The sequence below is a fragment of the Priestia sp. TRM10 genome (assembly GCF_057808375.1).
Genome location: NZ_JBJZOT010000015.1, coordinates 115344 through 173014 on the forward strand (window position 1 = coordinate 115344; position 57671 = coordinate 173014).

60 protein-coding genes and 4 pseudogenes (1 of these 64 only partly in view) are annotated in these 57671 nt (G+C 34.1%); 28 read left to right on the plus strand and 36 right to left on the minus strand.

The window, feature by feature from the left end:
• Window positions 1–21 precede the first annotated feature (21 nt).
• Both ACK3CR_RS17385 and ACK3CR_RS17390 read left to right on the plus strand, forming a co-directional pair.
• Window positions 22–447: a hypothetical protein gene (locus ACK3CR_RS17385; RefSeq protein WP_243519330.1), complete on the plus strand. Its 426-nt coding sequence runs from the start codon at window positions 22–24 to the stop codon at window positions 445–447.
• A gap of 323 nt (window positions 448–770) precedes the next feature.
• Window positions 771–1190: a hypothetical protein gene (locus tag ACK3CR_RS17390; RefSeq protein ID WP_268586285.1), complete on the plus strand. Its 420-nt coding sequence runs from the start codon at window positions 771–773 to the stop codon at window positions 1188–1190.
• Between the two features lie 272 nt (window positions 1191–1462).
• Here the strand turns inward: ACK3CR_RS17390 and ACK3CR_RS17395 are convergent.
• From ACK3CR_RS17395 to ACK3CR_RS17410, 4 genes and pseudogenes are all read right to left on the minus strand, one after another.
• Window positions 1463–1660 (minus strand): annotated as a pseudogene (locus ACK3CR_RS17395) (VOC family protein); the annotation flags it as partial.
• A 95-nt stretch (window positions 1661–1755) separates the two neighbouring features.
• Window positions 1756–2556, minus strand: coding sequence for an SDR family oxidoreductase (locus tag ACK3CR_RS17400; protein ID WP_243519328.1), 801 nt, complete (start codon window positions 2554–2556; stop codon window positions 1756–1758).
• Between the two features lie 188 nt (window positions 2557–2744).
• Complete coding sequence (locus ACK3CR_RS17405) at window positions 2745–3128, minus strand: VOC family protein (RefSeq protein ID WP_243519326.1); 384 nt, start codon at window positions 3126–3128, stop codon at window positions 2745–2747.
• Between the two features lie 120 nt (window positions 3129–3248).
• Window positions 3249–3812, minus strand: a complete 564-nt coding sequence (locus ACK3CR_RS17410; RefSeq protein WP_488975843.1) for a dihydrofolate reductase family protein — start codon at window positions 3810–3812, stop codon at window positions 3249–3251.
• Window positions 3813–4166: 354 nt separating this feature from the next.
• On the opposite strand from ACK3CR_RS17410, the gene ACK3CR_RS17415 reads away from it, so the two are divergent.
• Window positions 4167–4640 (plus strand): DUF2975 domain-containing protein, encoded by a 474-nt coding sequence (locus tag ACK3CR_RS17415; RefSeq protein ID WP_019392406.1) that lies wholly within the window; start codon window positions 4167–4169, stop codon window positions 4638–4640.
• A 234-nt stretch (window positions 4641–4874) separates the two neighbouring features.
• Here the strand turns inward: ACK3CR_RS17415 and ACK3CR_RS17420 are convergent.
• From ACK3CR_RS17420 to ACK3CR_RS17445, 6 genes and pseudogenes are all read right to left on the minus strand, one after another.
• Window positions 4875–5888: pseudogene (locus tag ACK3CR_RS17420) on the minus strand (IS1595 family transposase).
• A gap of 309 nt (window positions 5889–6197) precedes the next feature.
• Entirely contained in the window at window positions 6198–7628 is a 1431-nt protein-coding gene (locus tag ACK3CR_RS17425; RefSeq protein WP_488975844.1) for a sugar porter family MFS transporter, read from the minus strand.
• A gap of 83 nt (window positions 7629–7711) precedes the next feature.
• Window positions 7712–8656 (minus strand): sugar phosphate isomerase/epimerase family protein, encoded by a 945-nt coding sequence (locus ACK3CR_RS17430; protein ID WP_488976205.1) that lies wholly within the window; start codon window positions 8654–8656, stop codon window positions 7712–7714.
• A gap of 18 nt (window positions 8657–8674) precedes the next feature.
• Complete coding sequence (locus ACK3CR_RS17435) at window positions 8675–9463, minus strand: SDR family NAD(P)-dependent oxidoreductase (RefSeq protein WP_488975845.1); 789 nt, start codon at window positions 9461–9463, stop codon at window positions 8675–8677.
• A gap of 93 nt (window positions 9464–9556) precedes the next feature.
• Window positions 9557–10588, minus strand: coding sequence for a LacI family DNA-binding transcriptional regulator (locus tag ACK3CR_RS17440; protein ID WP_488975846.1), 1032 nt, complete (start codon window positions 10586–10588; stop codon window positions 9557–9559).
• A gap of 423 nt (window positions 10589–11011) precedes the next feature.
• Window positions 11012–11578, minus strand: a complete 567-nt coding sequence (locus tag ACK3CR_RS17445; RefSeq protein ID WP_328124654.1) for an RBBP9/YdeN family alpha/beta hydrolase — start codon at window positions 11576–11578, stop codon at window positions 11012–11014.
• Between the two features lie 483 nt (window positions 11579–12061).
• Here ACK3CR_RS17445 and ACK3CR_RS17450 point away from each other — a divergent pair, with 483 nt between their 5' ends.
• The gene (locus ACK3CR_RS17450; protein ID WP_488975847.1) at window positions 12062–12877 is read left to right on the plus strand and encodes a DMT family transporter; all 816 of its coding nucleotides are present in this window, start codon (window positions 12062–12064) and stop codon (window positions 12875–12877) included.
• A 523-nt stretch (window positions 12878–13400) separates the two neighbouring features.
• Here the strand turns inward: ACK3CR_RS17450 and ACK3CR_RS17455 are convergent.
• Window positions 13401–13898: a hypothetical protein gene (locus ACK3CR_RS17455; RefSeq protein WP_268586282.1), complete on the minus strand. Its 498-nt coding sequence runs from the start codon at window positions 13896–13898 to the stop codon at window positions 13401–13403.
• A 534-nt stretch (window positions 13899–14432) separates the two neighbouring features.
• Entirely contained in the window at window positions 14433–15608 is a 1176-nt protein-coding gene (locus ACK3CR_RS17460; RefSeq protein WP_488975848.1) for a site-2 protease family protein, read from the minus strand.
• 350 nt (window positions 15609–15958) lie between these two features.
• Here ACK3CR_RS17460 and ACK3CR_RS17465 point away from each other — a divergent pair, with 350 nt between their 5' ends.
• The 4 genes and pseudogenes from ACK3CR_RS17465 to ACK3CR_RS17480 form a co-directional block, all read left to right on the plus strand.
• Complete coding sequence (locus tag ACK3CR_RS17465) at window positions 15959–16306, plus strand: cupin domain-containing protein (protein ID WP_488975849.1); 348 nt, start codon at window positions 15959–15961, stop codon at window positions 16304–16306.
• A gap of 183 nt (window positions 16307–16489) precedes the next feature.
• Window positions 16490–16975 (plus strand): DinB family protein, encoded by a 486-nt coding sequence (locus ACK3CR_RS17470; protein WP_488975850.1) that lies wholly within the window; start codon window positions 16490–16492, stop codon window positions 16973–16975.
• A 605-nt stretch (window positions 16976–17580) separates the two neighbouring features.
• On the plus strand, window positions 17581–18408 hold the full coding sequence (locus ACK3CR_RS17475; protein ID WP_488975851.1) for a glycerophosphodiester phosphodiesterase: 828 nt from the start codon (window positions 17581–17583) through the stop codon (window positions 18406–18408).
• Window positions 18409–18748: 340 nt separating this feature from the next.
• A pseudogene (locus ACK3CR_RS17480) lies at window positions 18749–18939 on the plus strand (SDR family oxidoreductase); the annotation flags it as partial.
• 163 nt (window positions 18940–19102) lie between these two features.
• On the opposite strand, the gene ACK3CR_RS17485 reads toward ACK3CR_RS17480, so the two are convergent.
• Complete coding sequence (locus ACK3CR_RS17485) at window positions 19103–19579, minus strand: hypothetical protein (RefSeq protein ID WP_243519291.1); 477 nt, start codon at window positions 19577–19579, stop codon at window positions 19103–19105.
• A 207-nt stretch (window positions 19580–19786) separates the two neighbouring features.
• On the opposite strand from ACK3CR_RS17485, the gene ACK3CR_RS17490 reads away from it, so the two are divergent.
• Window positions 19787–20248, plus strand: a complete 462-nt coding sequence (locus ACK3CR_RS17490; protein WP_243519288.1) for a hypothetical protein — start codon at window positions 19787–19789, stop codon at window positions 20246–20248.
• 303 nt (window positions 20249–20551) lie between these two features.
• Here ACK3CR_RS17490 and ACK3CR_RS17495 read toward each other — a convergent pair whose 3' ends face one another.
• A complete protein-coding gene (locus ACK3CR_RS17495; RefSeq protein WP_243519284.1) occupies window positions 20552–20935 on the minus strand; it encodes a VOC family protein in 384 nt (127 codons plus the stop codon).
• A 182-nt stretch (window positions 20936–21117) separates the two neighbouring features.
• Here ACK3CR_RS17495 and ACK3CR_RS17500 point away from each other — a divergent pair, with 182 nt between their 5' ends.
• The gene (locus ACK3CR_RS17500; RefSeq protein ID WP_488975852.1) at window positions 21118–21612 is read left to right on the plus strand and encodes a DUF2691 family protein; all 495 of its coding nucleotides are present in this window, start codon (window positions 21118–21120) and stop codon (window positions 21610–21612) included.
• Window positions 21613–21652: 40 nt separating this feature from the next.
• On the opposite strand, the gene ACK3CR_RS17505 is transcribed toward ACK3CR_RS17500, so the two are convergent.
• Window positions 21653–22060, minus strand: coding sequence for a GNAT family N-acetyltransferase (locus tag ACK3CR_RS17505; RefSeq protein WP_243519278.1), 408 nt, complete (start codon window positions 22058–22060; stop codon window positions 21653–21655).
• A 198-nt stretch (window positions 22061–22258) separates the two neighbouring features.
• Here ACK3CR_RS17505 and ACK3CR_RS17510 point away from each other — a divergent pair, with 198 nt between their 5' ends.
• On the plus strand, window positions 22259–22723 hold the full coding sequence (locus ACK3CR_RS17510; protein WP_488975853.1) for a DinB family protein: 465 nt from the start codon (window positions 22259–22261) through the stop codon (window positions 22721–22723).
• Between the two features lie 100 nt (window positions 22724–22823).
• Here ACK3CR_RS17510 and ACK3CR_RS17515 read toward each other — a convergent pair whose 3' ends face one another.
• From ACK3CR_RS17515 to ACK3CR_RS17540, 6 genes are all read right to left on the minus strand, one after another.
• The gene (locus ACK3CR_RS17515) at window positions 22824–23339 is read right to left on the minus strand and encodes a DinB family protein (RefSeq protein WP_488975854.1); all 516 of its coding nucleotides are present in this window, start codon (window positions 23337–23339) and stop codon (window positions 22824–22826) included.
• A 700-nt stretch (window positions 23340–24039) separates the two neighbouring features.
• Window positions 24040–24582: a DUF4179 domain-containing protein gene (locus tag ACK3CR_RS17520; protein ID WP_488975855.1), complete on the minus strand. Its 543-nt coding sequence runs from the start codon at window positions 24580–24582 to the stop codon at window positions 24040–24042.
• A gap of 246 nt (window positions 24583–24828) precedes the next feature.
• The gene (locus tag ACK3CR_RS17525) at window positions 24829–25332 is read right to left on the minus strand and encodes a DinB family protein (RefSeq protein ID WP_243519265.1); all 504 of its coding nucleotides are present in this window, start codon (window positions 25330–25332) and stop codon (window positions 24829–24831) included.
• A gap of 153 nt (window positions 25333–25485) precedes the next feature.
• Entirely contained in the window at window positions 25486–25938 is a 453-nt protein-coding gene (locus ACK3CR_RS17530; protein ID WP_328124662.1) for a CBO0543 family protein, read from the minus strand.
• Between the two features lie 205 nt (window positions 25939–26143).
• Window positions 26144–26860, minus strand: coding sequence for a metallophosphoesterase family protein (locus ACK3CR_RS17535; protein WP_410915041.1), 717 nt, complete (start codon window positions 26858–26860; stop codon window positions 26144–26146).
• A 529-nt stretch (window positions 26861–27389) separates the two neighbouring features.
• Entirely contained in the window at window positions 27390–27785 is a 396-nt protein-coding gene (locus tag ACK3CR_RS17540; RefSeq protein WP_488975856.1) for a hypothetical protein, read from the minus strand.
• A 361-nt stretch (window positions 27786–28146) separates the two neighbouring features.
• On the opposite strand from ACK3CR_RS17540, the gene ACK3CR_RS17545 reads away from it, so the two are divergent.
• Window positions 28147–28482, plus strand: a complete 336-nt coding sequence (locus ACK3CR_RS17545) for an ArsR/SmtB family transcription factor (RefSeq protein WP_026568583.1) — start codon at window positions 28147–28149, stop codon at window positions 28480–28482.
• A 41-nt stretch (window positions 28483–28523) separates the two neighbouring features.
• Window positions 28524–29522: an NADP-dependent oxidoreductase gene (locus tag ACK3CR_RS17550; protein ID WP_243519257.1), complete on the plus strand. Its 999-nt coding sequence runs from the start codon at window positions 28524–28526 to the stop codon at window positions 29520–29522.
• Window positions 29523–30570: 1048 nt separating this feature from the next.
• Here the strand turns inward: ACK3CR_RS17550 and ACK3CR_RS17555 are convergent.
• From ACK3CR_RS17555 to ACK3CR_RS17580, 6 genes are all read right to left on the minus strand, one after another.
• Window positions 30571–30735 carry a DUF2197 domain-containing protein gene (locus tag ACK3CR_RS17555; protein WP_243519253.1) on the minus strand — a complete coding sequence of 55 codons (165 nt, stop codon included), beginning with the start codon at window positions 30733–30735 and terminating at the stop codon, window positions 30571–30573.
• Between the two features lie 22 nt (window positions 30736–30757).
• Window positions 30758–31096 carry a hypothetical protein gene (locus ACK3CR_RS17560; RefSeq protein ID WP_488975857.1) on the minus strand — a complete coding sequence of 113 codons (339 nt, stop codon included), beginning with the start codon at window positions 31094–31096 and terminating at the stop codon, window positions 30758–30760.
• 36 nt (window positions 31097–31132) lie between these two features.
• Window positions 31133–31315 carry a TetR/AcrR family transcriptional regulator gene (locus tag ACK3CR_RS17565; protein WP_243519249.1) on the minus strand — a complete coding sequence of 61 codons (183 nt, stop codon included), beginning with the start codon at window positions 31313–31315 and terminating at the stop codon, window positions 31133–31135.
• 250 nt (window positions 31316–31565) lie between these two features.
• Window positions 31566–31907 (minus strand): VOC family protein, encoded by a 342-nt coding sequence (locus ACK3CR_RS17570; protein ID WP_410915042.1) that lies wholly within the window; start codon window positions 31905–31907, stop codon window positions 31566–31568.
• A 499-nt stretch (window positions 31908–32406) separates the two neighbouring features.
• Complete coding sequence (locus tag ACK3CR_RS17575) at window positions 32407–33390, minus strand: aldo/keto reductase (RefSeq protein ID WP_488975858.1); 984 nt, start codon at window positions 33388–33390, stop codon at window positions 32407–32409.
• A gap of 211 nt (window positions 33391–33601) precedes the next feature.
• On the minus strand, window positions 33602–34783 hold the full coding sequence (locus ACK3CR_RS17580) for an MFS transporter (protein ID WP_488975859.1): 1182 nt from the start codon (window positions 34781–34783) through the stop codon (window positions 33602–33604).
• Between the two features lie 308 nt (window positions 34784–35091).
• On the opposite strand from ACK3CR_RS17580, the gene ACK3CR_RS17585 reads away from it, so the two are divergent.
• From ACK3CR_RS17585 to ACK3CR_RS17615, 7 genes are all read left to right on the plus strand, one after another.
• Window positions 35092–35520 (plus strand): MerR family transcriptional regulator, encoded by a 429-nt coding sequence (locus tag ACK3CR_RS17585; RefSeq protein WP_328164765.1) that lies wholly within the window; start codon window positions 35092–35094, stop codon window positions 35518–35520.
• A gap of 379 nt (window positions 35521–35899) precedes the next feature.
• Window positions 35900–36751, plus strand: coding sequence for an aldo/keto reductase (locus ACK3CR_RS17590; RefSeq protein ID WP_488975860.1), 852 nt, complete (start codon window positions 35900–35902; stop codon window positions 36749–36751).
• A gap of 653 nt (window positions 36752–37404) precedes the next feature.
• Window positions 37405–38175 (plus strand): SDR family NAD(P)-dependent oxidoreductase, encoded by a 771-nt coding sequence (locus ACK3CR_RS17595; protein WP_488975861.1) that lies wholly within the window; start codon window positions 37405–37407, stop codon window positions 38173–38175.
• 90 nt (window positions 38176–38265) lie between these two features.
• Window positions 38266–38604, plus strand: a complete 339-nt coding sequence (gene ytxJ / locus ACK3CR_RS17600) for a bacillithiol system redox-active protein YtxJ (RefSeq protein ID WP_488975862.1) — start codon at window positions 38266–38268, stop codon at window positions 38602–38604.
• A 309-nt stretch (window positions 38605–38913) separates the two neighbouring features.
• Window positions 38914–39585: an ArsR/SmtB family transcription factor gene (locus ACK3CR_RS17605; protein WP_430237013.1), complete on the plus strand. Its 672-nt coding sequence runs from the start codon at window positions 38914–38916 to the stop codon at window positions 39583–39585.
• Between the two features lie 348 nt (window positions 39586–39933).
• Complete coding sequence (locus ACK3CR_RS17610; RefSeq protein WP_430237015.1) at window positions 39934–40593, plus strand: carboxymuconolactone decarboxylase family protein; 660 nt, start codon at window positions 39934–39936, stop codon at window positions 40591–40593.
• 99 nt (window positions 40594–40692) lie between these two features.
• Complete coding sequence (locus ACK3CR_RS17615; RefSeq protein WP_488975863.1) at window positions 40693–41805, plus strand: flavin monoamine oxidase family protein; 1113 nt, start codon at window positions 40693–40695, stop codon at window positions 41803–41805.
• Window positions 41806–42026: 221 nt separating this feature from the next.
• Here the strand turns inward: ACK3CR_RS17615 and ACK3CR_RS17620 are convergent, their stop codons facing one another.
• The gene (locus ACK3CR_RS17620; protein ID WP_488975864.1) at window positions 42027–43040 is read right to left on the minus strand and encodes a DUF3231 family protein; all 1014 of its coding nucleotides are present in this window, start codon (window positions 43038–43040) and stop codon (window positions 42027–42029) included.
• A 491-nt stretch (window positions 43041–43531) separates the two neighbouring features.
• On the opposite strand from ACK3CR_RS17620, the gene ACK3CR_RS17625 reads away from it, so the two are divergent.
• From ACK3CR_RS17625 to ACK3CR_RS17635, 3 genes are all read left to right on the plus strand, one after another.
• Complete coding sequence (locus ACK3CR_RS17625) at window positions 43532–44536, plus strand: DUF3231 family protein (RefSeq protein WP_488975865.1); 1005 nt, start codon at window positions 43532–43534, stop codon at window positions 44534–44536.
• Between the two features lie 56 nt (window positions 44537–44592).
• Entirely contained in the window at window positions 44593–45021 is a 429-nt protein-coding gene (locus ACK3CR_RS17630) for a hypothetical protein (RefSeq protein ID WP_488976206.1), read from the plus strand.
• Between the two features lie 324 nt (window positions 45022–45345).
• Window positions 45346–45912, plus strand: coding sequence for an RBBP9/YdeN family alpha/beta hydrolase (locus ACK3CR_RS17635; protein ID WP_488975866.1), 567 nt, complete (start codon window positions 45346–45348; stop codon window positions 45910–45912).
• A 384-nt stretch (window positions 45913–46296) separates the two neighbouring features.
• Here the strand turns inward: ACK3CR_RS17635 and ACK3CR_RS17640 are convergent, their stop codons facing one another.
• The 4 genes from ACK3CR_RS17640 to ACK3CR_RS17655 form a co-directional block, all read right to left on the minus strand.
• Window positions 46297–47502: an MFS transporter gene (locus tag ACK3CR_RS17640; protein ID WP_488975867.1), complete on the minus strand. Its 1206-nt coding sequence runs from the start codon at window positions 47500–47502 to the stop codon at window positions 46297–46299.
• A gap of 136 nt (window positions 47503–47638) precedes the next feature.
• On the minus strand, window positions 47639–47809 hold the full coding sequence (locus ACK3CR_RS17645; protein ID WP_328125157.1) for a hypothetical protein: 171 nt from the start codon (window positions 47807–47809) through the stop codon (window positions 47639–47641).
• Between the two features lie 526 nt (window positions 47810–48335).
• Window positions 48336–49649, minus strand: a complete 1314-nt coding sequence (locus ACK3CR_RS17650; RefSeq protein ID WP_488975868.1) for an MFS transporter — start codon at window positions 49647–49649, stop codon at window positions 48336–48338.
• Window positions 49650–49870: 221 nt separating this feature from the next.
• Window positions 49871–50635 (minus strand): MBL fold metallo-hydrolase, encoded by a 765-nt coding sequence (locus ACK3CR_RS17655; protein ID WP_488975869.1) that lies wholly within the window; start codon window positions 50633–50635, stop codon window positions 49871–49873.
• Window positions 50636–50752: 117 nt separating this feature from the next.
• On the opposite strand from ACK3CR_RS17655, the gene ACK3CR_RS17660 reads away from it, so the two are divergent.
• Both ACK3CR_RS17660 and ACK3CR_RS17665 read left to right on the plus strand, forming a co-directional pair.
• Entirely contained in the window at window positions 50753–51169 is a 417-nt protein-coding gene (locus ACK3CR_RS17660) for an Lrp/AsnC family transcriptional regulator (RefSeq protein ID WP_488975870.1), read from the plus strand.
• 296 nt (window positions 51170–51465) lie between these two features.
• Entirely contained in the window at window positions 51466–51738 is a 273-nt protein-coding gene (locus tag ACK3CR_RS17665; RefSeq protein ID WP_074842889.1) for an HU family DNA-binding protein, read from the plus strand.
• A gap of 185 nt (window positions 51739–51923) precedes the next feature.
• On the opposite strand, the gene ACK3CR_RS17670 is transcribed toward ACK3CR_RS17665, so the two are convergent.
• Window positions 51924–52817: a DMT family transporter gene (locus ACK3CR_RS17670; RefSeq protein ID WP_488975871.1), complete on the minus strand. Its 894-nt coding sequence runs from the start codon at window positions 52815–52817 to the stop codon at window positions 51924–51926.
• 123 nt (window positions 52818–52940) lie between these two features.
• Window positions 52941–53480: a prolyl-tRNA synthetase associated domain-containing protein gene (locus tag ACK3CR_RS17675; RefSeq protein ID WP_488975872.1), complete on the minus strand. Its 540-nt coding sequence runs from the start codon at window positions 53478–53480 to the stop codon at window positions 52941–52943.
• Between the two features lie 127 nt (window positions 53481–53607).
• Between ACK3CR_RS17675 and ACK3CR_RS17680 the strand changes: the two genes are divergently transcribed.
• Together ACK3CR_RS17680 and ACK3CR_RS17685 are read left to right on the plus strand one after the other, a co-directional pair.
• Entirely contained in the window at window positions 53608–54468 is an 861-nt protein-coding gene (locus tag ACK3CR_RS17680) for a LysR family transcriptional regulator (RefSeq protein ID WP_488976207.1), read from the plus strand.
• A gap of 257 nt (window positions 54469–54725) precedes the next feature.
• Window positions 54726–55466: an alpha/beta hydrolase gene (locus ACK3CR_RS17685; RefSeq protein WP_488975873.1), complete on the plus strand. Its 741-nt coding sequence runs from the start codon at window positions 54726–54728 to the stop codon at window positions 55464–55466.
• A 73-nt stretch (window positions 55467–55539) separates the two neighbouring features.
• On the opposite strand, the pseudogene ACK3CR_RS17690 reads toward ACK3CR_RS17685, so the two are convergent.
• Both ACK3CR_RS17690 and ACK3CR_RS17695 read right to left on the minus strand, forming a co-directional pair.
• Window positions 55540–55671, minus strand: a pseudogene (locus ACK3CR_RS17690) (LysE family translocator); the annotation flags it as partial.
• Between the two features lie 128 nt (window positions 55672–55799).
• Window positions 55800–56738 carry a DMT family transporter gene (locus tag ACK3CR_RS17695; RefSeq protein WP_488975874.1) on the minus strand — a complete coding sequence of 313 codons (939 nt, stop codon included), beginning with the start codon at window positions 56736–56738 and terminating at the stop codon, window positions 55800–55802.
• Between the two features lie 337 nt (window positions 56739–57075).
• Between ACK3CR_RS17695 and pdxR the strand changes: the two genes are divergently transcribed.
• Window positions 57076–57671, plus strand: partial view of a MocR-like pyridoxine biosynthesis transcription factor PdxR gene (gene pdxR / locus ACK3CR_RS17700; protein WP_488975875.1) — the beginning only. Its footprint extends 886 nt past the window's final position; only the first 596 of its 1482 coding nucleotides appear in the window; the start codon lies at window positions 57076–57078; the stop codon falls past the right edge of the window.

The window sequence follows — 57671 nt, forward strand, 5'->3', positions numbered from 1 at the left end:
TATAAAAAAAGAGAGGTAATTATGAAGAAAATTAAAATGTTGGTCATGTCATTAATTGTTGCGTTATTCGTCCCTTCTTCTGTATTTGCAAATACTGCTCCGCAATATGGTAGCGGTGATTGGGATTCTCTAGGAAGCGATGAATTTACCAATCAAAGTAAGATCTTTCTATCAGGCGGAGGTGACTTTAAAATGTGTCTCAGTTCTAATAGTCAACCAGGCTATTATCAGTTATTTGAAGAAGATCCATATAATCCAGATGATGAAGTAATATCTAATGGTGTTAAAGGTACCTACTTTAAAACAGCAGGTACAGATAGTAATGATTTTGATTCAAACGGCTGTCATGTCTTTAAAAATATCGGTAATTATGTCGATGGTGATCAAGCCGAATTCTATCTTGCAAAATACTCTGGCGGAAATTCCGTTGTAACAGCCTGGGATTGATTTATACTACTCAAAGAGAATGAGAGTAATTGGTCATTAGAATGCTTCCTAAAACAGTTGTTATAGGAAGCATTCTAATTCTTTTCATTGACGATAAACTTCCTCATATTAGCTAGATTTGTATAGAGTATGCATATCTCTAATATCTCATTCAATAGCCTATATTTCTGATGTTTTTCGTATTAACCTTAAATGTCAGGGTAACCAAAACCCCAAAATAGCAAACCTTTTATTACAAAACAACAATGGGAAAAAATCAGATATAACTTCTTACAGAACGAATGTGTTAAAAATTTCAAAAACATAAAAAAAGAGAGGTAATTATGAAAAAAATTAAAGTGTTGGTCATGTCATTGATTGTTGCGTTATTCGTCCCTTCTTCTGTATTTGCAAATACTGTTCCACAATATGGTAGCGGCGATTGGGATTCTCTAGGGAGCGATGAATTTACCAACCAAAGTAAAATCTTTCTATCAGGTGGAGGCGATTTTAAAATTTGTCTCAGCTCTAATAGTCAATCAGGCTTTTATCAGTTATATGAAGAAGATCCATATAACCGAGATGATGCAGTATATTCTAATGGTATTAGAGGTCTCTATTATAAAACAGCAGGTAGTAATGATTTTGATTCAAATGGTTGTCATGTCTTTAAAAATATCAGTCATTATGTCGATGGTGATCAAGCCGAATTTTATCTTGCAAAATACTCTGGCGGAAATTCCGTTGTAACAGCCTGGGATTGATTTATACAGGGCAATTGACCATTAGCATGCTTCCTAGAACGATTGTTATAGGAACATTATCTAATCCTTTTCATTGCCGATACTCCTTGTAATGTAAAAAATTAGATATTATAAAGTAAGACAGAGCTTCCACACCAAGGAAGTTCTGTCTTTTTTAGTAAACTGTGTTAGGAATAGAAACAATTTAAAGATGGAGTTTTGTTATTTTTCGCCTCTACAGAAGCTCCAATTTGCTGAACTTTACTATGCTATTTGGTATAGGACAACTCCTACTCGTTACCATCAAAATCTGTTACGAAAAAGTTACCTTGAACAGCATAGCAACATGTTGTATCCATTTCTCCTCGAGCGAAAAATCCGTCTTTCTCTAATCGCAACTGATGAGCTTCTATTTGTTCGCACATCTTAACTTGAAAACCGAAATGATTAACTTGGTTTCCTTCTACTTTATTACGAACATTTAAGGTGAATAGGGGTACAGACAATATTTTGAAAATTTTGTATGATAAGCAATTTAAAACTAAAAAAGCCGATTTCCTCTAATAGAACTGACTTTTTGTTTCACTTATCTTTTAAACCCACCCTCTGAATGGATAATTTGACCTGTAATCCAATCCGCTTCATTACTCACTAGAAACTTTATCGTTTTTGCAACATCTTTTGGTTCACCTATCCTACCGAAAGGAAACAATGGTTTTAGGTGACTTTTAATCGGTTCTGTCATCCACCCAGTATCAGTTGGTCCTGGATTTATGGCATTGACGGTTATTCCCAAAGGGGCAAGTTCTGCCGATAACGTAATAGTTAAAGCGTCAACAGCACCTTTTGTCGTTGCATAGGCTAATTCGCCAGGCATTGGTCCTTGAAATTGACCGGAAGTAAGATTGACGATTCTCCCTCCCCTGTTCTTATTAAACTGTTGAGCAAATTGAATACTTAGAAGTGTTGTCGCACGAACATTTACCATATAATGTTTATCTAATTCTTCTGCAGTTAAGGTAGAAAACTCGGTATTGGTTGAGAATACTGCGTTATTAATTAAGATATCTGGATGACCAAGTTCTTTGATAACTCTATTTAAAAGTTTTTCAGGTGCATCAGAATGAGATAAATCTAGCTCCATACATGACACTCTGACCCCTTTTTTCCCGAGCTCTTCTTTTAATATCATTGGCTCATCTAATTCAAAATCCCAAGGCATTTCTTTATCATAATCTGTCCAATAAGTAAAAAATATATGATATCCTGTTTCGGCTAACTCTCTACAAACAGCAGCCCCGATACCTTTTAGACGACTTGCTCCTGTTATAATCGCAATCTTTTCTTTTAAGTGATTCATTAAAATTTCCTCCCTAGAAGGACGCATGGATAAGGTCAACGGGAGATATAGTTGTTCCCAAATAAAAAGGACAGATATAAAAACAGTATCTATCCTCTAACAAGGGGGAGAGTCCAAACTATGCAGTCCTTGTAAGATTATAGTTGGTCTAATAAGAATGTAGAATCGTTCTCTTTCCCCTTTACAGGATGCGCACCAAATCCTATTCAATAAAGTTACTTCTGAGCTATCTGAATAAGGTTGCCGCATGTATCATCAAAGACAGCCAGTGTAACTTCGCCCATTTTTGTCGGCTCCATAGTAAACTTCACGCCTTGTTCCATTAATCGTTTGTACTCTTTATGAACATCTGTAACACCAAACATTGTTGCTGGAATGCCTTCATCAAATATCTTTTTTTGATACTCTCTAGCAGCTGGATGGACATTCGGTTCGAGCAAGAGCTCTGTACCGTCTTGATCATTAGGAGAAACTAGCGTTATCCACCTAAATTCACCGGCGGGAACGTCCTCCTTTTTTACAAAACCCAGCGTTTCTGAATAAAATTCTAGTGCCTTGTCTTGATCTTGTACAAATATACTGGTAACTATGATTTTCATACTGTTTTTGCCTCCTTTAAAATTTGCGACGAATCGATTTCTGCTACATACATGAAAAGATGTTGCTGTAGTTTTAAAAACTCTATTATTAAGAATTCAAGTCTTCCATATTATTAATTCCTATTTATTATGATAGATTAGTTGCACAACACCAGAGGAGAACGTTCTTGTATTAACCACTTTTAAATTCAACCTTTTTTTTATATCAATAAACAACGGTTTTCCTTCTCCCAAAATAACAGGGTGCACAGATAATCTAAATTCATCCACAAGCCCTAAATTGATAAATGTTGTAATTAGACTCCCTCCGCCATATAGCCAGATGTCTTTACCAGGCTTATTCTTTAATTTATTTACTTCTTCAACAATGTTATCATTTATAAATATTGCTTTATTATCAGTCCCTTTTTGCGTTCTGGAAAACACATATTTTTCTTTACTATGAACTAATTCCCAAAGTTCTTTTTCATTTTCAGTATCTTCAATTCCTGGAGTAAATTGTCCCCATAAATCGTAGCTTTTTCTTCCATATAAAATAGTATCAATTTGATTTAAAAAATTAATAAATCCCATTTCAGAATCCATGATGCACCAATCAATTTCCCCATTTTCCCCTTCAATAAAACCATCTAAAGTAACTGCTAAATCTAAAATTATTCTTCTTGATTTTACATTATTGGACATCCTTTTCTCTCCCTATAATCATTTAGGTATTGTTTCTTCCACCAAATTTTTTATATTTTCATTATTTACAACCTTTATTTTTGAATAGAGCTACTAATTTTACCAAACTAGCACATACCTATAGTTTAAGTGCAATTTCCTTCAAATACCATACTATCATTTCTATTAAGTATTCAATTTCCCTTAAGATTCTTCCTCCATTAAATGGCCCAATGACTGAAGTATGATTCCCACATATAATTAAATTAATATTTAAATAGCAATAATAATATAATAAAAAACAAAATAAATTTATTGATAAACGATAATAAATATACTAAAATCATATTATCATAAATCAGTGAGGTGCTTTAAATGCGTGTTAAACTAGGTTCAACTTTTTTCTTAAGAGTCGTTGCTTTTCTTATTGGAATTGCGGTACTTGCTGTGTGTATATATTGGTTACCTCAAGCAGCTATAAGAGATGCGAAAGTGCGTCCAGGAGATTACTCGATATATCCATTGTTAGTATGTGCGTATGGAATATGCATTACGTTTTCTGTTGCTTTGTATCAAGCATTTAAACTATTGAGCTATATCGATAAAAATAACGCTTTTTACGAGTTATCCCTTAAATCCTTGAAGGTTATAAAAAAATGTGCTTTTACAATCATTTTCTTCATTTTGTTAGGAATAGTTTACTTAAGGGTACATTCTTATTTCACAGGTGATGACTCAGCAGGTCCGAGAGCACTAGGTCTAATAGGGATTTTAGCAACAGCTATCATCGCTGCCATTGTGGATGTACTTCAAAAGCCATTAAAAAATATCCTAGGAAAAAAGAAATAAAAATGTGAGGTGTTTATTTTGAAAGTATAATAACTTTTTTCCCTATTTAGTTAAATGGGCCTTTTGTTGAATAATGGCACCTTCTAAATTGTGTATAAATATAAGCTTTTTACGATTTGATTTTGAAAAATAATTCAATAATATTAATAATCATACTGCCAGAATACACATTAGTTAAATGCCAGAAACAGTCATTCAATATTTAAGTAAAACTTAAAATTTTCAGAGGTGATATTAGTTTGTTCTAAGTGTCTCTACTGTGAAATAGTTGGATTTTTGGCAAACTGAAATAAACATTTGCTCTATTCGATTTTCAAATGCTAACTTTTTATGTGACTCAAGCCAACTGTACCAGTAGAGGTAATTGTCTAAATATTGTGTTCCAACGCCTTGAAAACGTTCCATCCATCCTTTTAAACGACGGTGAAAATTATTAACGTGCTGTATGTGGAGGATTGCTTTCTTAACTCGTTTATTTTGATTTAGATTAACTGTTTCGTGCTTTAGTTTTTTTAATATTGCATACTTTTTATAATTGGTAGCTGTATTAGTGCATAGCAAAGAAGTAGGTTCTATACATTCCCCGAAAACCGCATCAATTTCTTCAGCTTTTACACGACCTATTCCTGCTACCCTTGCAAAAATATTACATATTACCAGTACGATCTAATGCAACAACTACAGTAATTTTTAGGTTTGAGATTCCTCTTTTTTCATCTTCTTCTCCGCGTTTTTTGGACTTTCGATGTGTAAATTGACGCCCTTTTAATGACTCTCTAAAAAATGTTTCATCACTTTCTACAATACCGGATAACTGATTAAATCCGTGACTTCCTAATGCATTCAAAACTTTATGTCTCCAGTAAAATGCAGTAGATATATGGATGTTTAATTGTTCAGCTATTTTAGGCAATGTTAATCCGTTTATCATCATTTCAATGTATTTCATCCATTTGTCAGGGTAACGGGAACCCGAGAATGGCGTATTTGTCATATCATTGAATGTTCTTCCGCAATCCTTACATAAATATCTTTGTCGGGAACGATATTTACCATTACGTTTAACAGCAGTGCTGCCGCAATGAAGACATCCCAAACCAGACGAAAAACGAGATTCTCTTATATTCGTAAGTAATTTGTCTACTTTATATAAACTCTTTGGAAATAAATCTTGTTGCATCGCCTTAAAAAGTGCCAACTGATTTTTTTATCTAATTTACTGAAATCTTCATAAACATATCTCCACATTTTGAATACCTCCTTGAAACCACTGCATTATATTCAACAATAATCTGTACTTTCAAGTGAGCAACAATCTATACGATAACAGCCCTAATAAAAAAGAATCCTTTGCTTATCAGGAGCAAAGGATTCTTAAATTTATACAGATAAGGGAATACGTTATTAGTTTATCCAATGTTTTAGATTGCTATACATATATATTTTATAGATTGAGTTTAAATGGAAGTATAACAAGAACGTTTACGGTAAATTCAAATATGCTTTATATTTTAAAGAAAAGATTTGTGGCTAAAACTCATAATTGAATAGTATTCCCTATTTCATGTGAGTTTCTGCATGATTAGAGTCCACATTCCTGTGTGAGGTGTCATCATAATAAGTACGAAAAGACATTTCAATTTCTTCAAGTGTACGTCCCTTAGTTTCAGGTAAGAACTTTGCCATTAAGAAGATTGATATACAACCTATTCCTGCAAACATAAGAAATGTTGATGACAACCCCATTTTGTCAAGCATAATGGGGAATAATAGACCAATTACAAAGTTTGTCATCCAAAGAAAAAATACGCTAATCCCCATCCCGAAACCTCTTAAACGTAATGGGAAAATTTCAGATAGTGAAACCCATAATACGGGTCCAATGGCTCCCTGCATAAAGGCAAGAAATGTAACAGTTAATATTAGCATCACATATGGAAGTACCTCAGATGATTTCACTGTAAATGAGAGAATTCCAATGAGTAGAAGAGTCAGTGTAGTTCCTGTTAAACCGGTTAACATCATAGAGCGACGTCCAACTCTACCAAGGAGCCAGATCCCAACAATAGTGGCTAACACTGAAATGATACCGTTTGCAATATTTCCAATTAATGCTGCTGATGTTCCAAAACCTGCTTGCCTAAGAATTTCAGTTCCATAGTACATAATAGAGTTAACCCCAGTAGCTTGTGTAACAAAGGAGATAGCAATCCCTAGAAATATAATACGACGCATCCAAGGAACAGCAATATCTTTAAAAGAGGCTTCTTTCAATCCAGATTCTTTAGCTACAGCTATTTCAATTTCTTTAAGTTCAGCTTGTGCTTGCTCCTCTAGTCGTATCTTACGAAGAACACTTAATGCTTCCTCATTTCTACCCCTTTTTACAAGCCAACGCGGACTTTCTGGTACTTTCATCATTCCAAAAAATAGAAAAATGGCTGGAACAGCTGCGATGCCTAACATGTAACGCCAAATGCCTACGCCATCCATCATATTTCCAAGAATAGCATTAAAGACAAAGGCTAATAATTGTCCGCCTACAATCATTAATTCATTGCGAGTAACCATACGCCCCCTTCGATCAGAAGGCGACATTTCAGCTATAAATGTGGGAACAGCTACGGATGCTCCACCTACAGCCATACCTAGTAAGAAACGGAAAATGACCATCCCTATTACACTTGGAGAGAAAGTACACCCAATAGTTGAAATAAAGAATAAAATTGACAGGAAAAGAATATTTTTACGACGCCCAATTCCATCTGAGAGTCGACCACCAAATATAGCACCTATTGCAGCGCCTAGAAGAAGAATACTAGTAATAAGACCTTCTGTGAATGAAGTTAACTTAAAATCATCCGACATATAGGGCAGAGCTCCATTAATCACCCCTGTATCATAACCAAAGAGGAGTCCTCCGAAAGTCGAGACTAAAACAATTGTACTCAAAAATGACATGTGATTTTGGTTAACTGATTTATTCATGTCCATGTCCCTTTCCTGTTTAATAGTATTTGATTCAGGAAAATACTAAAGATCACTTTTAATAGAATGTAGCGCTTTTTTTCTTAATCAAAATCCTTAGGTAGAGCTTCCTTTAATACAGAGGTCGATTTTTTTAAAGCAACAAGTGGGTCCATCGTTAAATCTTCCATTTCTAGGCTGACTGTTCCATCGTAACCAACCATACTGAGCACAGAAAAGAATTCCTTCCACCAACTAACATCATGGCCATGACCTAGTGCTACATAATTCCAAGAACGATTTACAAAATTATCAATCGTTTTTGTATCTAGCACACCCTCTATATCAACCAATCCTCTTTCAATGCGTGTGTCCTTAGCATGAACATGATATATAGCTGTTCCTAAGGTTCTTAATGCCTTAATAGGGTCTCCTCCCATCCACATAAGGTGGCTAGGATCAAAGTTCATTCCAATCATGTCCCCTACATGATTTCTTAGTTTAAAGAGTGTTTCTGGATTATAAACGAGTTGAGAACCATGATTTTCTAACGCAATTCTCTCTATACCATGTTCTTTTGCTCTTTTCACGTTTTCTTCCCAATAGGGTAATGCTACCTCATTCCATTGCCAATTTAATATTTCAACATTAACTGGTGGCCAACTAGTTGTAATCCAGTTTGCCGTTGTCTCTTCTGGCCCTCCTCCTGGAAGTCCCGACATCATATTTATCGTTTTTATCCCTAGTAATTCTGCGAGTCTAAACGTTTTTTCTACAACGATTTGATGTTCTTGTCCTTCTTCATTTGGAGCTAACTGATTACCTGAACAATTCAGAGCTTCAATTGAGAGTCCCCTTTCTTTTAAAACGCTTACAAATTTATCACGTTGGATAGAGCTTTCTAGTAGACTATCTAAATCAACATGTGGCGCCTTAGACCAATTCCCACAAGCAAACTCCAAAGTTTCATACCCTAACGATACGGCAGTATCAGCCACCTCTTCAAGAGACATAAAATCTAAACAATCTGTTACTAAACTCATTCTCATCATAAAAACCCCTTTTTCTTAGATTAATGTTTTTCCACCAGCAATTGTCATAGCAGTCCCTGTAATATAGTTAGCACTCTCACTACTTAGAAACAGCATCAAATCTGCAATTTCACTAGGCTTTGCTAACCTTCTCATAGGAACTTGACTTGTTAAGATCTCTTCATACTCTGCTGGTGCTTTACCTTCAATCAAGCTTCTTTTCTTGAAAACCTCTTGTAACATTTCAGTATCTACAAAACCAGGACAAACTGCATTTACTGAAATTCCGTATTGAGCCAGTTCGAGAGCAAGTACTTGGGTTAATGAGTTGACTCCGGCTTTTGAAGCACAATATGCGCCATTTCCTAACTCTCCAACTTTCGAGGCTTGTGAAGAAATAGAAACGATCTTTCCGTTTTTTACATCATTTTTAATCATATTCTTTCCCACAGCCTTACTTAGTAAATAAATAGATTTTAAATTGACATTAAAGACTGCGTCCCATTCCGCTTCTTCAATGTCTAGAATTAACCTAGAAGTAGAGATACCAGCGCAGTTTGCTAGAATATCAATTTTTGTAAATTCTGACTCGACCTCCTTTATTGCCTCATTAATCTCTTTTGATGAAGTTACATTTACTACAAGAGGTAATACGGTTGCTCCTAAAGATGTCATTTCTTTTGCAGTTGCTTCAACCATTTCTTTATTTAAATCCATTAATACAACATTAGCTCCTTTCTCAGCATATTTGGTGGCTAACGCCTTTCCTATCCCTCTTGCAGCCCCTGTAATAATACAAGTCTTTCCCGTTAAGTTTTTCTCCATAGTGTGTCATCCTTTTCTCAGTATTTTCATAGAATTAATTTTACGCATACGTATGCGTAAAATGGTAAAAAATATATAGAAGGTGGAATAAATTCAAAGATTTATTCCACACGATTCTCTAATAACTAAAGTAGGACTAATTTCAAGTTTTTGCTTTAAGTCAGAATCTGTTGATTTTAATTTTTCAATTAAACGCTTACATGTTAAAGCCGCGATTTCTTTAGTAGGCTGACACACAGTAGTAAGGTACGGCCTATAGAAGGTGCATAGTTCGATATCATCAAATCCTACAACTGCTATATCTTCTGGAACATTAATGCCACATTCTTTTAATGCCAATATGGCTCCCAAAGCCATCAGATCATTTTGAACAAAGATAGCCGTAACATCTTTTAGCTTCTTTATATTATTCTTTATAACTTGGTAACCTGACGGAAATGTCGTATCTCCGTAAAATACCATCTTTTTATCATACTGAAGGTTATGATCGCGTAGAGATGCTTTAAATCCCTCTGTCCTTAGGTCAAACTCACTACCTATATGGTTTGCCGAAATACTTATTATATTTTCGTGCCCCTGTTTAAGCAGATGATCAGTAGCTATATATCCACCCTTAAATTGATCAACACATACAAAATCTACATCTCTTGTTTTATAAAAGGACGGAAGATACTTGCAAAAGATAAAAGGAATATTCGTTTCTTCTAAAATCGTTATGGTTTCATCATCTAAAGAGGGCTCTAAAATGATAAGTCCATCTACTTTTTTGGCTGTGATAAGTCTCTTAATGTTATTCTGTTTTGTAAATCTGTTCTCAAAAAAGGAAACCATAACATCAAATTCCATTCGTTCTAAACTTTCTATTAGTTCGTTCTGCCATGACCTAAAATGCATTTCCCCTTCAAAATCAAACAAACTTTTAGGGAGGATTACACCAATTGTATACGTTTTATTGGCGCTTAAGCTCCTTGCATGCGCGTTGAATTGAAAACCATGTTCCTGTGCAATTTTTAATATCCTTTTCTTGGTTTTCTCTGAAATCATCGGACTGTCATTTAAACATCTCGATACTGTGGATTGACTTACATTCGCGATTTTCGCAATATCTTTTGTAGTGATTGCCATAATAGCTTCATGCCTCTTTTGCTTTATTTTACGCATACGAATGCATAAAAACATAGATGGATTTGAAATATCCAAACTTTTCAGGTTAGGATATTTCAATACGCTAAAAACGTGACCTATCTAATAACTAAAGTTCAAGAATACTACTAGAAATCTCTGTACCCTATTGTCATACTACCCTTTAATTTTACGCATACGTATGTGTTTGTTTTTAATCATATAATATTTAGAATGTTTAGTCAACAATTAGTCCTAATTAGTATTATAAGGAGCTTTTTACTACCTAAAATGCACATTATGTGAACTAAGTTCATATAATGTGCATTCATTTGATTATTGGAGACCTTATTCAAAAATCGGGCCAGATTGTTTCGGAACATTTTTTAGTTTTAAGGTGTCACGAAAAGGTGACACCCCTATTCTTTATACCGTTTTCATCATATTATTTAAAACATCATGAACCAATGGGAAAGTAAAGAACCCATCATCTTCTAGAAAATGACCACCCTTTTCAACGGGATAAAAGGATGTATCCAATTGTTTTGATAAACTTTGACTCAATTGAAAAGGAACAATAGAGTCATTTTTTGCAGCGATAATAGCACGTGAATGAGTTGCGGAAATTATTTTTTTATAATCCACTTTTTTAGCTGTAAAAGGATTTAGTGAAGGTAAGGATGATAAGGATTCAGAAAAGCCAGAAACAAGAATAAACCCTCCAAAGCTTGGTAATGGATCTAATTGTTCTAGGTAGTTCAATAGTGTAATAGACCCCAAGCTATGTGTTACAAAATAAGTATTGTGATCTACATTCTTTATGTTATTAGCTAATGTTTCCAACCATTCTTCTTTCTTGGGATCAGACGAATTTGGCATGTGAAGAACGGAAACTTGATGATCATCTGCTACTAATTTTTCTTTTAACCACGGAAACCAATGATTAGTTGGTGAAGCGCCGTATCCGTGAATAATGTATACTTGTTTTCCCACTGCTCCTCTTCCCTTCTTTTTATAGATATAAAAACAGTATATTACTAATCCAAACCTAGATGGTAGGAGAAACACTTGAAGAAGCTGAAGAATTTTTTAAACGAAGATTCTTTTTCAGGCCGGTAAGGCGTGTTATGTTGACTAGGTTTGTATAAAGCATATATCTTTTTAGAGAAAATCACCTTATGAAAATGTCCTATTTAATAGACATTGATCTTTTAATTTAAAGAGATCTTCGATTAAACAAAACCTCTGTATAATAGCCTTATTAGAGTAAAATTGAGGTGAAACGAAATGTTTTTAGCTCCATTATTTGAAAATGATGTACCAGTAGCACTTCTCCGTCCTTAATGGAGTAATGTGACTACTTCTCTCCGTTAGGGCATTCATTGACCTAATTTTTAAACACGGAGGGTACAAAAAATGAAAAACACCTTATTAGGTTCTATATATTTAGCTTTAGCTTCCAGTATTTAGGACGGTATGTATGTTGTAGTGAAAGTGGTTGTAGATGTAATCCCCCCATTAGAATTGGTGTGGATAAGATATTTAGTGGCGATTGTTGCTCTTTTTATCATTGGTCTCATAAAAAGACAATCTTGGAAGGTTCATAAACAACACTTCTGGTTGATTATCGCTATTGGAATCGTGGGCAATACAATATCCATTGTTACACAAGAATATGTCACAATGTTATCTTCAGCTCAAATGGGAGCTATCATTACATCTTCTCCCCCCGCTTTTATGGTGATTTTTGCTCGATTCATTCTTAAAGAACGATTAAATATGAGAAAAGGGACATCTGTTTGCTTAGCTACAATCGGAGTATTTCTCATTGTGGGGAACGGTAATATAGATATGTCTAGCCAACTTGGTGGTATTTCTCTTTTGGTAGCAGCCTTAACATGGGCTCTTATGTCAGTGCTTATCAAGCGTGTTCCAAATAGCTATTCACCACTAGTGGTGACAACGTATTCTATTTTAGTTGCTCTTGTCCTCCTAACCCCTTTTGCTCTAAAAGGGTTAAGTGAGATTTCGATTGCTCAATTAAGCCATCCGACAATTTGGAGTGGTCTTTTATACTTAGGTATTATGTCAACAGCTTGTGCATTTATCCTTTGGAATCGTGGATTACAATTATTAAATGCTTCGAGTGGAGGGTTATTTTTCTTTTTTCAACCTCTAGTTGGAACCTTCCTTGGCTGGCTTTTGTTAGGTGAAAAGATCGGGGGAACATTTTGGATTGGTTCACTTTTGATTTTAATTGGTGTCTTATTAGTTATTCGTGAAAAAGAGTAGAATGATAAAAAAGAAACCCGCGGAATGACAAATTCCAAAGGTTTCTTTTTTTATCTAGTATTTTTTGTTTATTCGTAAAAATAGAACTAAGAGAAAAGAATTCATAAATAGTTAAGATATACATTCAGTGTTACCCGGCATCATGAGGATGAAAGAATGGATAATCTCAAATTATTTAAGATACTGTAGAAAGGCTTCCTTTGCTGAAGATGATAAATGTTGACACCTATATATCTCTTCCTCTTTTTCTGTATAAAGAGGAACACAATAATAATGATAGGAATTCCTTCTTTTCATGAATAAAGGATACTTAAAGAAAAAGAAAAAACTCGTTGACAAACAATAGCTTTGTGCTTTTTTACTTCCTCGAATATATTTTATATAAACTAAAAATGAATATCTTATACAGTCCAAAAATAGAAACACCTACTGGATTGTAAACAGCAGGTGTTTTCTGTTACCTATCAGCTTTTAAGCGTGATACTTTACTTATCTTGAGTAGGTTGCTCATAGATATAAAATTTTATTTGTGATGTAGTAAGTGCTTCTTTATCACTTTTATGTGAACAGGAAGAATAAGACTGAATACAATCAAATAGGCAATGATGGAAAAAACGAAAAAGCCCCAATTTTTCATTTTTAAATACCCTGTTTGTATCATTATCCATTCAATTAAAGTTGATAATAACGTAAAGAGAAGAACAAGAATCCATTTGTTAGTTTTCTTGGCATAGTTTAGATAAATAACAGAAAGTGATGAAGGGATAAAACTATAGCTTGCAAATTCACCAAGGCCCGTAATTTTAGGATTACCTAGATCTACCCAATCTAACATACCTCCCACTACTGTATCAGAAATCCAAGCTACATAACCTACAACGCCAAAAGTAATATAAAACTCTAACCAGTTAATTCTTCTTTTAGGCATAAAAAGGGAAAAGAATAATAATAGAAGTCCTACAGAGATAGGAAACCAAATGCCTTTTGCAGATAAATCTAAATTTTGAATGATTGAGTGCATATTTAGACACCTCTTTTTTGAAGGTATATTTATTTTCTCCTATTTATTAGGAACTTATTAATTTAACCCTCAAATGAAGAAGCTGGTTATAACATGTTGTTTTCTACCGATAAATCACTTAATGTGAACTAGAAGCAAATACGTTATATATAAAAATAAAAGATTTCCACCGTATAAAATAAAATCTAAAGAAGTAAATTTATTTAAAGTACACAGGGAGGGAACAACGAATGGAGATATTCATAAAATCTCTTATTATCTTGATTTTAACTTTCCTTAGTGTCATTAGTTGGGACGCATTTTTTAAAGATAAAAAATAAATCTCGAACTTGTTGTAGGTAAGGCTAAGAGAGCATCTAATATCATAAATTAGATGTTCTTTTTAGTGCCTATAATGTCTGTTATGTAAAGTAAAAACTACCTATATATTAATATGTAGGACGACCTGTTAATTCGAATAGTAAATGCATCAAAAGAAAAAGACTACCTCTGCATATTAGTATCGTGGGATAGTCTTTTTCCTTTTTTATTTTATTAACGATTAAAAAATCCTCGCGCTTCTGGATGCATATGGAGCAATTCTTTGCTGACATCTAGACATACAGATAACACAATAATAAGGGCGATATAAATGATAAACGTTATGGCTCTCGACTTTGTACTTGTTGTACGGTAGCTCTCTGCATACTGTAAATCGATTTCTTCTTGCGTCAGATACTCTTCAAGTTGTTGCAGGAAGGTTTCCGATACCTTTTGATAAAGGGCATAGTCCTCTAATTCTTCTTGTAAGCGAGCTTGAGCGAATTCATCTAATGGCTCCCCTTCTATTACAACCGGTTTTCTTAGATTTACATTTTGAGCAGTTCCCCTAAACTCCTCATAGAGTTGTTCTACTTCTAATTGCACTAAGCTATCTTTTTCAAGATTAAAATCACGAATAGCCTCTCTAAATAAATGAGGCTCTTCTTTAACTTCTTGAAGGCGATGATAAAGTGTGCGAGCTGCCGTTACTTCTTGTTTATCTTTATCTAATGTCTTATTCTTTTTATGGAAGTACCATAGGTGAATAACTCCTAAGATCGCAATAATGGTAGCTAAAATGGAGTGTGTATAGATAACAAAGGCAATAATAAGGATAAGGCCCAAAAACCATAATTTTGTACTAATTCCCCCTACTATCTTTCCTCCATCTAACCCTCCAAATGGAATTAAGTTAAACAGGTTAATCAACGCACCAAATGATAGGACAACCAACCACAAAGAAGATGCCGTAGTTAGATATAAGAGAATAGGTGGGACAAGTGAAAGAACGCCAAATACGGGACCCATATACGCAATAAACGCCATTTCCGCTGCGCTTTTTGGCATTTTCTCCATACGTACGGCTGCTCCTATAAAGGGAATAAATAAGGTCGGTTTTACAGGAAGTCCTCTCATCTTACAAGCGACATAATGTCCGAGCTCATGAACTAACAGTAAATAAATCAGAGCAAAACCAAACTTCCATCCATAAACAAGTCCGTAGGCGCCTAGTGAAAGTATCATAGAAATAAGAGTGGACAACTTGGCAAATTTTAAAATGGCTAAGAGCCACTTCATTTTCCCTAAGCCTAAGAGAACAATCCCTCCTATCACTCCCCAGGTACCTTTGTTTTTATTTTGCTTTTCTTTCTTTAATTTCTCTTTCTTCAACGTTGTTCCTCTATTCAATCAAAAACACACCTTTATGTCCATTTATTTTTCACTCTTCTATTCCTTTAAATCAATAGGAAGAAACAATAACAGGATAGCACAAAATACTTTCCAAATGGTTACAAATAAGTGTTTTCTTGCAATAAATATTTATCACATAGATTTAACATTAAAACCTATATGATTTTAAGTCTGTAAAATTTCACCTAAACGGAAAAGAAAAAGTACAATTGCGTTGGAAACCAAAAGTTTTGTATTTTTTCTCTACTTCTAACATGTTTTATGTAAACTAGAAAGGTATGGGATATACACCATAGTAAGTGTAGTAAAGTAAAGGAAGAACACTAAAATGGCAAAGGGGAATGTAAATGATAAGGAAAGTAGATTTAGAAAAGATTAACCTTCAGGAAATTACAAAGAATATTAAAGATCAACATGTGAATTTTGCTGTGTCTGATGTCAATAATCACTGTCTACGTATTGCCGTATTTTCAGGTGAATACAAGTGGCATTACCATTCTAATTCTGATGAACTATTTATGGTTTTAGAAGGTGAGTTGTTAATTGACTTCGAAGATAAGGATACTATTGTTTTAAAGCCACATGATACATTACTTATTCCAGCTGGAACTGTACATAGAACTAGAGCTAAACAAAGAACGGTAAACCTCTGTTTTGAAGATAAAAACGCTGTTACTATAATGATTGATAAATGAAAAGTAACATAAACATTGCAAAAGACATTTAAGATGAGACTTAAATGTCTTTTACATATACAAACATAGATGCCGATAATCTGTGTTATTTACACTATTTTCAAGGTTATCTTTCACAATTTAATGTACAATTAACATTACAAGCTTAAAGAATCACATTATTCAAACATAGGAGAAATAATTATGAAAAAACAAGAATATGATTGGGTAAAACAAACAAGACAAATTTTATTAGATCAGTGCAAACAATTAAATGAAGGAGATTTTACAAAAGAGCTTGGGTTCGGTTTTCAAAGTGTCAGAGATTCTTTAATTCATGTGGCAGGTTGTTATCATGCGTGGCTTGGTTCTTTTGTATTATCACAAACTAAAGATCCTTTATTAACAAAAGAAGTGATTAGTAATATGAAGATAAACGATATTCAACTCTATTTCGAACAAGCAGATGTATATGTAGATGCTGTATTTAAACAATTTAGCCATAAATTCGATGATGTTATTGAAAGAGAACTTTCCTGGAAGCCAGGCAGTGGCATTGTCAAGAAAACGCCCCATCAATTGCTACTACATTCCATTACACATGAGTTTCATCATAAAGGTCAAATTGTAGCCATGCTACGTCTACTGGGATACACCCCTAACAATACAGACATCTTAGGATTACCTTAACTTAAAAAGAGATTATATTAATTAATATAAGCAATAAGTATAAATAACTGCTTTTGAAGACCGTCTGGAAAAGTATACATAAAGGAAAATGGATAGCACCTGCCATTCAATCATTTTTGGACATTGCAAGACATGCATTTCAATAAGAACATTAATTATTTAGTATATAGCCAATAAAAAACCTTTTGTTTATGCTTTTTTATTTGTGGCCTTTACCTATAACCTAAAAGCTACTTATGAAGCAGCCAAGTTGCTACGTCATATATAATATGTTCACAAAGAAAAAACGACCTTTCTCCTTTCGCATGAAGGTCGTTTTTTCTTTTTCTGTTTATATTAGCTTATAAGGGATAAGGTTTTCAAACAATATAGTTAAGAAACTGGAAAGGCCTCTACTTAACTATAGAGATGCAACAGTTCAGTAAGAAACCGTAGAGAGATCTTGGTTTTTCTAATAAATAGTAAGTTTGTAAATAAAATTAAGTCAAAACGTCTACTTTTATTTACAAAATCATTATTTAGATGTAAATATAAATACATACTTCAACAACACTCTTTTTCTAAAATAATATTGGTATTCATATTTTAGATGGGAGATGATGAACATGAGCAAAAAATTATTAGCAGGGGCCGGATTAGCATTTACTTTGTTATTCAGTCCACTAAGTCAGGCTTTTGCAGCAGAAACAACTGGGGATTTAAGAAAGGTTGATAATGTTGCCCATCGCGGTGCATCAGCATATGCACCTGAAAATACGATTGCTGCTTTTGATAAAGCAGTAGAAATGAAGGCGGACTATATAGAAATTGATGTTCAAAGAAGCAAGGATGGCAAACTAGTTCTTATCCATGATACAACAGTTGATCGTACAACAGATGGATCTGGAAAGGTTGGAAATCTTACGTTTAAAGAACTAAGAGACCTAGATGCAGGCAGCTGGAAAGGTGAGCAATTTGCAGGGGCACAAATCCCAACATTTGATGAGATACTTGATCGTTACCATGGGAAAATTGGAATATTAATAGAATTAAAAGCTCCGGAGCTTTATCCTGGGATTGAAGAAAATGTAACTAAAGAATTAAAAGAACGAAATCTTGATAAACCACAAAATGAAAAAATAATTGTCCAATCATTTAATCATAAATCAATGAAAAAAATGAATGAGCTTCTTCCCAAAGTTCCAATTGGCGTTTTAACATCTTCAAGTGCAGACACAACAGAACAAGCCTTACAAGAATTTTCGACTTATGCTGATTATTTTAACCCAAGCTATGGAATTGTTACTGAAGATTTAGTAAATCAAGTTCACTCCCTTGGTATGAAAATTGGCTCTTGGACAGTACGTAGTCAAGAGGCCGCAGCTTTTTTATTAGATGTGGGAGTTGACGCAATAATTATGGATTATCCGGATTATGTAGATCCAAGAAACTAATATTTTTGTATAATGGTTAGAGAAAAGTATTTCAAGGCTACTTTTTCGATTCTGATGCAAATATATACTACTTTCTAAATGTAGCTTTGTAATAAAATTTGATTAAAAACACCTCACAAATCCATATTTTTTGATAAATAAAAAATACAATTATCGTCTTCAAAGAAAAAACTCCTATTTTATAAAAGCGCAAGGAGTTTTTTCTTTTTTAGCCTGTATATTATATATGAAGTTTGTTTACATAAGTTTTATTATAGGAAGCAGCTTTTGTAAATAAAAGTACCCCATTATTTTAATACGAACCGTCTGTTACCATTATCATTTTTTAACTCTAATAATACGGGGTCCGGTAGACATAGAGCTTTTCTCCGCAGGAAAACAAAACAACAAATAGAGGGGATGAAAAAAAAGAGTGCCTTTGGCCACCTCGGTGAACTAGAGGATATTTCGAATGTCATCGAATTCCTAGTAAGCGAAAAATCACAGTGGATCACTGGTCAAACACTACGTGTAAATGGAGGATTTATTTAAGCCCCCTATTCAATTATCTTTTATTCGAATTCATTATTAAATTCATTCCTTTCCACTAAAATGTCAGAGTGTAAAATTGTATAATCCTGCTAGAATAAGTTGGGGTGAAACTAATGAGTATCCCTAAAAAAGCGACCTCGCTTGCCAATGCCGAGGTCGCTTTTTATTTCTTTTTTGCTAACAGCCTGTCCTCTAGCTTACATACTGACTTATAATAGCCTAGTAAGATAAGTAAAAGTACAGGATTGAGAATAGCTGAATGCCATAAATTCCACCAACCATAATAGAAATAACCCCAAGGCTTAGGTAATAATGTAAACATTTCATAAAGCAAAATGGCTATCAACCAAAAAATAAAATACCGAACTTGCCTAATATAATCCCTCTTAAAGGGATACCAATTAAGGAACATCATATTAACAGGCGGAATTAACACAGTATGAACAAGAATTCCTGTCCAATCTGCATCGTCTGTAAAATACCAGTATCCATGATATTTTAAATCTATATACACGTCGAAATTACTTTGAAAAGCGATTGTAAACAACCAAAGATGAACAATTTGATTTGCTGTTAACCTTTTATTTGTTTTAAAGGCAATAAAATTAAAAAGAATAATGGCAATAATAAGTCCTATCATAAAATTAGTTTTCCTTTTTAACATAATATAACATATGTTGTTAAATAAAGGAAACAAAAATCAACTGGATAGGGTCCCGCCAACCAAATGACATAAAATCTACACTAAGATATTTTATGGAAAATAAGACTAAGAATGAATAACTTTGTATTCTACTGAAACAATAAGGGTGAATTATTATTGAAAAGTATTGGAGGGTTTAACTTCATGACTACAAAAATTATTTTATTTATCTTTTTAATCCTCCCATGGTTTACTTTGTTTTTTGCTAGTTCCACAACCATAAAAAGGTTTATGCCTGTAACTATTTTTACCTGTTTCTTAATGACGATCATCTTTCAAATAGCCTATATATATAAGTGGTGGGTTATCGAGGAGTTTATTGTCCCATGGGGGTATATGATTGATGTAAGCTTTGCCTATGGAATTTTTGCAGTTGGAACCTTTTGGATTTTCAGACTCACGTCCCATAATTTTTTATTGTATACCGTTGTAAATTTAATTATGGATATTGTTATGAGTTTTATCATTTTACCATTATTAAGTTTGTTAGATATTGCCAAATATAAAAATATTACATTTTGGCAATATGCCTTAGTTATTTATGGACTTTCCTTTATAATTTACTTTTACCACAAATGGCAGAAAGAGATTTTTTCGACAGATTAATCCCCTATATCAATGGGAGAGGAAATGTATATTATTAGGCTTTAATTCTTCTTAAAGCCTTTTTTAGTGCTTATAATCAACACTATGTAAACTAAGGAACATTCATATAACGTGTCTTTTTAAATATAAAAGAACGATCTTTACTTGAAGATCGTTCTTTAGGAATTATAATTTCACCGTTACTTTAACGAGTACAGATAATTAAGATTTATATTTATTAATTAGTTGTTGAAGTGCTTGCTGAACGTCTATGTTCGAACGTTGTTTCATAACCGGGCCCTTTAGTTCAATAAAAAATAGGAGTTATTCACTCTTTTCCATGACTGCAAAGTAATTTTCTTCACTATCTGCAAAGTTAAATACTCTGCCAGAAGGCATATTTACAATTTCTCCGACTGTAACATTTTTATTTGATAAATCTTTATATAATTTATCGAGATTTTCTGTAAAAAACAGTAAAGAAGGTGTACCAAGATTTAATTCAGGATCCATCTTAGCAACAAATTCTTTATTTTGTAGAATGATACTTGTTTCTGAATCCTTTGTTGGAGCAATTTCAACCCATCTCATTCCTTGACCATTATCTTGTTCAGAAATTACACTAAACCCTACCTTTTCAGTCCAAAACTTTACTATCTCATCTTGATTCTCTACATATACCATAATTTGACCGACTTTATTAATCATTAGTTTTCCCCCTGAATATTTTGGTTTTATCATTAGTTTCTACCACCACTATGAATAAACCTTCTTAATCTAACCTTTACTAACAGAAAAGGGAAACGTTATGGTTAGAAAAACAGTCCGTACAAGTATACTTTTATGAACAGGTTACATAGTTTAGTAGATAGAGGGGAGGAGAAAACGAAATGAGTATGAGATACTGTATAGAAGACTATCGAACGAGTGTGAACCCCCATTGGCTTAATATATTCTTTTCACATACTCAAATAAGTTTCACAGATTACAACTGGGTATTTAGTGACTTAACAGCACATTCAACTAAAGGAAATAAAGAGTTAGAGGATTCTATATTCTATAAAAAGACTTTTACACTAACAGGACAAGAATTAATGAAAATTATAAAAAATGAGGAAGTATTGGTGTTATTCGGTGTTATGATAGCTGTCAAAGAGAAAGTTGATCTTAATGAAATTGGAAAACTTCCAGTAATTGAGGAAGACGGACATTACTGGGCCGAAAATTATGTGTCACCCATTAAAAATGCTGTTGTAGAAATTGGATTCTTTGATGGAGAGTTAATTATTGTGACAACAGATAATCAAGATATTGTAGAGACCTTGAAGAGAAATGTTTTTAATTTTCCTAATCTAATAAGCTTTAAAGAATATATGGAGGGCTGAAACTTCTTTAGTAAATTATCGAAATCAATTATTCCAAGTATTATTCAGTTAAAGTAGCATTTAAATATCGAGCCATACCAGTTTTCATCTTACTGAAACCTACTTTATGATAAAATTCTTCATTTCCTGTTGTAGCGACAAGATGAACACATGAAATATCCTTAAGTTGAGCAAGTAGGTCACCTATAATTCGTTGTCCAATTCCTTTATATTGATATATGTCTTCAATCACAATATCATAAATAGCAGCATTAAATATTCCATCTGATATAGCTCGTCCAAACCCTACAATTTTATTTTCATCATAAGCAATAGTTATGACATTACTTAGATTGAATATCTTTTTAATCTTCTCTTCATCGTGTTTTTCCCACCCTACAGAATGATAAATTTCCTTCATCCTTGACCAATCAACATTTTCTCTGGTATTTGTAATTAAAATATTCATAGAATCTACTCCCTTTGTTTTTATATAGTATATTTAGTACTATTTCTGCTTACAAAAACGAAATTCCTATGTTGTATCCTCCCTACATTTTTAGTTAACGTAATACAGAAAGTAGGAAGTGAAAAACTAAAAATCAAACACATAAGGGATTTGATTCTCTGAGGAATCTAGTATAAAAATCTAAGGAGGCCTCTTACATTGAGAACCAAAAATGAAATCTTAGTTCAGTATGCAGATATTGATAATTTCTTGCAGTCAATGTTAAACATTAGTGATAAAGCTTGGTTGACTCCTATCAAATTAGGTAAGTGGTCAACAGCTGAAACTATTTCGCACATCTTGTTTTGGGATCGCTTTATTCTTGAGCGTCTTCTTCTACTGCAATCACGAAAACATGTAACAAAAGCAAATATTAACGTAGAAGATTTTAACAGAGAAGCTGCCAATTATGCCAAATCGGGGATTCATAAAGAGGAACTTATCCAACAATTGAAGGAAACCCGAAAGAATCTTATAGATTCCCTAAATATGTTTTCTGAAGAAGATTTCAATAAAATATATATGATTCAAGATAAAGAGCAATCTTTACGCTCCTATATGAATGCCATGGTAGACCATGATAAATTTCATTTTAACCAAATTACTACTTTTTTGAGCTCGTAACTTACCTCGAATATACTGTATAACATATTAAAAAGGAGAAGAGTACTTAAAGTACTGAACTAAAAGTATCTCTTCTCTTTTCATTTATTATCTATAAAGGTTAAGATTTGTTGCCTTTTTCATATAAATATAAAACATAATCAGTCATAACACCAGGATGACCCAATTGTCTCAACATAGCCGTGATATTGCCACGATGATATGTTCCATGATTGACAACATGTTGTACTAAGTCAGATAAATGAGTTTCGAGTCGTCCAGCAAATGGGGTTTCAAGCACCAAGGCCGTTTCCATATTTTCCTGACGATTGAGAAACACTTTGTACCGGTCAGATAAATCGAAAAACATTCTTTCTACTTCCTCGATTCTTTTCGTTTCCATCTGTTCTCTCAACCGTTCACCTAATGCATATACTTCATTAAATTTTTTACCAGAAATAACCTCTAACCATACGCTATCGACGACATAAATGTGCGCCATCACCTTTGATATAGAAGGAAAAACGCTCTGAATTTTCTTTTCGTAAATGTCCTCAGAAAGTTCTTTTAATCGGTCGAAATTTTTTTGGTTTGCCCATACATGGAAGTCGTACAAATTTGATGTGTGATGTGTCATTTGAAATTCCCCCTATTTCACTATTCATTATCGACATAATACAAGGTATCAGTAGTCAACTTAATTATATTCTATAAAATCCCCCCCAGACCTTTTGCCTAAGGGAGTTTCTTGTTTATGTAATGAGTGTTATCAGAAATAAACTAGTACAAGCACTGTAGAAAATGAATACTTCGCCTCATTTTAAAGTCGAACAAGATGCAACAAAGCTTCGCAATGTTGCCTTGTTCTCTCCGCCAGTTTCACTGGCTACGACTACCGCCCTTCGGTTGCTGAAAGTGAAAAAGAAACGACTGTCTTCCGACACTCATTTTCTTCTTCACTTTCTAAAATACTGCCCCCTCTCAAAAATTAATCGGAGTAATAGCTGTCGCATTCGCCAATTATTAAATGAGGAACTTCGTCCCTTAAAGACTTATCTCCTTCAGGCAATTTTTCAGCCTTCAGGCTTATGTTTTTCCTACGAAAAAAACATAAAAAAGAGTTGCAAATCAAAAGACGATTTGCCATTTAAATAAAGTGATAAGAGGTAAGTTAAAGAATATTGTTATATCAACGTTTATAGAGGATAGGTGTGCCGAAAAAAGAACACCCAAAAATGGAATAAAGAACATACGAAAAAAAGCAAGGGGTAAATGCCCCTTACTTCTTAAAATAAATATATTGGTAACTTATGTTATTACATTAAATATTATTTGTTTTAAATTAAAAAGTGGTAAAAGAAAATTACCGCAGATTTATTTACAGGAAAATCAATTGTCCATTGCCCTTCTTTATCAAAAATACTATCAGTATTAAATTTCAAAGCAAAATGGTCAGGTGTATCTTCTGGCAGATTAATTTCTATTACACCCCTATATTTGTTTTTTGCTACTTTTTGATGACCCTGGTAACTGATACTGTCAATATATTTACCGTTAATAGAAACATCCGGTTTCTCTAAAAGATTAGAATGAGTTTCATCTATCTTTTGGGCTGTTTTGGATTCTACTGTGTAATCAATAACAAGTTTATTCCCATTATAAAAAAAATCATCGATAGTAAAAGTGATACCCTTATCTGTTGATGATTTCCCTAATTTTGTTACCTCATCTGCATGGGTATCATTAGGTAAAATAGACATTATACTAACAAGTAAACAAGCAACTATAGCGCTAATCTTAAAACGTCTCTTTTTATCTATCCCATTGTTTCTCAAACTTTGTTCAACACCTTTTTTAAAGTTTGAAAAGATAAAATCCATTTTTACCCACCATCCTAAATGATTTTTCACATCGCTTCAATAGTTTTCCAATCAATCCTTAATTATATGATAACCAAAATGTTTATTATTATTGGCACCGCTTTTAAAGGATTCTGTGATGTTTACTATATAGGAAGAGTGTATATTTTATACCTTCTTAGTTTATATAATGTTAATTATCGGAAATCACATGCAAAAAGCCCTTTTATTAAGGGCTTTTACTTGTTTACCCTTATATATTTAATGTTACATTTTGGGAGCTTCCATACCCAAATTCGCCCATTCTTCTTTTGATGGTCCATAAATACCTGGAACGGTTAATCCTGCTTGTCTCATAAGAACGGTCATTTGTCCTCGATGGTGGTTTTGATGTTGTATTAAAAACATTAAAAGTGACCCATTTGATATTTTCTGACCCAAAAAGTCTATTCTTTCTTCTAACGTTTTGTCGACCCATTGAGTTTTTAATGCTTGTACAAATGCGTCACTTGCTTGATGATAGCTGTCTGCTATAAACTGAGCCGAAGTAGGAACAGGCCAATCTTTAGAAGGTGCTTCAAACGTTAAGTTAGTATTTGAAGCAATGATGTGAATGGCAGCTACTGTATGCCAAGCAATACGTCCCAGAGTCCAATTCTGTGAAGTAATTTCCTGCTTAAGCGACCCATCAGTTAAATTTTTTAGTAGTCTCTGAGTAGCATTCGCTTCATACTCCCAAGATTTTAAAAAACTATCTAAACTTTGAAACATAAAAAATCCCCCTTCGTTTATCCTTTTAATTCCATTTTAACAATAGTTGTATTATAAAACATTATGTATAGGCCATCCACTCCTAGTTTACATAAAATATGTTATTGGCATTAAATAGGGATCTTCAACTGGAAGATCCCTTCATGGGGAAACTTAACTCATTATTTTTAACTTTTTTAAGTGAAGATAATACCAATACAACCACATATATGGGATGAGGTAGGAGAAAAATGTCCAAATAGTATTCCAACCATTACTATATACAACTTTTCCACTTAAAACTAATGTCATTTCAAGAAAAGTAGTAAATAGTGATATGGAAAAGACCATTAGGTAAGGTCTTTTCGTTTTCTTTATAAAGAATATCAAATAACTTGCCAAAATCGGATAAAGTCCTAAATTAAAAGGTAAAGCAGACAAGGTTTTTTGATCAAAGAAGGGAGCAATTTTCCAAAATCCATAGTAGAAGCCGAATTCATTTACAATAAATGCAATAACACAAAAAAATGTGCCAATTAAAAGTATAATCGCCTTATCTCTTTTATAAAGATGAAGAATTCCAACAGTCCAAGGTAATATGAACGCAATTAGGATATTAAAGATCACTTTTTCTAATTTCCTTTTTGTATTTATCTTCTCCTTATTTTAAGGAGTCTAATCTTTAAAACAAAGTATTATATGCATACTCTATACAAATCTACTTACCACAATGTTGCTTATCGGAATGTAAAGAAAAAAGCCTTTAAATCGGGCTTTTTTCTTTACTCATTTTAAAAGTATAAGCTAGGAACTTCTTTGCTAGACTCAAAGATTACACTCTTCCAAACTTTAAAGCATACGCCCAATCTGGACGCTTATTAGTTTCTGCTATATGAACTGCTTTCTCCCAATCATAAAATACATTAATATGTTCAATTACCCACTGATTAGATATCTCTTCTATAATTGTATAATTAGCATAGGGAGAACCTGACTCCATTTTATGAAGTAGTGGTAAATCATCTTCATAAGCCGGAAGCCCCACACTACCAGGGTTTATAACCAATTTTCCATTTGGTAAATAAACAGTCCTAGGAACGTGACTATGGCCACAAAATATAATGTTTTGTTCAACACCTTCAAGGGCTTGCATAATTTCTTCTGAATTCTTTAAGGTCCCCCCTTCTTCTGTCATTTCTTCTAATAAATAGACTTGATCAGAAGAAGGTGTACCATGACATAAAAGAATATTATTTATAGTGATGCTACTCGGAAGATGTTTCAGCCAATCAAGAGCTTCTTTTGTTAAAGTTTTTTTGACATAATGGATAGTGGAACCTTCCTTTTCCTCTGAGGGCTCCAGTATAATTCGATCGCAATTCCCCATAATATGATATATATTATGTTCCATTAATAGGTTAAACGTCTTTAGAGGATCCAATGGGCCATATAAACTGTCTCCTAAATTAAATACTGTATCAATATTTCGACGTGCAATATCTAACAGGACAGCTTCCAATGCTACGTTGTTTCCATGAATGTCTGCCATAACAGCTATCTTCCTCATCTAATACACCAACCTTCCTTATAATTTCATTTTACCAAAAGTTTTGTTTAACAAATCCTGTATACAACATACAAACCTAGTTAACATAAGCTAAATTCTAGGAAGTAAAAAAAGCCAATCCATTTATTAAAAATGTGATGGCTCTTTTTTATAAAAATTTTTGTTTGTGATTCCCTCTATTGTAAAATATATTGTTCCAATTCTATTACTTCATCGTACTGGGAAGTCCGAGGTCTCATTCCCTGAAACGCTTCAGATAGTTCTATCAGAATGCACCCACTAAAGGTGGAGAGCATTACATTTTCAAGCTCCTCTTGATTTAAAGGTAAGATTGGAGGAGATAAATAAGCAATTACCCTATACGTATAATTATTTAATTCTATAGACTGGATAGGTACAATAACTGAGGATATTTCTTGAATGGATACTGTAATATCTGGTATCTCACTATAGAGATGTTTAAATAACAAACAGATAGCACTATATGATTCATAGTTATCCACTACCTGACCTAAGGCCATTTGTTGATTACAAAGTGGAATGATAAAAATATCTCCTTTCTTCCATCTTTGTTTAGTCTCTTATAGTTTAACAACAACCCTTTTATTTGCTCTTCTTCATAAGAAGATAGATAAATACCCAACATACTATTCAAGATACGGGCTACTTTAAACATCAATTCACCTTTAGCAATGGCAATGGTAAGGGCATTGCTTTCCTGATCAAATTCAATCCGATTATAAAATTTCCGGTCTAGTTTCTCACGCAAGACTTTGCGTATAAGACGCAATGCCTCATCATTGGTTTCTACTTTGAAAAGATCCGCCATATCCTGTGAAACAAAAAAAACAGAGTAATTTTCGTCGGGAAACTGAATCTCTATAGCACCACATATTAGCTTGTCCATTCTACCCCTCACTTCTCCATTTTTAACCATAAAGGATAATATAGGAATACTATAGCATGCAATATAGCGCTTGTATGCTGTATTTAGTGATGTATTCTCTATAGGGGAATCATCTTGGAAATGTGCTTAGCGTTGTAAATCCTCATTTTCCTCACCCTTCCCCTTAGAGCAATCATCAAACATAGTCCCCTTTTTTAAGTTGCTGAACATTGAAAGTTAATGATGCTTCCCCTCTAAGATGTATTCGTCTCGATTTGCTTTCTCAATATTGCATCTAACATAACAATAGTATATTGTTGTATTCGGTAATATGGTTCATCAACTTAAACCATTAAACTGATTATTGGAGGTATTTTACTGAATGAATAAACAGGATCAATTAAATATGATCAAAGAGGATTTTATTAATTGTCAAAAAGTACTATTGGCAATTGGTGATGAAACACGTCAATCGATCTTGTTAGTTCTAATGGGGACGGATTGTCAAACAGGATTACGTGTGGGTGAAATCACTGAACAAACACATCTTTCTCGACCTGCTGTGTCCCATCATCTTAAGGTTTTACGAGATGCCGGTGTTATTTTAATGCGTAAAGAAGGGACAAAAAACTTCTATTATATTAATGTACGTACAGAATTAGGTTTATTAAGAACGCTTGTGTTGGATATTGATAAGTTCATGCAGAACTTTTATTGAAATGATGGAATTTAAACACACATTATTTGGAGGTATAGGCTATGAGAGCAATGGTTATTGATAGGTATGGGAAATCTCCAATGCGTTTGGCAGAAATGTCCGCACCTGAAATTGGTGAGTATGAGGTACTCGCAGAAATTCATGCAGCTAGTATTAATCCTGTTGATTTTAAGATACGCGATGGGAAAGTGAAATTGTTAGTTAAATATAAAATGCCTCTTATCTTAGGCAATGACTTTTCTGGTGTCGTTGCAAAGGTGGGCGCAAAAGTGACTCGTTTTAAAGTTGGTGACGAAATATATGCACGTCCACGTAAGAGTAAAATCGGTACTTTTGCTGAATATATCGCTATTCATGAAGATGACATCGCCTTAAAACCTAAAAATTTAAGCTTTGAAGAGGCAGCATCGATTCCGCTGGTTGGGTTAACCTCCTATCAAGCCCTAATTGACATTTTGCAATTACAAAAGGAACAAAAGATTTTAATTCAAGCTGGGGCTGGTGGTGTCGGTACCTTTGCTATTCAACTGGCCAAATTAATAGGCGCCACTGTTGCAACGACTGCCAGTGAAGCTGGTGCGAATTTAGTAAAATCTCTTGGTGCAGATGAAATTATAAATTACAAGACAGAAAAATTTGAAGAGATACTAAAAAACTATGATGCCGTATTTGATACACTTGGGGGCGAGATACTCGAAAAATCATTCGAAGTGATAAAAAGTGGAGGAAAAATTGTTTCCGTTTCGGGATTACCGAATGCTCGTTTTGGTAAAGAATATGGTTCCGGATTTTTTAAAACGTTGTTGTTTTCAGCAGCAAGTAATAAACTTACTGCGCTTGAAAAAAAGCATAATGTTCAATATACGTTTTTGTTTATGAAGCCAAGTGGAGAGCAATTACGTATAATCGCAAACTTTATTGAGATTGGTAAAATCAAACCTATAATTGATAGAGTTTTTCCTTTTGAAGATGCTCAAAAAGCGATGGAATATGCGGAGTCAGGAAGGGCGAAAGGGAAAATAATATTAAAAATCAGATAGTTGTCAAACGAAGCAAAAAATACGTCCTAAATTTCCATTTTTTTCTTTTTAATAATTCTATAAAAGTCACTCCCTTTTAATCAATCTTTATTCTAAAGCTACAAATGATCTTCATCGAACGGGCGCTTTAATGAAGTAATCAAAGCCTAAATTCTTACTTATAACACCGGGAATTTAGGCTTTTTATATTGTAATTTGCCTAACGTTGTAAATCCGCATTTTCCTGACTCTACCCCTAAGAACAGAGAGTTTAGTGCCTAGTTCAATGCATTTTTTAGTGTCATCAGAACTCCTGAATTGCATTCGGGTCTCACGATATAATGCCGACGATTCTATTCATCCAATTCCCTCATTATTTGAATTATCTTTCATAATACTGTACTCCCTCAGTGACTGAAAGAAGTGTTAAAAGTGGAAGAAAATATGCATATGATGAAAAAAGGGCAACTTATTTTAAGGGATCAGTCTGTTTAGAACCAAAAGGAATTCATCCATAAACGGTTTGGACTAGTTGCATAAGACCAGGGATCACTAGAAATCTTTCGCTTCACTATATTTTCTTCAAGTATTTGAGCTAAAATCCTAAAAGCCTCTAGATACGAAAAATATTATAGGGGCTTTTTTATCGTTACAAAAACTATATGAAACGACTAGACGGTTACACAACATCTAGTGCTAACCATTGAAGAGTGGGTTCAAAACATCCATCCTGCTAAATCAGCCGAACAACGAAAAAGTTGTTGTTATCTTAATTGAAAATAATTGCATAGATCTTGTAAAACGGCTCAATTGTTTAATTCAAAGAACATGTTACATGAATTTACCTTCCATACAGTTCTTGTAAAACCCTTTGCGTGTAAATTGGATTAGGTGCAATTTCTGCTAGGGATATCGTCAGGAAAATACGGATTTACAACGTTAGGCAAATTACAACATAGAAAAATTGGTTCCTTACAACGTTTAGGAACCTATTTTTTTGATTCGGCTTGTTATGCTAACGCATTCGTAAGTTGAAGTACATTATTCCACAATCTATTCTCCCAAAAAACTATCTAAAGAAATTTTTGATTGCTTCAATGCGTATTTTATGACTACAATCTTCGCAACAAAAAATCCTACTCTTTCTTTCCTTAAATTGTTTATATTTTAGTGAACCTTCGTATACTCTGAATATTTTTTTACAACTATAACAAAGGACCTCATAGTAAATCATTGTTATCCTCCTATGTGACACATTACTTTTTAGTTGAGTTATCTAAGATTGTAACCAGTTCTCTAGTATATTCCTGAACATCTAAATGAGGCTTTCTCATTAATTCGATGGTGAACCCGTCAATGGCATTTCTTGTTGTTAACGCCATCACCCTTGCCGATGGTCTGGTAAATTCTCGGAAAATTCCTTCTTGCATCCCTAGGGTGAGAATATTTTCAATTGGAAGTAAAATAGTTTCATCATGTTCTTCTGCAAACCGAAGTTTACCATCAGCAGTTCTCTTATTAGAAACCATTTCTATAACAGCGAAAACATGCTGCCGATTTTCATTTGCGAATGTAAGATTGGATTCAATATACACCCGAAGCATTTCTTTAGGAGAGTTTTGAGCTTCTATTCATTGAGAAATATATGATTGCCAAGCCATATAGTATTCGAAAGCTACTTGCTCCAATAATTCCTCTTTATTTGCAAAGTAATAAGAAATAACCCTCTTACTGATTTTTGCGCGTTTTGAAATTTTTCCTAAAGAGACTTGAGCGTAACCCACTTTTGCAATTGTTTTAATCGCACATTCCACAATTTGAGCTCTACGGGCCTTTTCGATGAATGACAATTGTTTTTTGGTTAATTGGTTTACTTTTTTTACTCATGCGCTTATTTTAGTACAGTCGTACAAAAAATTCGAACAAAAAAACCATTTAGGTGAAGATTCTATAAATGGTTTTTTTGTTCGAATTTTATAAAAAGGGGTAATCTTCTACTTTTGCTATTCCAAGATGTGCTTTTTTTGTAGAGTCCCCTATTGATCTTTAAGAAAAATAAATAATTTACTCTGATAAAATTTCAACGGTAAATCCACCTGGAGCTTTAACATAGAAAGTATATCCATGAGCTTCAACTGGAGGATCGACCTTATAACCATCATTTTTTAAACGTTTATTAATTTGATCAACTTTTTCTCTACTTTCTTGTGGGAATCCAATATGAAAGGTCTTAGGGTACTTAACATCCTTTCCTTTCATTAAAGTTAATACAAATTGATTTTCATCAAGCATAGCAGCAAACCCTTTTCCTTTGCTACCAACACATGTCATACCAAAATAAGTTTCTAAGAACTGTCGTGAACTCTCTACATCTTCGACAATTAAGTTTAAATGATTTAGTTTCATGCAACCACCTCTTTAGATAATTATATCCAAAGGGGTAAAACGGTACAACTCTTTCGCAACCAGGATAATTTTAGTTGCAATTTACAACTTTTTATAGAAAAAGTAACAATTAGAAACAGTCCGTAAAAGTATACTTTTATGACCTTATATTTCACTACCTTCACAAAGACAAAGCATTACCTTCCAAAATATCTGCTTCTAAAGATAGAGATGTTATTTATAACGATATGCTTTAAATTCACGTTAAAGCTTCCACTTGTTTATAGGATGGACTATTATCCAATAGGAACTTTTTAAAAAAGTTTTATCATTTCTTTTACGTTTTAGGGTTTTCTTTCATCTATAGAGGCCCATCTTTATTTGTCGAGATTCTTCTGTATACACAACTATTAATCGAGGGAAACCTTAATGTCTTTGCACTATAGCGTTCGTTCACTGAGACAATAAAGAAGAAGACAGCTACAAGTCATAAACTAGACTTGCAGCTGTCTTTTAATGATTAATCATTCATGTCTTTTAACTTTGCAATGTCTTCATCCGTTCGGTTGCCGAAAATTTGAACGTTTTCAAGTTCTTTCTCAATTTGATTAAATTCATCCTCCGTAAGCTCTACATCGGCTGCTCCGAGGTTTTCTTGGATTCTCTCTAGCTTTCTTGAGCCAGGAATAGGTACGATAAAATCTTTTTTATGCAACATCCAAGCCAGAGAAATTTGTGCCAACGTAGCTCCCTTTGATTCTACAAAACGTTTAATCAAATCCAGCAAGGGCTGATTTGCAACTATGTTATCTCTGTCGAAGCGTGTGATGACCCTTCTTACATCATCCCCCTCATACGTGGTATCTTCTTTAATTTTTCCTGATAAGAATCCACTAGCTAGAGGCGAAAAAGGAACAAAACCAATACCTAGTTCTTCACAGGTAGGGATAACATCTTTTTCGAACATTCGCTCCATGATGGAATACTCACTCTGAATAGCAGTCAACGGTGTAACGGCGTGGGCACGTCTGATTTCCTCCTCTGTAGATTGGGATTGTCCCCAGGCACGAATTTTCCCTTCCTTGATCAGCTCGCCCATGCTGAATGCTACTTCTTCTACAGGAATATCCTTGTTCACTCTATGCTGATAATACAAGTCAATATAGTCTGTCCCGAGTCTTTGCAAAGAAGCTTCCACATGAGTTCTTATCTGCTGCAGTGTCGATTCTTTTGAAGTAACAGCACTGTCTTTTTGAATTGTAAACTTGGTAGCAAGTATAACGTTGTTCCGAATAGATTTTAGAGCTTCCCCCACGAGTTCCTCATTGGAACCATGGCCATAAACTTCAGCTGTGTCAAAGAAAGTACAACCTAAATCATACGCCTGACGAATTAGCTTGATCGACTCGTTTCTGTCTGGTCCACTGCCGTATCCATGGCTAAACCCCATACAACCAAAACCAATCGATGAAACCTCTAAATCACGTAGAAATCGTTTTTTCATACGCTTTCACCCTTTCTATCGATATGAGTACATGTTACAACTTTCGCGTAACACGAAGTCAACACTTTTAATAGTTTTTGATAGAAACATAAAATAAATTTTTTATAAAAAAGACAGACTAGTTCTATCTAGTCTGTCTTCCCTAATGTGTCATTTAAATCAATATGTCGTTTAGAAGTATTAAATGATTTTATCCTTCATAAACTGTTGTTTACTTTATCCCTTCTGTTGAAAGGTGTTTTTTGAAATCAAACATATATTTCCTTATTAAAATAGATACTAAACTCAATATCAGGAATAGTAATCCTCCTAATACAATGTATTGTGTCCCCATTCCTGATATAAATAAGCCACCTACTGCTGTACCAATGGTTATCCCTAAATTACTAACGGATAAAAACAATCCATTTGCGAAATCAGGAGCTTCTGGGGCCGCAGAGGTCATCCAATATTGACTGACGTTATTTCCTATAGCAAATAAAAACCCCCATAACAAAATTGTAAGCATCATAGATCCAGTGGATGTCCCCGTAAGTAAGGACAATAGATGAACGATTCCCAATACAATAGGAAAAGTTATGGCGGTTTTCATAGCATTCCTTGTAAGTAACCTACCACCTACAAGGTTTCCAATTAGACTAGCTAAGCCTAATATAAATAATGCCAAAGTTAAGATGTTCCCTGATATATTCGTAATAGTTTCAAGGTATTCTGTAATAAAAGTATTCACACTCGAGGTTGCGGAACCTATAAAAATGACCGTTGCAATTGCTAACCAAGTAAGAGGTCTTTTTAATACACTCACTTGAGATTCATAAGAAAGTCTTTCTTTAACGGGCATGGATGGAATAAATATCAATGTAGCTATGAACGCTAATGCATTCACGATAGCAAAGAATAACATGGCGATTTCTAGGGAAGTTTCACTAGCAATATAATTCGTAATGGGTACGCCAAGTATCATCCCTGAGGTTACTCCTAAAATTACTTTAGAAACAGCTTTTGGAGCTTCTTCTCTGCTAGCTGAGGTAGCAGCTACTGTCAAAGCCAATGAACAATAAATGGGATGAAAAAATGCTGGAATCACACGAGCAATTAGCAATATGGTAAAGTTTGATGCAAACATAGAGACGATGTTACCCAAGACAAAAATGCCAAGGACAAGTAACATGACCTTTTTGCGATTTATACCTGAAAACAATAATGGCAGTATAGGACCAGAAATGGCCACAGCAAGGGCAAAGAGGCTCACTAGTAGCCCGGCTTGAGATACACTAATATGATAGTGATCGGCAATCAAAGGTAATACCCCAACAACACCCATTTCAGTCGTTAAGATGCCGAATACTCCAATGGTTAATATAAAGATAAGCAAATTATTTCGTTTAGACATAAAAATCTATCCTCAACTTTCATTCGTTCATAATGTATTGATGTGAATTTTGTGATTTATCTTGAACTATCCTAAATTCTTTCTTTTCACTGATGAATAGCTTACGTTTTTTATTCCATAAATCATCTCTCCCTTTTTGTAAGTTTTCGCTAAAGTGGCCATCCAATGGGTCGAAATCGGCTATATTCCTTGTATTGGAATGACAACTTCAACACCTTTGTGCTACACTAAGCCTACTACCTTCGTGTAACACGAAGTCAAGAGTTTCCGAGTAACATTAACTTAAATTTTTTGAGGAGGACTTACTAATGTATACGGTGAAAGAAGTGGCTAAGCTCCTTGATCTCACTGAACATACGGTTCGCTACTATACAGATAAAGGATTAGTTCCAAGTTTGCAGCGTGATAAAAATAATAATCGACTTTTTGATCAACAATCCATCAATTGGCTTAGAGGTGCGAAACATTTGAAACAAAGTGGTATGTCAGTCGAGGCTATCAAAACCTATGTAGACTTATGTCTGGAAGGTGAATCTACTATCCCGCAACGTTATGAGATTCTTTTGGAACAAAGAGACAAGGCTTTGGCTCAGTTAGAAGAAGCAAAACAAAGAGCAGAATTTATGGTAAACAAAGTGGATCACTATCGTGATATTATGAATCATATAGTTCCAGATAACATGAATCCTGGTACTTGGTCAAAAAATGACATGCAAGAAAAAGCCCATCAAAATTAATGGGAACCGTGAATAACAACACTGTTGTTTTAGGTCAGTTTAGAGAAATAAGGATAAAAGAGGTGAGGAACAGTTTACACGGCAACCTCTATTTCCTCTTACACTCTGAAATAAGAAAAGCACAAACCCACTGTTACCTAACAGGTTTGTGCTTTTTCTTTATGTATATTTTTACGGATGTTCGTTGGATTTGAGTAGACTAGTCACTTCTTTTATTGTAAATATGGTAAGTCCTCTATAAAAAAATAAATAAACTTAATTTAAACTGATTGACTTCGTGTTACTCGAAGGTGATAGCCTAATCATAGCACAAAGGTGCTGAACTTATAAATCGTAATCAAAAAAGACTAAATAGGGTAAAACATAGGAGGAATTATGTATGCAAAAAGTAAGGTTAAATAATGGTGTGGAGATGCCAATATTAGGCTTTGGCGTTTACCAAATTGAAGATGCAAAACAATGTGAACAGGCTGTCTACGAAGCTCTTATCTCTGGTTATCGTTTGATTGATACGGCTGCGGCTTATATGAATGAAGAAGCAGTTGGAAAAGCAATCAAACGAAGTGGTATCCCAAGAGAAGAAATCTTTATTACAACAAAACTTTGGATTCAAGATGCTGGTTATGAGAATGCAAAGAAAGCATTTGCAAAGTCACTGGAACGATTACAAGTGAATTATATTGATTTATATTTAATTCATCAGCCATTTGGAGATGTATATGGTTCTTGGTGTGCTATGGAGGCATTGTATCGTGAGGGTAAGATTAGAGCGATTGGAGTCAGCAATTTCTATCCGGATCGTCTGGTAGATTTAATTACTCATAACGAAGTAGTTCCAGCAGTAAACCAGGTTGAAACTCATCCTTTCTGCCAACAAATAGAAAGTCATAACCTTATGAAAGACAACAATGTTCAGATCATGTCTTGGGGACCGTTTGCTGAAGGAAGAAACAATATGTTCCAAAATGAAGTATTACTATCAATAGCCAAAAAGTATAATAAATCCGTTGCTCAGGTGATTCTACGTTGGTTGACACAAAGGGAAATCGTTGTGATTCCAAAGTCTGTTCATAAAGAAAGAATCATTGAAAACTTTAACATCTTTGACTTTGAATTAAGTCAAGAAGATATGGAGACAATTACTACGTTAGATACGAAAGAGAGCGTGTTCTTTTCACATAGAGAACCTGAGTTCGTAAAATGGCTTGGTAATGTTAAATTTGATATTTAATAGTATTCATCACTGAAAAAACCGATTTCCATTAATGATATAGCGTCTTTAATAAACCTAGTTAACATAAAATACATTATCAGTAGAAATAAAAAAGGACTTTAAAATTTAAAGTCCTTTTTCCTTTTGATTAGCTTAATTAAATGATTACTACATGAATTATTTCATATTAAAATCTTTGATCGATCTTCATTTTTATTTTCCTCTTTCCTCCCATGAGCCTATATAATAACGGGAATTAATAGTAAAGATAAAATACCTCCACTTAACGATAGGAATAATATTGGCGAGTCTAATTCAGAAACATTCTAATGAAAATAGTACAGGATGGTTATATAAACACTAGATATCACGCGTTCTTTTATCCGCGCCACCCAAAATGTAAAATTTGAGGATATCCCTTAGATACCTATCTCACATTTAATAAATTTATGACAGAGGAAAAAATATTATCGGCTAAATTACTATAAGAATAGCTCGCATGAATACTACTCGCCATAAAGAAATGATGTAGTGAGTAAAAACTTAGTTGACGAAATAAAATTCCGATGCTATTATTCAACTATTCAATTGAATAATGATTTGCAAATCATATAAAAAGATTTTCAATTAGTGATTAACGAAATAAATCATACAAATGGAGATGAATGATAATGAAATTTGAAAATAAAACTGTTATCGTAACTGGCGGAGGTACTGGGATTGGTAAAGCCACTGCAAAAAGATTTTTTGAAGAAGGAGCAAATGTAATTATTAATGGCCGTCGAGAAAATGTATTAAAGGAAACAGCTTTAGAGATTGATCCAAGTAGCAAAAAGGTTTTATATGTAGTTGGGGACATTAGTAAAAAAGAAACTTCAAAGAACTTAGTTAAAACAGCAGTAGAAATGTTTGGCGGTGTGGACGTATTAGTTAATAATACAGGTAAATTTAATCCAACACCGTTTCTTGAACATACAGAAGATGATGTACAGTCTTATTTAGATACAATTATAAAAGGAACATTCTACCCTTCTCAAGCCGTTATACCAGAAATGCAAAAACGTGGAGGAGGAGCGATTGTAAATACGGGTTCAATGTGGGCTATTCAAGCAGTGGAAGCAACTCCTTCATCAGCTTATTCAGCTGCAATGGCAGGAAGACATGCTTTAACAAGAAATTTAGCTGTAGAATTTGCTGGCGATGGCATTCGAGTAAATGCCGTAGCACCTGCAGTGGTTGAAACACCAATTTATAATACTTTTATGTCAGAGGATGAAGTAGCGAAAGTATTACCAACTTTTAATGAGTTTCACCCTATTGGACGTAATGGTACTCCAGAAGATGTAGCGAATGCTGTCTTATTCCTTGCTGATGATTCATCATCATGGATTACAGGTATTATTATGCCACTTGATGGTGGAATTACAGCTCGCTTAAGATAAAAATAAAAAGGGGGAAACTTCCCCCTCTATATGTATGAATTCTTTATAATACTAGAGAATATTTGCAATTCATGTAAGGAGGGAGACGGAATGGATTGGAAGGAAATAAAAACATTAGAAGAATGGAATTCCATCTTAGAAAATTCCACAAAACAAGGACAGGTCATTTTAAAGCATAGTACTACTTGTCCCGTAAGTGCTAATGCTTTACAAGAATACAATGATTATTTAGAGAATACACCAAATTATGATTTAGATTACACTCTTGTGAAAGTAATTGAATCACGCGCAGTTTCTAACAAGATAGCTGAGGATGTGAATGTGAAACATGAATCTCCACAAATTATTTTTGTGAAAGATAAATCTAAATATTGGACGGCATCACACTGGGCAGTCACCACTGAACATATGAGCGCCGTATTAAATTAATAAAAAGTAGTACTATCTTTTGATTGATTTTCACATCATAATAATTAGCCTTATACTGAACCATAATAATTTAGACACCGTAATATTAAAAAATCGATGCATTTTAATTGATGACATTGTTCGTTACATTTCTTGAAATTATAGCTAACCTGCAATAGAAAAATAAATCATACAATCATCTTTTTAATTCACATTTAATTTTCTCTTGTAGATTAAGTATGAGCTAATACAATCATTATCTTGTTATTTTTATTTCAACTATAGTATCATCAACAATATAATCAATTGAATAATAAAGGATGATTAATTATGGAAGAGCTCATTTCTTCTGCAAAAGATTATAAAGATGAAATGTATAAACAGCTATCAAGAGTTGGAAAATGTTTGTCCAGTGACAAACGTCTTGAAATATTAAATTTATTAGTTCATGGTCCAAAAACAGTGGAAAAATTAGCTAAGGATACGGGGATGAGTGTGGCAAACGTTTCACGTCATCTTCAAATTCTAAATGACTCAAGATTAGTTAAGTTTACTAAAAAGGGAACATATGCTATCTATTCATTGGCTGATCCAGCTATTACTGATTTCTTGTTTTCCTTATGGCATATTGGCGAAAAACAGCTTTCAGATATCAGTCGGATTAAAGAAGATTTCTTAGGTGGCTTGGAAGGTTTATATACCCTTACGATGGATGAAGTTTATGAAAAATTAAATGAAGGAAATACAATCCTCATAGACTTACGTCCCTCAGATGAGTATGAAGCTGGACATATAGAAGGTTCAGTCTCTTTACCTATGGAAAAATTAGATTCATATCTTCAAGAATTACCGAAAGATAAAGAAATTGTAGCTTATTGTAGAGGTCAATTTTGTGCCTTTTCAGCTATAGCTGCACAAAAAATGAAAGATAAAGGACTTAAGGCTTACCGTATGGCAGAAAGTATTCACGAATGGGAAAAGTATCTGGAACTAAAACATTAATATATAAATTCTGTTTGTAGTAATATAAAGGGCTACTTTTATAAGCGCAAGAATATCCCCTTATAATGTCAGTAAGAATAGAAAAAGCAATGAAAACATACTTTATTGCGGTTCCTACTTAAGAAAGCATTTTATGATGCATTTTTCACTAATATAATTCGTAAAAAGTACGCCCTTTCTTACTGATATGATTCTTATTAATAAATCTTCAAAAATCATATTAGTAATGATTATATAGATCGGTCAATTTAAATGTTATTTAAATAGTTGATATTTTAACCGCACTTTGAATATTCCATATGCGTTAAAGTATTAAAACAGACTGCTGTAAAAAAAGGAGTAGATAAAATGAACAAAGATAGCTTATATGAAAAATCATATATTAATCGTTTAGGGGAATTTAGTAAATTATCGAATGAGGCATTTCGTGCCTTTACTAATTTTGATCAAAAAGCCTTATCTCAAGGCAAATTATCTTCCAAACTAAAAGAATTAATAGCTGTAGCCGTGGCTCACGTTACAGGTTGCCCTTATTGTATTGAAGCTCATGTTAATCAAGTCAAAAAACAGGAAGCAACAAAAGAAGAGATGGCGGAGGCTATTATGGTAGCAACAGCGTTAAAAGCAGGATCTGCTTTGGCTCATGGAGTTAATGCGCTTAATGCTTATGATGGAAACAATGATGATGAATTGTACAAATCTAATTATATTAACCGTTTAAGCGAATTTTCTTCTCTACAAAAAGAAACCTTTAGCTCTTTTATTTCTTTCGATCAAAACGCAATGAAAGCAGGGAAACTTAGTGTGAAGGAAAAAGAGTTGATTGCAATTGCGATTGCTCATGTTACCGGTTGTCCTTATTGTATTGAAATTCATGTAAAAGCAGCTAAAAAAGCACAAGTTACAAAAGAAGAAATGGCTGAAGCTATTATGGTAGCAACAGCATTAAAAGCAGGATCTGCTTTGGCTCATGGAGTTAATGCGCTTAATGCTTATGACGAAAACTAAGCTTTGGGTAACAGTCTGAATTTTTACCTTTAAAGACAGTAAGACACCCATTTTTTGAATGACTGAATTAGAGAATTTTTTAAGAAAGGAGGAAAGAACATGACTCATCCTGTAATCATTGTTGGAGCTGGTTTAAGTGGTCTTTATGCTGCGTCTCTGCTTGCTGCACAAGGTATCAGTTGTAAGGTTCTAGAGGCTAGAGATAGAATCGGTGGTAGAGTGTTGAGCACTTCTGATTCAAAGAGACCTGACTTAGGAAAATTTGATCTTGGACCGACATGGTTTTGGCCCCAGTACGAGAGGACTATTGCTAATCTAGTCAAAGACCTGGGTTTAGAAACTTTTGTCCAGTACACCCAGGGAGAAATGCTTCTAGAGCGATCACATAACACATCACCAGAACGTTATAGACTACCAGAAAACTCTGTTGGATATTCGGTTCGATTCAAAAGAGGCGTGCAATCTCTTATTGATGCTGTTGCAGATACTCTCCCATTAGGGATAGTAGAGTTAGAAACTCGAGTTACGGCCATTAGATTAGATCAAGAAGATGCTATTACAATTGAAGCAGTCCTTGCTGATGGAAAGAAAAAAGAAGTGTCTGCAAGTGCTGTTATCTTAGCATTGCCACCTCGAATCTTAGCACACCATATTGAATTCTCTCCCTCTCCCTCTGCAACCCTTATTACTGACCTTGTCAGTAAACCTACATGGATGGCAGGACAAGCTAAGGTGGTGGCAGTTTATGATCGTCCGTTTTGGAGAGAATTTGGACTTTCTGGTTTCGCCACGAGCTGGGTTGGACCATTGCAGGAAATTCATGATGCGTCCCCTGAAACTGGTTCCGGTGCCCTGTTTGGTTTCTTTGGAATACCAGCAAAGATGCGTCAAGAACTAGGAGAGGATAGTGTTTTAAAACTGGTTATGGATCAACTTGTTAGACTCTTCGGACCTTCTGCAAAAAATGTGAGTTCTATCCACTACAAAGATTGGTCTAGAGACCTAGAAACAGCTGTTGAGGAAGATTCCGATCCACTTACAGACTTTCCAAGCTATGGCCCCCCAAAAAAAGCAGGAATATGGGAAAAGAAACTCTTTTTTGCTGGTACCGAAACAAATGCACCATTTGGAGGGCATCTTGAAGGTGCACTGCAATCAGCTGAACAAGTAGTTTCTGAAATCACTCATTTAAAGCTATCTGATAATAGATAGAAAATGATTAAATAAAGCTAACTTGTCTCTTTATTCAATTATGCAATTAAATAATTAAATCATTTTTTTGAATGATAAACATAGCATAGAATGCTGTAGTATCATTAGTAAAACTAGTTAACATAACCTATATTCCCGGAAGTAATAACAGCGCAAACCTGCTCAGTATAGCAAGTTTGCGCTGTTTATTTTCTGTTCTTTCACACACTACTCTTAATGGCTCACTTTTTCTTTTTTACCAGTTGTTCTTTATCTAATGTGGTGGGAGGTTGCTCCATCCATTGATTCTTAATCATGATATCAGCTCCATCCTTAGCATACAGAGCCACTTCAAGAGATAAACGTTCATAATTGATGATTAAATCACTTCTTTGACTGGCTGATGCTGCCGTGGCGTAATTTCCTGTTCCTGTTGCACTTAACATGGCCATATGAAACATAACTAGTTTATCCGAAAAAGGCGGTGTTGTCGCATCTGTAATAGCAACATCAGGTGAGATAGGGGATTCTATATCGCTATCGAGAAGAATCCTTGTGAAAACCCGCATATGTTTTTGGGAAATATCCCTTCCCCTTAACATCCAATTTTGAATCTCTTCCTGAGGGGAAACTTGGGCAAAACTAAGGGACAGTTTACTTCCGATATGGTTCGTTATACTGTTCATATATAAATGGGAAATCTCTATGGCGTTTAATGGTCGTTGTTTGCTGAATAGAGAAAAACCACTTAAATATTTATGACTATCTACAAAATCTGTTTTGGTAGGATATGAGATATAAGGTGCTCGAATATATAATCCCTTTTCTAGTAATAAATCGGTACTCTGATCAAATAAATCAGAGGTTTCTCGAAGTCCTTTTATAAAATACGTTTTAAGATCTTTCCTCGCCCCCATAGAGGTGAATCCACTATATCCAAGCATCCCTACCCTGGCCATATGAGCTAAATAGTTAAGTATAAAAGCGTCGGTATATAGCCGAGGGGCATTTACATTCACATCCTCATCTGTAAACCCTGTTGGGAGTGGAATCTGTTCCTGTTGAAATAATGTGGTTAACTCTTCAATATGAGTACAAGAGATGTCATATGCCCACTGAATAAGAGGACGAATATCATCATCTTCTATCGTTTGTAGTAAATAAGATAATACACATTTGGACATACTATCTTGCATATAGTTAGTCCAAATACAAGCTATTTCAGCTGAAGTTAGCTGGGTAGGATGTTTCGTCATAATCTAGGTACCTCCGGAGAATAATTGTTCAGGGTATGTATATTCTTTACAGGTTGAATCTAAATTATGACGAAGGCCAAGGGAGAATATCCTTTGGCCTTTATTTATCAAGTTATGTTTAGTAAGCTTGCTCTGTTTAATGATGAATGTTTTTTCATATAGTGCTCCAATGAGCAGTAGGTGAATCACTAAAGTGAATATCATCTTTTCTAATTCAAATAATAGGATTTATTAGAAGAGAAAAATATTCATTTTGTTAAAAAGTATTATATTTTTAAGTTTCATCTTCAGATTTTATGGGTAAAACATTAAGTGGATTGGAATTCCTTAAGAAACAGATCTAAAAAGACTGTTTCTTTTTTTATGTATATGAAATACAAACTAGTTCACATAATGTTGCTTATCAGAAATTACATGCTGACTACCTTTTTTATTAAGAAAAAATTCATATCTATTGATGAATCGGCAAATATTATCCAAGAGGTGATAATGTGGATAAGAACAAGTTAAAACTTACATCTTCCGAAATAGGAACACTATGGGGAGAATATGTAAACGGAACCATGACGGATGTAGTGAATCGATATATGTTCTCTATTGTTGAAGATGAGTCAATCAAAACCATTTTTGAAGATGCTATTAAGACTTTTGCAAAACAAAAGAAACAAATTATAGCTTTTATAGAAAACGAAGGGTTTCCCGTTCCCATTGGATTTACGGAGTCTGACCTCCATAAAGGTACGGAGAAATTATTCACGGATATCTTTTGCTTGAATTACTTACATATCATGACGTTACATGGCTTGCTCGGGCATACCACTTCATTAGGTGTTTCGGTTAGAAAGGACTTAAGGGATTTCTACGACTCGTGTGATAATGATGCCAAAAGAATGTATCATCAAACGATTGAGTTATTGCTTGAGAAAGGGAATTTTCAGAGAGATCCTTTATTTTATCCTGCCAAGAACCCTGAATTTATTTCTAGTCAAGATTTCACAGATGGCATTTTCGGAAAAGGAAGACGCTTATCTGCACCAGAAATTATAAGTATTTCGTTCAACTTGAAAAAGAGTATTATGGCTAAAACGCTTTCTATCGCTTTCAGTCAAGTCGCTCAATCAAAAGAAGTAAGAAAGTTTTTAGAGGATTCCCAGAACACGGCTGATAAACAGATACAAGCCTTTTCAAAAATCATGCACGCGGATAATTTACCTGTTCCTCGATCGTGGGAAACAGAAGTGACCATTTCAACCGACTCCCCTTTTTCCGATAAGTTAATGTTGTATCATATTGGTTTCTTGTTCCAAGCTGCACAAGCGTATCACGGAACCGGTTTAGCATCAGCTATGCGAACAGACCTTATAACCACTTATGAAGGCACCATTCTGAAAAATCTAATGGTAACTAAAAAATGGTTTAATATTATGGTGAAAAATAAATGGTTAGAACAACCGCCACTTGCTCCCAATAGAAAAGAAATTGCAAAAGAACAATAAACAAAATACTATTTCTAGGGTATGTTTAAGTGAAAAAGAATCCATTTGAAAAGTTAATGTGGAGTATTGCACTTCCTGGATTTGGCCAATATTTAAACGGTAAATATGTTAAAGGCACAGTTTTACTAATCCTTGAATTTCTGATTAATGTACAAGCGAATTTTAACGAAGTCATTATTTTAAGTTTTCAAGGGGATATTTCATTAGCTATCCAACAAACAGATTATCCATGGTTAATGTTTTATCCGTGTGTATACTTTTTTGCGGCGTGGGATGCTTTTAAAGATGCAGGAGGAGGAAAAGACGGATATTCTTTTCTTCCCTTTGTGTTCAGCGCCTATTTTGTAACTGTAGGAGCCATTTATTCCTCAACATTGACAATATTTGGGGTGTTATGGGGTCCTGTGTGGATGCCTATGTTATTTGTGCTTCCTGGCGTAGTAATCGGTTTAGTTGTTCAAGTCCTTTGTAGATCGATCCTTTAATAGAAATCAGAAAAAGGAATACTGTATAATACCCCATCCTTGGAGCAAACGACAAGGAATGCCCTGGGGCATCAGGTAATTACATAAGGTTATAAGGCACCAATAAAGAAAAAACGACCTCTTGATAAAAAAAGGTCGTTTTTTCTCTTTCTAAACTGTATAAAGGATTCATTTTTAGTTTACATAAAATCAATTATCGGCACTAAAAAAGGATTTTCGTTTAAAAAAGCCTTTTAGTTGCTTATTCAAGTGTTTCTCCTACCATATAGGTTCGGATTAGTAATATACTGTTTTTATATCTATAAAAAGAAAGGAAGAGGAGCAGTGGGAAAACAAGTATACATCATTCATGGATACGGAGCTTCACCAACTAATCATTGGTTTCCATGGTTAAGGGAAAAGTTAATAGCAGATGATCATCAAGTTTCGGTTCTTCACATGCCAAATTCGTCTGATCCTAAGAAAGAAGAATGGTTGGAAACATTAGCTAATAATATAAAGAATGTAGATAACAATACTTATTTCGTAACACATAGCTTGGGGTCTATCACACTATTGAACTACCTAGAACAATTAGATCCATTACCAAGCTTTGGAGGTTTTGTTCTTGTTTCTGGCTTTTCTGAAACCTTATCATCCTTACCTTCACTAAACCCTTTTACAGCTAAAAAAGTGGATTATAAAAAAATAATTTCCGCAACTCATTCACGTGCTATTATTGCTGCGAAAGATGACTCTATTGTTCCTTCTCAATTGAGTCAAAGTTTATCAAAACAATTGGATGCATCCTTTTATCCTGTTGAAAAAGGTGGTCATTTTCTAGAAGATGATGGGTTCATTACTTTCCCATTGGTTCATGATGTTTTAAATAATATGATGAAAACGGTATAAATAATGAGGGGAACACCTTTTCGTGACAGCCTAAAACTAAAAAATGTTCCTAAACAATCTGGTCCCCTTGCTGAATAAGATATCCAATAATCAAATGAATACTCTATAAGAACTTAGTTCATATAATGTTGATTCTAGGAAGTAAAAAAGTGTAAACCCTTTGAGTGACAACGGTTTTACGCTTTTTCTTTTCATATAGTAATATTTTTACGGACGAATCCAACTTACAAATTTTACAATTCGCAGATTTCTATCTCCAGGTGTAAAATTAACCATAAAAAAACCCATAAATATTAGACACCAATCTAACAATTATGGGACAGTTCGATATAGAGAGCTTTTCTAAAAGAGGGTCAGACGTCAAAGCGCCCCACTCGTTTCTAATTATTCCTCTAAGCTTTCTATCAGTTGTTTTTCTTTCCACATTACTGTAATACTAAGACCAATACCCAAAATGATCGCAGCGAAAAGGTAAGGATAGTGGATGTTTATGTCAAATAATATTCCACTCATCATTGGTCCGACGACATTCCCTAAGCTCGTATAGGTTGAATTCATTCCAGCGACAAATCCTTGCTCTTTCCCAGCAGCTTTTGATAAAATTGTCGTCAATGCAGGACGAAGCAAGTCAAATGCAAGGAAGATGAAGCAAGTCACCGCCAACACTGCCAAAAAACCAGAGATCATCGTAGATGCTATCGCCAATATGGCACCTGTAATTAAACATAATTGGATTAGTTTCTTTTCACCAAGTATATCTATCATTCTTCCAAACATAAAAATTTGGAAAATCACGCCGAAGATTGAGCTTATTGAAATAATGGCGGCAATATCCTTTGGTGTGAAGCCGAACTTATGATCAGAAAATAAGCTAAAAATAGTTTCATATGCTGATAAACCGAAAGCGAGTACAAACACAATCATAAATGCAATAAAGTAACGTGGATTAAGTGATCTTTTTATATCGCTTATGAAGTTTGTTTGCTTTGTATTGGCAGAAATGTCTGTAATCTTTTCCTTTGTTAACGGCTCCTCTTTCAAAATAAATATTGATGGTATGCATGCTAAAATGGCAATGGCTGACGCAAAGAAGAAGGGCATGCGTATACCATATCCTGTAATAAAGCCGCCAATGCCAGGTCCTATAATATAGCCAGTACTAACGGCGGCAGAAATATAGCCCATCGCTTTTGGACGTTCCCGAACGGATGTAATATCTGCAACATATGCAGTAACGCCTGGCATGATAAAGGCGGCACTTATTCCTCCTAGAATTCTTGATATATAAAGCACCACTACATTCGTACCTAACCCAAAGATAAGTTCTGAAACACCAAAAAGGAATAAGCCAATTATAATGATTTTCTTTCTTCCATAACGGTCAACCCAACGTCCTGCAAAGGGTGACATAAGCAGTTGTGCCATCGCATATACAGCAACAAGATAGCCCATCGTTTTTCCTGATAAATGCATGATATCCATAAAAGACGGCATAACAGGGACGATGAGTCCAATTCCTAGAAATGCAATGAATATATTGCTTAAGAGTATAATTAATACCCATTTCTGTTCTTTTATTGTTTTCTTCATATATCAACATCTCTTTCTGTATGATTACTGATGTGAAATACCTCTCTAAAATACTGTCCAGGAAGCTTCTAATTATCCTTCATCTATTTTTTATCATTGTCATATACAAGCTCCAGCATAATGGAATCGACTATCCTTAAGAAGCAAAGGTCGGCGTTTTTATTGCATCTTCGACTATTACCTTAGCATTGATCCAATCCTGAAATTTACTTTCTAGTATCGGCTGTACCTTCTCTTCGATATTAGTTACTTCCTTTTCAATTGCTTTTGCAAGATGTGCTGGTAAAAAAAAGACATACGTAGCCAAAACTTTAACTGCTTATTTTTTAGAAAAGATCGATTACCAATTGTAGAAATCAAGTGTTTTAGAATGTTGCGATGCTGTTCATAAGCCTCCATTTATGGCAAAAACAATGCCTCTACTCAGTCTTATTATGGGCCAAAAATAGGCCATCTTGATCTTTTATCAGGTGGGAATACTTATATTGAACTACAAAACAAAGCATAATGAATAAAGGGTGTTCAGAAGTTATTTTTCTGAACACCCATTGCTCAATTCATATAATAATTATTAATTTAAAAGCAATAACTTTTATAGATGATTAAATGTTTCCAGACCTAATATCAGTTAAAATGTCTGAGAACAAAGATGTTACACTGTTAATTATTGAACTAAAGAGTCCCATTCTAAAGGTATAAAAGCCTGATACATAATAAAGTTATTTTTTTATGCTTACTTAAAAGAGAGGTCTCCTTGAATTTCACTCCTAACATCTGCTTGTTATATATGGATATCAGTCTGAATAATCAAAAGACAATAAACTAGAAAGATTTTATAGTAGCTCTTTGTTTAGATTTTTATGAGACCAAACAACTACAGGAATAAGCAATAGTGAGAGAATGGCTCCAGAAAGTGATAATGCTGCATAACTAGAATGAGCGACTACCATTCCTGATACTCCTCCACCAGCTGCTCCTGACAGGGCAAATAAGACATCGACTGATCCTTGTGTTTTTGCACGCACAGATGGATGTGTTGAATCTATAATAAGAGCAGTTCCGCTTATCAAACCAAAGTTCCAGCCCAAACCTAGTAGCACTAACGCTAGGGTAAGCAGTGGCATTGAACCTACCGGTGCAAAAGCTGCTACCAATCCAGAGGCTAGGAGTGTAACACCAGAAGCAACAGCCATAGTAGTACGGCCAAGCTGATCTACGAGTATACCTGTTAATGGCGAAGGAAGGTACATAGCTGCTATATGGAAACCTATAACTACCCCCACCTCTTGCAAACCATGACCATGATGTCCCATATGAATGGGTGTCATGGTCATAATGGCTGCCATAACAAATTGAGTCAAAATCATAATGACAGCCCCTACCACAACACCTTTTTTGTTTATATTAGCACTCTTTAAATTTGCCTCTGTCTCTGTAGGATGCACATTTTTCTTAGCATTCGCAATAGCTGTAGACACAACCAAAGGATCTGGACGAAGAAAAAATAAGATCAATAATCCGGCAATTATAAAAGCTGCTCCTGACAAGATGAAAGGGCCAGCCAAAGTTGGAACACTGATTGAATCCGCAAATTCTCCCATTGTATTGACCAAGTTAGGAGCAACTACAGCACCCAAGGTAGTGGAAACCATGGCCATGCTTGCGGCAGTTGCCCGTTGTTTATCTGTTGCAAGATCCGTCCCTGCATATCGCGCTTGTAGATTAGACGCCGTACCAGCTCCATAAATAAGAAGGGAAAGGAATAAAAGTGCGATGTTGGTGGTTAAAGCTGCCATTATAACACCGATAGCCCCTACCCCTCCTGCAAGGAATCCCCCTGCAAGTCCTGCTCTACGTCCAAAACGTTGTGAAGACCGTCCTATAAGTAGGGCAGCTCCTGCAGAACCTAAAGTAAATAGAGCCGTTGGAATCCCTGCTGCATTTTCCGTCCCTAGCATGTCTTGTGCAAGAAGTGCTCCTACTGTTACACCGGCTCCAAGTCCTGCTCCCCCAAAGATTTGTGAAAACATCAAAATTCTTAATGTTTTTTTATAAAGCTTTACTTGTCTTTCTGGTGAATCAATATATTCTTGCAACCATATAGGCTGCTGCGTTGATACATTTGTATCTTTTGCTGTCATTGTCATGAACTCTCCCTCCTAACGAGATACCTTTGTAGCTTTTCGTGTTTGTTTTGTCATCCTTAGAATATTTAATTCTTCATTCTACATATTTAGGATTTTCGATATGTTTACAATTCACTATATTCATCATTGGAAGAAGCTCATAATTAAATTTCTGATAATTATGAGCTCCTTCTATTTCTTATTTTTAAATATGAACACAACAATATTAGTCGGTGTTCCTATTAAAATGTGTAGGATTCACCATCTTCAGGTATTAAAATACTATTTAAGAATCCCTTTTCTTTACTAAAGTTTTTTAGTTCTTCTCTAGATAGTGTCCAATGGTTAACAGCTTCCATATGAACAGAAATAATCTTAGCATTAGGAGCCGCCTTGTGTACTTCATAGATGTCTTCTTTTCCCATAATGAGAGAACCATACTCTATAAATTGATTATCTCCGCCATTGACGACAATAATATCTGGTTCATGAGTATCTAATTCTTCCTGTACACCTTCATACCAGACTGTATCACCAGCTACATACACTGTTTTTTCACTTGGATGTTTAAAGACGACGCCACATACTTCCCCCATAAGCTTTAATAGTTCTTCTCCTCTTCCATGCTCGCCTCTTGTTTTAACTAATTGGATGCCTTCAAAGACAGTGCCCTTTGTTAGTACCTCTACATTTTGGAAACCGACATTTTGGACGTCCTTTGCCTCTTCTTCATTTTGAACGAACATTTTAATATCTTTTGGCAATAGTCTTTGCGCAGCCTCGTCAAAATGGTCTAAATGAAGATGAGTGAGAATAACTGCATCAACTCCACTAATGATATCGTCAACGGAGATTGGTAAACTCACTACAGGATTGTTTTGATCTTGCTTAACCGAACCAGGGAAAGGTGGGTACGTACCTTTCTCTGCTAACATAGGATCGATTAAAAACTTTTTATTTGCATATTCAACAATGATTGTTGCATTGCGAATTTGTTTAATATTCATATTTATTGCTCCTTTTCTTTAATCTACATATAGTTTATATTATGGAGAACCATGAAATACACAGATAAAATCAAGTCTTTTAGTCGTTTGACTTGATTTTTGAAAGGAGTTGAAGGCATGCTAGATCATACAGATATGCGTATATTAGAAGAACTGTCCAAGAATAGTCGAATCAAAATGAAAGAATTAGGTGAGAAGGTTCATTTGACCGGACAAGCAGCGGCCTCTAGAGTGGCTAAACTAGAAGATAATGGTGTAATTGAAGGATATTCAATTACAGTCAATCAAGCGAAATTAGATTGTTTTTTACATGCTTTTATTCATATCTATTTACATGACATTCATCATCAACCATTTCTCTCATTTGTAAAAACACAAGATCAATTCATTTTTAATAACTATAGAATTAGTGGAGATGGATGCTATCTACTTGAATGTAGATTTCCTTCTAATGAATATTTGAATGAATTTCTAGAGAATCTAAATAAGTTTGCAAATTACAAAATATCAACTGTTATTAGTAGGATGGATTGATTCGTATTAGAAAGGGCCTTATGTAAAAACATAAGGTCTTTTTAGTTTACATAACACAGATTATCGGTATCCAATCTTCGTGGAATTGATTTTAAGATACTTATCCATCATATGACTGATTAGTAATGTAACAATTGCTCATTTAACAATGCTATAGGGTTAATTCCAACATCTATCTTGTAAAAAAGGAGTTTTCCTTCCGTTTATCTAATTTTATTAAGAGACAGATATCTCAAATCTGCGTTATAGTAATCTTTCTACATATGGTTCCAAAATAAAAGGATGAGGTGTTCGATATGAACAAGACTGAATTAGTGAATGCTGTTGCAGAACAATCAGAACTAACAAAGCAGGATGCTGCAAAAGCTGTAGATGCATTATTTAAAACCATTTCTGACACTCTTTCAAAAGAAGAGAAAATTCAATTGATTGGATTTGGAACATTTGAAGTGCGTGAGCGTGCGGCGCGAACAGGACGTAATCCTCAAACCGGCGAGGAAATGCAGATTGCTGCTTCAAAAGTTCCTGCTTTTAAACCAGGAAAAGAATTGAAAGAAGCTGTAAAATAAACATAATAGATCTTATCAGAAGTAAAAAAGCGTAAAATCCTTGACTGACAAGGATTTTACACTTTTTCTTTTCCTATAAGTATACTTTTACGCACTATTATCGAAAAATCCCTCAGCATGAAAATGAAAAGTTTTTAAATATATATAAAGCAGTAGGAAACCCACACTTCCTACTGCTTTGCATATTATAGAGTTGATACTTTGTCACCTCTTTTTGGAAACTTAATTGCCTTATTCTCACTAATAAATGTTGAACCTAAAAGAAGTAATCCACCTAACATCTGAACGGTGGTCATTTGTTCTCGCAGAATGAGTGCAGAAATCAATATAGCTACAAACGGATCTACATAACTTAACATAGCAATACTTTGGCCTTTTAACTTTTCCATACCTGAGAAAAATAACCAAAATCCAATGCCAGTGTTTACAATTCCTAAAATGATTATAAAAGGAACGGATGATTTAGATACTCCAAAGATACCGAGTCCCTCTGTAAAAAACACATATGGCAAGAGTAGTAATGCTGTTATTCCAAGTTGGATAATTGTAATCTCTAACCTGCCCATATGACGAATAAATTTATTTAGTAACATTAAGGCAGCATAAAATGCAGCTGCAACTAATTCAAAAAAGATTCCAAGTAGGTCATCTATTCCAGAGGCACTGACTTCGTTGCCAACAATCAACAACATCCCTACTATTGCCACACTAATACAAACTATTTTTTTAATAGGTAATGATTCCTTAAGAATGAATGGTGAAAGGACCATCACAAACACAGGTGCAAAATAATACCCAAGTGTTGCATTAGTAAGTGTTGTATGTTCGTACGATTGATAGAGGAAAATCCAATTTCCGCCTAATGCAATACCGGAAAAAAGTAAGATATAAGCATTAACTTTTACTAATTTCCATGGAATGGTTTTCTTCATCATAAAAAATACGAATACTAAAAATAGGCAACCAATTGAACTACTTAGTAAAGCTGTTTCACTCGAAGATAAATCAATGTATCTTACAACTAAACCCATTGTACCGAAAATAACCATAGATAAAACAAACTGTATTTTATATTTCACTTCCTTCACCTACACAATCTACAGGTAAGTTGATTAAAAGATCTTAGATTATTTTGCTCCATTTCATTTATCAGCGTAGAAGTTCCACCTTTTATGGCTATTCTATTTTTATATAGACTCATATCACACCTCTATAACCGATACCTCATGGTTTGTATAAGGTAAAAAATCATTCATAATTTGCTCTGTTCGTACCTTCATATATCCGGTTGTTGTTCCATCACTGCACCCATACCATTCTTCACTCGTCACATCTTTATCGAAAACAACTTGCACATCATGATTTTTATCAAGTAGTGTACTAAAAACAGTGGCTGCCCCTATTTTTGTTCCTAACATTTCTTTCATCAAGTCCTCAGGAGCAAATGAAACTCTAGATATATTTAAAGCACTACTGAAGTCTTTTGAGCGAAACGGTTTATCTCCTTTAGTGATAAATAGATAGAAGGAACTTTGCTGTCGATTACATAAGAACAATGTTTTAACCATTTTCATGTTTAACTTTTTATTAATAAGCGTACAGTCATCCATTGTAATGGCTTCATCTGTATCAACACGTTGAAAAGGAATGTTTAATTGTTGTAAAGCAAGATACGTACTTTGTTGTAAAGGTGTGGAACACTTTCTTGGAGCGATGGTATAAATTTCGCTAATAAAAAACATATTTTTTCATTCCTTTGCTTTGTAAATTTAATAAATGTAGATTATCATGAAAATTAGCATTACAAAAGCGAATAATTATCATACTATACATGATAAAAACAGATGCAAAGGTTGTGATTCTATGGACATGAATATACAAAAATATATTGCTTTTGTTAAAACAGTTGAATTGGGAAGTTTCACAAAAGCAGCAAAGTATTTAAATTACTCTCAATCTGGCATAAGTCGGATGATTAACGATTTAGAAAAAGAATGGGGAGTCATACTACTTGAACGTGATCGATCTGGTTTGCGATTAACTTCGGATGGATTAAATTTATTTCCAGCTGCTAAAAGACTATTTGAAGAATATCGAAACTTACAACACCAGATAGAAGAAATTAACGGATTACAATCGGGCGTGGTTCGAATTGGAACTTTCTCTAGCGTAGCAACGCATTGGCTTCCAAGAATAATAAAACAATTCAAAACTGATTATCCCAATATTGATTTTGAATTACTTTTAGGTGATTACCACGAGATAGAAAAGTGGATTATAGAAGGGCGTGTAGATTTTGGTTTTTTACGACTTCCTACGCTTCCAGAATTGGAAACAACATTTATAGAACAAGATAATCTAGTTGTTGTATTGCCTGAAAGCCATCCTCTTGCAGATTTCGAAAAGATTCCAATTGCTGAACTTTCTGAGTCATCTTTTATCTTGTTAGAAAAAGAAGGGAATTCTGATGTGGCTAAACTGTTTAAAAAGTGGAATATTTGTCCTAAGATTAATTTTACGACATGGGATGACTATGCCATTATGGCTATGGTAGAGAGTGGTTTAGGTATTAGTATTTTACCGCAATTAATTTTACAACGCATTCCTTACGACGTTATCACAAAAGAATTGGAAGTACCTGCTTACCGAAAAATTGGGTTGGCATACAGGGAAAACCAAACTTTATCTCTTGCTAGCAAACAATTTTTAAATTACTTAGAGTATAGATAAAATACTCTTTCCTTTCATAAAAGGATGTATAAGAAAAGGAAAGACACTTAACAGGAAATACATGTGATATGCAAATCTGGTTTACATAAACATGTTCGAGGGAGCAAAAAGAGTGCAAACCCGTTGGGTAACAACGGGTTTGCGCTCCTTTTATATATAAGAAAGGATTGTTGTGATAATATTACATATCATACGCATTATAGATTTGAGGCAATAGGAGAAGTTTAGTATGTAAATTTCAAAGGTGGTAATGATTTATGGTGGAATTTTCCAAACCGAAAGCTTTCTTCTTAAAAGGCGGCTCAAAAGCTGTTTTGTTATTACATTCTTTCACTAGCAATACAGTTGATGTAAAAAAATTAGCTAGGTTTTTAAATAGTGAAAATTATACATGCTTTGCCCCTTTATATGAGGGTCATGGTCAGTCGGCTGAACATTTAATCCTTACAAGTCCAAGAGATTGGTGGGAAAGCGTAAAAAATGGTTACAATTTTTTAAAGAATGAGGGCTATCAAAATATTGCTGTGATTGGTGTGTCATTAGGGGGTATTTTTGCTTTAAATGTAGGCCGAAAAATGAATGTTACTGGGATAGTCACCATGTCTGTTCCATATAAGAAAGATGTAGATTCATTAAAAAAACGTGTATTAAATTATGCATTAACTTATAAGCAATTAGAAGGAAAAGAAAAGCAACAAATATCTCGTGAATTAGATGAATTAGAAACATCTTCATTTAGTAGTCTATTACAATTTAAAGAATATATTGATTTGACTATGGAAGGATTGTTAAGAATTAAGAAGCCTATACGTATATTATATGGAGAGTTAGATGAACCATTATATAAAGAAAGTGCTCATTATATATATAAAAATGTATCTACACACCATAGAAGTGTAAAAGGTTATTCCAATTCAAAACATTTGATGACATTAGGTCCAGATAAAGAAGAGATTCATCATGATATCCTATCATTCTTAGAGAGTTTAGAATGGTAATACCCTAAATGTAAAAGAGAAATAATCAACTATATAGGAGCTTGATTATTTCTCAAATTAATACTGATAAAAGTTATTTTTCGAAGAATAATCTTACACCGAATACTAACAATACTGTACCCGTGATACCTTCCATAGCTCTATTAACACGCTCTCTTTTTAAGAACATTCTTAGCTGTCGTATGAGTACGATATAGAGTAAGTACTAACTACCTGTAAGTGCTGTAAACCTATTCACTTGAAGTGAAATATTCTTTATTAATATCTATAACACCTTTTGATCTAGATTGATAAACAAGAACTGAAATTGCCAATACTAGGAAAGAGTGTAAGTTACCCTATACTCTTTTTTGTATTATTAAGCTTTCTACGCCTGTTTATCCTTATTTTTTCAATATAACCCGTGCCAAATAGAACCCCAGATACAATAAATGCAAATCCAATTAATTGTGAAGTTGTAATTGTTTCGTTTAAAAAAAGAGCTGAAAATACAAGGCCAAAAAATGGAACAAAGTTATTAAATATGGCTGTTTGTCCTGCACCTATCTTCTGAATAGCTGCATTAAAAACTATATATCCCACTCCTGTTGCCACTAACCCTGATACGATAAATAAAAAGTAAGTAAATAAAGATGCTGAAGTCATTTCACTGACTCCTTCGGGTTCAGTTATAAAACTAATAATTAACAAACCAATTGAGCCAGCTAGGTACATTATTGTCGTTACCTGTTTTGAATCGAGTGTTGCTGTTGCCTTTTTTACGAAAATAAAACTAATGGCTTGGACAACCATGGCAATAAATAAAATTAAGTCTCCTTGAGATAATTGCATATTACTAAATGAACCGCCCTGAATAAAGAAGACACCAGTTAATGCTAGAATAAAACCAACCATTCGCAATTTTGTTAATTGTTCACCTAAAAAGAGAACAGCAAGTATTGCTGTTGTGAGTGGAACTAATGCAAGAATTAAAGAAGCATTCGAAGCATCACTCATTGTTAACCCTATTGCTATAAGCAAGTGATGTAGAATGACACCAAATAACATCCCAAGTAACGTATAGATCCATTCCTTTTTTGATAAACGGCGAAATGATTTTCTCAGAACGATTATGATTAATGCTGTAATCCCAGCCATCATAATTCGAAATGCTGTCATGGTTTGAGGAGGTAAATCTTCCACCAATACTTTAATTATAACAAGATTAAGTCCCCAAACAGCCGTAACAAAAAATACTAAACCGTAAGTTAGTAATAACCGTTTTTGATTCACAAGTTACTCCTCCATTTTTTTCTGTTCTCTGTGAATTAGATTATTCAATCATCTTAATCCATTTCTATCCCATCCCCTTCCAAGTGTCATGCTTTGTTCAACTATAAGTGCTATATTACTTCAACGCATGTATAACACTCAACACACTTCTATAACACTTAACCTCTGTGTTTTCTTCTCTAGAACATTCTGTATTAAGATTTATTTATTAGCGTTTTGTTCTCATATAAGAATAGAATGATTAAATTTCATTCAAGTGTTAAAATAACTTTATTAACATCTACTATATGAAATAAAACTATAACACTAACTACATGTATAACACTCAGGAGGATTTATGGTACAAATTGATATTCAAAGAAATAGAGGAGAATCACTATCTAGACAAATATATCAATCCATTGTTGACCGAATCCGTTCAGGGCTTTTGGAAGAAGGATCGAAGTTGCCTTCTGTACGCAGCCTTTCCAAACAACTGGAAGTAAGTTTGGTTACAGCTGTCAAGGCATACAAACAATTAGAACAAGAAGGTTTTGCTACTTCTATCCAAGGAAAAGGTACTTTTGTAAAAGTGAAAATGAACGAGACGAGGCTAGAAAAAGAAGAAATTCCTTCATATGATTGGCAATTATCGCTTCAAGATTATTTACCTAGATCCCAGTTTGCTCGTTATCATATTGCTCCTCAAAAAGTTCACCTTTCATCTTCCATGATAGATCCTAAACTTCTTCCAAATAGATATTTCGAGCATGAGGTTCAACAGGTTCTTTCAGATAACCCAGAGTTATTGTCTATATATGGAAATGTTCAAGGTGATAGTCAACTAAGGAGCGAAATGTCTACGTATTTAAAAAGATCAGGGGTTATCTCTACACCAGAAAATATCTTAGTTACAAGTGGTCTTCAACAAAGTATTGATCTTATTGCCCGTAC

Bases quoted from the DNA above. Each gene is read 5' to 3' on its own strand.
- ACK3CR_RS17385 (WP_243519330.1), top strand. From the start codon at position 22: ATGAAGAAAATTAAAATGTTGGTCATGTCATTAATTGTTGCGTTATTC.
- ACK3CR_RS17390 (WP_268586285.1), top strand. From the start codon at position 771: ATGAAAAAAATTAAAGTGTTGGTCATGTCATTGATTGTTGCGTTATTC.
- ACK3CR_RS17400 (WP_243519328.1), bottom strand. From the start codon at position 2,556: ATGCGTCCTTCTAGGGAGGAAATTTTAATGAATCACTTAAAAGAAAAG.
- ACK3CR_RS17405 (WP_243519326.1), bottom strand. From the start codon at position 3,128: ATGAAAATCATAGTTACCAGTATATTTGTACAAGATCAAGACAAGGCA.
- ACK3CR_RS17410 (WP_488975843.1), bottom strand. From the start codon at position 3,812: ATGTCCAATAATGTAAAATCAAGAAGAATAATTTTAGATTTAGCAGTT.
- ACK3CR_RS17415 (WP_019392406.1), top strand. From the start codon at position 4,167: ATGCGTGTTAAACTAGGTTCAACTTTTTTCTTAAGAGTCGTTGCTTTT.
- ACK3CR_RS17425 (WP_488975844.1), bottom strand. From the start codon at position 7,628: ATGAATAAATCAGTTAACCAAAATCACATGTCATTTTTGAGTACAATT.
- ACK3CR_RS17430 (WP_488976205.1), bottom strand. From the start codon at position 8,656: ATGAGAATGAGTTTAGTAACAGATTGTTTAGATTTTATGTCTCTTGAA.
- ACK3CR_RS17435 (WP_488975845.1), bottom strand. From the start codon at position 9,463: ATGGAGAAAAACTTAACGGGAAAGACTTGTATTATTACAGGGGCTGCA.
- ACK3CR_RS17440 (WP_488975846.1), bottom strand. From the start codon at position 10,588: ATGGCAATCACTACAAAAGATATTGCGAAAATCGCGAATGTAAGTCAA.
- ACK3CR_RS17450 (WP_488975847.1), top strand. From the start codon at position 12,062: ATGTATGTTGTAGTGAAAGTGGTTGTAGATGTAATCCCCCCATTAGAA.
- ACK3CR_RS17455 (WP_268586282.1), bottom strand. From the start codon at position 13,898: ATGCACTCAATCATTCAAAATTTAGATTTATCTGCAAAAGGCATTTGG.
- ACK3CR_RS17465 (WP_488975849.1), top strand. From the start codon at position 15,959: ATGATAAGGAAAGTAGATTTAGAAAAGATTAACCTTCAGGAAATTACA.
- ACK3CR_RS17470 (WP_488975850.1), top strand. From the start codon at position 16,490: ATGAAAAAACAAGAATATGATTGGGTAAAACAAACAAGACAAATTTTA.
- ACK3CR_RS17475 (WP_488975851.1), top strand. From the start codon at position 17,581: ATGAGCAAAAAATTATTAGCAGGGGCCGGATTAGCATTTACTTTGTTA.
- ACK3CR_RS17485 (WP_243519291.1), bottom strand. From the start codon at position 19,579: ATGATAGGACTTATTATTGCCATTATTCTTTTTAATTTTATTGCCTTT.
- ACK3CR_RS17490 (WP_243519288.1), top strand. From the start codon at position 19,787: ATGACTACAAAAATTATTTTATTTATCTTTTTAATCCTCCCATGGTTT.
- ACK3CR_RS17495 (WP_243519284.1), bottom strand. From the start codon at position 20,935: ATGATTAATAAAGTCGGTCAAATTATGGTATATGTAGAGAATCAAGAT.
- ACK3CR_RS17500 (WP_488975852.1), top strand. From the start codon at position 21,118: ATGAGTATGAGATACTGTATAGAAGACTATCGAACGAGTGTGAACCCC.
- ACK3CR_RS17505 (WP_243519278.1), bottom strand. From the start codon at position 22,060: ATGAATATTTTAATTACAAATACCAGAGAAAATGTTGATTGGTCAAGG.
- ACK3CR_RS17515 (WP_488975854.1), bottom strand. From the start codon at position 23,339: ATGACACATCACACATCAAATTTGTACGACTTCCATGTATGGGCAAAC.
- ACK3CR_RS17520 (WP_488975855.1), bottom strand. From the start codon at position 24,582: ATGGATTTTATCTTTTCAAACTTTAAAAAAGGTGTTGAACAAAGTTTG.
- ACK3CR_RS17525 (WP_243519265.1), bottom strand. From the start codon at position 25,332: ATGTTTCAAAGTTTAGATAGTTTTTTAAAATCTTGGGAGTATGAAGCG.
- ACK3CR_RS17535 (WP_410915041.1), bottom strand. From the start codon at position 26,860: ATGGCAGACATTCATGGAAACAACGTAGCATTGGAAGCTGTCCTGTTA.
- ACK3CR_RS17540 (WP_488975856.1), bottom strand. From the start codon at position 27,785: ATGGACAAGCTAATATGTGGTGCTATAGAGATTCAGTTTCCCGACGAA.
- ACK3CR_RS17545 (WP_026568583.1), top strand. From the start codon at position 28,147: ATGAATAAACAGGATCAATTAAATATGATCAAAGAGGATTTTATTAAT.
- ACK3CR_RS17550 (WP_243519257.1), top strand. From the start codon at position 28,524: ATGAGAGCAATGGTTATTGATAGGTATGGGAAATCTCCAATGCGTTTG.
- ACK3CR_RS17555 (WP_243519253.1), bottom strand. From the start codon at position 30,735: ATGATTTACTATGAGGTCCTTTGTTATAGTTGTAAAAAAATATTCAGA.
- ACK3CR_RS17570 (WP_410915042.1), bottom strand. From the start codon at position 31,907: ATGAAACTAAATCATTTAAACTTAATTGTCGAAGATGTAGAGAGTTCA.
- ACK3CR_RS17575 (WP_488975858.1), bottom strand. From the start codon at position 33,390: ATGAAAAAACGATTTCTACGTGATTTAGAGGTTTCATCGATTGGTTTT.
- ACK3CR_RS17580 (WP_488975859.1), bottom strand. From the start codon at position 34,783: ATGTCTAAACGAAATAATTTGCTTATCTTTATATTAACCATTGGAGTA.
- ACK3CR_RS17585 (WP_328164765.1), top strand. From the start codon at position 35,092: ATGTATACGGTGAAAGAAGTGGCTAAGCTCCTTGATCTCACTGAACAT.
- ACK3CR_RS17590 (WP_488975860.1), top strand. From the start codon at position 35,900: ATGCAAAAAGTAAGGTTAAATAATGGTGTGGAGATGCCAATATTAGGC.
- ACK3CR_RS17595 (WP_488975861.1), top strand. From the start codon at position 37,405: ATGAAATTTGAAAATAAAACTGTTATCGTAACTGGCGGAGGTACTGGG.
- ytxJ (WP_488975862.1), top strand. From the start codon at position 38,266: ATGGATTGGAAGGAAATAAAAACATTAGAAGAATGGAATTCCATCTTA.
- ACK3CR_RS17605 (WP_430237013.1), top strand. From the start codon at position 38,914: ATGGAAGAGCTCATTTCTTCTGCAAAAGATTATAAAGATGAAATGTAT.
- ACK3CR_RS17610 (WP_430237015.1), top strand. From the start codon at position 39,934: ATGAACAAAGATAGCTTATATGAAAAATCATATATTAATCGTTTAGGG.
- ACK3CR_RS17615 (WP_488975863.1), top strand. From the start codon at position 40,693: ATGACTCATCCTGTAATCATTGTTGGAGCTGGTTTAAGTGGTCTTTAT.
- ACK3CR_RS17620 (WP_488975864.1), bottom strand. From the start codon at position 43,040: ATGACGAAACATCCTACCCAGCTAACTTCAGCTGAAATAGCTTGTATT.
- ACK3CR_RS17630 (WP_488976206.1), top strand. From the start codon at position 44,593: ATGTGGAGTATTGCACTTCCTGGATTTGGCCAATATTTAAACGGTAAA.
- ACK3CR_RS17640 (WP_488975867.1), bottom strand. From the start codon at position 47,502: ATGAAGAAAACAATAAAAGAACAGAAATGGGTATTAATTATACTCTTA.
- ACK3CR_RS17650 (WP_488975868.1), bottom strand. From the start codon at position 49,649: ATGACAATGACAGCAAAAGATACAAATGTATCAACGCAGCAGCCTATA.
- ACK3CR_RS17655 (WP_488975869.1), bottom strand. From the start codon at position 50,635: ATGAATATTAAACAAATTCGCAATGCAACAATCATTGTTGAATATGCA.
- ACK3CR_RS17660 (WP_488975870.1), top strand. From the start codon at position 50,753: ATGCTAGATCATACAGATATGCGTATATTAGAAGAACTGTCCAAGAAT.
- ACK3CR_RS17665 (WP_074842889.1), top strand. From the start codon at position 51,466: ATGAACAAGACTGAATTAGTGAATGCTGTTGCAGAACAATCAGAACTA.
- ACK3CR_RS17675 (WP_488975872.1), bottom strand. From the start codon at position 53,480: ATGTTTTTTATTAGCGAAATTTATACCATCGCTCCAAGAAAGTGTTCC.
- ACK3CR_RS17680 (WP_488976207.1), top strand. From the start codon at position 53,608: ATGAATATACAAAAATATATTGCTTTTGTTAAAACAGTTGAATTGGGA.
- ACK3CR_RS17685 (WP_488975873.1), top strand. From the start codon at position 54,726: ATGGTGGAATTTTCCAAACCGAAAGCTTTCTTCTTAAAAGGCGGCTCA.